Origin of the sequence: Porphyrobacter sp. HT-58-2, assembly GCF_002952215.1 — a bacterium.
In the GTDB taxonomy this organism is placed as follows: domain Bacteria; phylum Pseudomonadota; class Alphaproteobacteria; order Sphingomonadales; family Sphingomonadaceae; genus Erythrobacter.
In genome coordinates, this window is record NZ_CP022600.1 from 1797827 (window position 1) to 1853832 (window position 56006).

Genomic DNA, 56006 nt, shown 5'->3' on the forward strand with positions numbered 1-56006 from the left:
GCGCCTGTCGCGCGGGATGAGCTACAAGAACGCCATGGCCGGTCTGCCGATGGGCGGCGGCAAGGCGGTGATCCTCGCCGATGAACAGCGCACGAAAACGCCTGAACTGCTGGCCGCTTTTGGCGATGCTGTCGAAGGGCTGGGTGGGCGATACGTCACGGCTGAGGATGTTGGCATCACCGAGGCTGACATGGTCGCGGTGTCCCAGCGCACGGCCCATGTGTCCGGCCTGCCGGTCGCGGGCGAGGGCAGCGCGGGCGGCGACCCCGGGCCGTTCACCGCTTACGGTATCTACCTCGGCATCAAGGCTGCCGTCCGTCACAAACTGGGCAAGGACAATCTTCAGGGAGTCCATGTCGCCGTACAGGGTACCGGCTCCGTCGGCGGCGGTGTTGCCCGGCTGCTGGCGAAGGACGGTGCCAGACTGACGCTGGCCGACATCAATGACAGCCGTGCCGCTGCGCTGGCCGATGCGCTTGGCGGAAAAGCCGTCGCCTCCGATGCGATCATGACGACGGCCTGCGACGTGTTCAGCCCCAATGCGCTGGGCGCTATTCTTGATGATGCGGGTATCGCCGGGCTCGACTGCGCGATTGTGGCGGGCGGGGCGAACAACCAGCTCGCCCGTCCCGAACATGGCGTGACGCTTGCGGCGCGCGGCATTCTCTATGCGCCGGATTATGTCATCAACGCCGGCGGGATCATCTCGGTTGCGACCGAATATCTCGCTCGCCGCGCCGGACGCAGTGGGGACATTGCCGAGGTTGACGCCCTGATTGCGCAAATCCCCGGACGGCTCGAGACGATCTGGCAGGAAAGCGAATCGAGTGGCATTTCCGCAGACGTCGTGGCTGACCGGATGGCGCAGAAGCTGATCGGTCGCGGCTGATCGTGTGCGGGTAAAGGCGGACTGTGCGGCGGGAACTATTCCGCCAAGCCGCCATTTGCTCTCTTGTCGGGATCGGGTGTAAGGCTACAAGCCCGGCTGACCGCGAAACATCATGCACATCTACGCCAACCCCGCCCGTTTTCTCCAGCTTGCCAAGTGGCTCATGCCGCTCCTGTTCTGGAGCGGGCTGGTGCTTTCGCTTGGCGCGGTTGCCTGGGGCCTGCTTATGGTTCCGCCAGACCGGCTGATGGGCGAAACGGTGCGCATCCTGTTCATCCACGTGCCGGCCGCATGGCTTGGCATGGGGGGCTGGGCGGGGATCGCGATTTCCAGCGCCATGCTGCTGATCTGGAAGCACCCGCTGGCCGCCCTTTCGGCCCGTGCGATTGCGGTGCCGGGCATGGTGTTCTGCGCGATCTGTCTTGCCACTGGCTCGATCTGGGGCCGCCCGACCTGGGGCACTTGGTGGGAGTGGGACGGGCGGCTGACGAGCATGTTGGTACTGCTGTTCCTCTATGCGGGTTACATTGCCCTCACTGAGGCAACGGAGAAGGAAGGCGGTTCGGGAAAGATCGCGGCGATTTTCGGCCTCGTCGGCGCAGTCAATGTGCCGATCATCAACCGTTCGGTCGTGTGGTGGAATTCGCTCCATCAGCCGCCCAGCATCACCATGGGCAAGAGCGCGATAGATGCCGCCTACCTGTGGCCGCTGCTGGTGGCGGTGATCGGCTTCTCGCTGCTGTTCGGCGGGATCGTGCTGATGCGGATGCGCGCGCTGATCGCCGAAGCGCAGGTCGAGGCGCGGCTGCGGCGGCAGGCGCTCGACGATGACGCGCCGCGTGCGGCGGCCTCCGTTCCGGTGATGGAGCAGGCCTGATGCGCGAGGAATTGAACCAGTGGGATTTCGTGATCCTCGCCTACGGGGTGGGGGTCGTGGCGCTCGTGGTGCTGGCCGTGTGGGCTTGGCGCGCGATGGCGCGGGCCGAGGCGCGCCGTGACGCGACCCGGCGGCGCTGAGAAGGAAAACGCATGAAGGCCAAGCATCAACGTCTCGTCCTCGTCGTCATCGCCTTTGCGGCGTTGATTGCAGCAGGGCTGATCTTCGTTTGGGCGTCTCGCAATCAGTTGAGCTATTTCTATTACCCCGAAGAAATGGTTTCAAAGCCGCCTGAGGCCGGGCGGGCTGTACGGCTTGGTGGCATGGTTCAAGAGGGGTCGATTAAGACCGAGCCTGACGGCGTGACTGTTACTTTTGTGGTCACCGGAAAAACTGCGGACACTGTAACAGTGCGTTACCGTGGTATTTTGCCCGATCTGTTCGTCGAGAATTCAGGGGTCATTGCCGAGGGCAGCCTTGATGAAAACGGCGTGTTCGTCGCCACCAACCTGCTCGCCAAGCATGACGAGAATTACGTGCCCAAGGAGCTTGAAGGCATGGGCACGCAGCAGGCAGCCAAAATCGCCGAAGAAACCACGGTCGGGCTGAACTAGGATCGTAACGGGGTGAGGGCCAGACAATGATTGCCGAAATCGGATTGGCCGCCCTGTGGCTCGCCGCCGCGCTGGCGGTGTTGCAGATGGTCTCGGGCGGTTTTGCCCTGCGCTCCGCCGATGGCGCGCCCAATCCGCTCGCGATCTATGCCCGCCCCGCCGCGGTGGTGCAGGCGGTGCTGGCAGTGCTGGCCTTCCTGATGCTGCTGTGGGCTTTCGCGATCACCGATCTTTCGATCAAGCTGGTCGCCACCAATTCGCACTCGATGAAGCCACTGATCTACAAGCTCACCGGCACCTGGGGCAACCACGAGGGCTCGATGCTGCTGTGGGTCGGTGTGCTGGCGGCCTCGGGCGGCTTGCTCGCCGGGTTCGAAAAGCGCCTGCCGGAACGCACCATGGGCGCGACACTGGCGGTGCAGGGCTTTGTCGCGCTGGGGTTCTATGCCTTCCTGCTGCTGTCCTCCAACCCGTTCGAGCGGTTGCCGGTGCCGGCAGCGGAGGGAACAGGCCTCAATCCGCTGTTGCAGGACATCGGCCTCGCGATCCATCCGCCCACCCTTTACGCCGGCTATGTCGGGCTTTCCGTGGCCTTCAGCCTTGCAATGGGCGCGCTGCTGACGCGTGAGGTCAATCCGGCCTTTGCCCGCGTCATGCGCCCATGGGTGCTGGGCGCGTGGGTGCTGCTGACCTTTGGCATCACGGCGGGTTCCTATTGGGCCTATTACGAGCTTGGCTGGGGCGGCTGGTGGTTCTGGGACCCGGTCGAGAACGCATCGCTGATGCCATGGCTCGCCGCGACTGCGCTGATGCATTCGGTCAGCGTGCTGGCGGCGCGCGATGCGCTGCGCACCTGGACTATCATGCTCGGCGTGCTGGCGTTCTCGATGTCGATGCTTGGCACATTCCTTGTCCGCTCGGGCGTACTGACAAGCGTCCACGCCTTTGCGGTCGATCCTGAGCGCGGGGCCTTCATTCTTGGCTTGCTGGGCCTCTACATCGGGGGCGCCTTCGCGATCTTCGCTCTGCGCGCGGGCGCTGTCGCCGAAGGCAAGCGGTTTTCCGCCACCAGCCGCGAAGGCGCGCTGGTGTTCAACAACGTCATGCTATCGGCGATCCTTGCCATTGTGCTGCTTGGCACGCTTTACCCGCTGCTGACCGAGGCCTTCGACGTACGCGTCAGCGTCGGCCCGCCCTATTTCAACCCGGCATCGGCGATCTTTGCGGTGCCGATGTTTCTCGTGATGGCGGTCGGCCCGCTGCTGCGCTGGAAGGATGACAAGCCCGCGCGGCTCCAGTTTGAACTCGCGCTGATCGCCGCGCTGCTGATCGGCAGCATCGCGCTGGTGAGCTTTTTCGGCCAGTTTGCCTTACTGCCGCTGCTTGGGTTGGGCCTGGCGGCGGCCTTGGGCGTTGCCGCTTTCCTGCCTCTGCGCGGTCGCAACATCCGGCGCGTGCCGGTGGCGACATGGGGCATGGTCTTGGCCCATTTCGGTGTCGCGGTTTCGCTGTTCGGCATGGCCTGCGAAAGTGCCTTCACCCAGGAACGCCTTGCCGCGGTCGCGCCCGGCGGCACCGAACAGGTGGGTGATTTCGCAGTGACGCTGGAAAGCGTGACTCCGGTGGCCGGCCCCAACTGGACCGCGATCGAGGCCCGGCTTGCTGTCAGCGAGAATGGCGGCGCTCCGGTAATCCTCACCCCGCAGGCACGCAATTTCTGGTCGCCGCCACAGTCCACCAGCGAAAGCGCGCTGCTGACCCGCTGGGACGGTCAGCTTTATGCTGTGCTCGGCCAGCAGGCTGAAGATGGGCGCTGGCAGATCCGGGTGTGGTGGAAACCGTTTGTGACCTTCATCTGGTACGGCGGACTGTTGATCGCCCTTGGCGGCATTCTGTCGATTGCGGGCCGTGTGCGGGTTGATGTGAGGCGCCGTCACGCCGCCGCCAAGGGGGCTGAGCGCCGCGCCGATCTTGAGGCGCTGGGCGCTGGCCCGGTTCCGGCCGCGGCGGAGTAGGTCTGCCATGTCGAACCGTTTGTTTCTGTGGGTGCCGCTCGCCCTGTTCGCCTTTTTCGCTGGGCTGGCAGGCTATATGCTGACGCAGGAGAAGGATCAGTTCGTCGAAAGCGCGATGATCGGGCAGAGCTTGCCGGACTTTGCGCTCGATCCGGCATTCGGCGGACTGCCGGGGGCTTCGAAGGCGGATTTTATCGGTGACAAGCCCCGCCTGCTCAACATCTGGGCAAGCTGGTGCCTGCCTTGCATTGCTGAGGCTCCGCAGCTCGAGACGCTGAAGGAACAGGGCGTCGAGATCATCGGTATCGCCATTCGTGACCGCCCGGCTGATGTCGCGCGCTTTCTGGAACGCCATGGCAATCCTTACACCCGCATCGGTTCTGACCGCATTTCCGAGGTGCAGCTTGCAATCGGCTCGTCGGGTGTGCCGGAGACCTTCGTGATCGATGCCAATGGCGTGATCCGCTATCAGCATATCGGCGATATCCGCGAAGCTGATGTGGCAAAGCTGATCGCCGAACTGGAGAAGGCGCAATGATCCGGGCTGCTCTTGCTGCGCTGCTGGCTCTGCTTGCGCTGCCCGCGCTGGCGCAGGACACCATGCCGCCTGCGCCCTATGCCTATAATCAGCTCTCCGATCCGAAGCTGGAGGCCGAGGCGACGGCGCTGATGCACACCCTGCGCTGTCTCAAGTGCCAGTCGCAGTCGATTGCCGACAGCGACGCGCCGATGGCTGGCGACATGCGCCATCAGGTGCGCAGCCGCATTCTCGCTGGCGAAAGCCCGGAGCAGATTCGTGCCTGGTTGATCGCACGGTATGGCGATTACGTGAGCTACAATCCCACCGTCAGCTCAACCACATGGCCGCTGTTCGCTGTGCCTTTGCTGGTAATCCTGCTCGTGGCGGGCGTGCTGCTGCGGCGGCTGGGCAAACGTCGCGATGACGCGGGGGATGTGGCATGATCGAAGGCTGGATGGCGGTTTCGGCGCTCGCGCTGACGGCATTTGCCTTTGCGGTGCTGGCGCTGAAGCTCCCGCGCGAAGGGTTGACGATGTTCGGCGCGGCGCTTGTTTTCGGTCTTGCAGGCTATGCCTGGCAGGGCTCTCCCGCGCAGCCTTCCGCGCCGCGCCCCCCGGTCGCTGCTGCCGGTGAGCAAGGCGAGGCAATGGTTGAAGGCCGCGCTGCCTTGTTCGAGCGCACCACGCCGCCCGCCGATTATCTTGTGACCTCCGATGCCTTCGCCCGGCGCGGCCAGTTCGCCGACGCGGCGGCGCTGTTGCAGAAAGGGCTGAGAGACAATCCGCGCGACCTGGAAGGCTGGCTTGCGCTGGGGATGGCGCTGGTGGGCCATGCCGATGGTTTTGTCACGCCTGCCGCAGTGCAGGCCTTTGGCCGCGCCAAGGCAATTGATCCATCCCATCCCGGGGCGGAATACTTCCTCGGCTTTGCCTATCTGCAAAGCGGCGAGGTTGTCGCGGCGCGCAATGTCTGGGCAGGGTTGGTCGAAAACTCCCCGCCCGATGCGCCATGGCGCGAGGGGCTGGCAGCCGAAGTTGCCAGGCTTGACGACATGATTGCGCGCGCGCCGATGTTGCAGGGCCGGTAACTGCGAAGCGCCGCTGTCACAGCGATGTTGCAGGTGCGAAAGCAGAGTGCTAGGCGCGCCGCCTTGCGGTTCTGAGTCGTTCAGGCCGGCATGGGCAGTACCGGGGGGATACGGGAAATCCGATTGACATGAGCACGTCAGCTTCCTCCTCCGCATTGCCCGCCGCTGGCGCTGAAACCGCCGGGCACAGCCACGGCCACGGCGCCTCGACCCTGACGCTCGCAGTCGGCGCGGTTGGCGTTGTGTTTGGCGACATCGGCACCAGCCCGCTCTACGCCTTCCGCGAAACCTTTGCCTCGCACCACGGTGCGCCGGGCATCTCCCCTGACGCCGCGCATATCCACGGGGTGCTGAGCCTCGTGTTCTGGTCGATGATGATGGTGGTGACAGTCAAATACGTCCTCACCATCACCCGCGCCGACAACAAGGGCGAGGGCGGGAGCCTCGCGCTGCTGGCGCTGATCCGCCGCGCCTCCGACAGCGCCGGGTGGACCGCCCCGCTGGTGCTGCTGGGCGTGTTCGCCACCGCGCTGTTCTATGGCGACAGCATGATCACTCCGGCGATCTCGGTGCTCTCCGCCACCGAGGGCCTGCAATATATCGTCCCCGGTTTCGAGCCGTGGATCGTCCCCACCGCCATCGCCATTCTGGTCTGCCTGTTCGCGCTGCAATCGCGCGGGACCGAGAAGGTGGGCAAGCTGTTCGGGCCGATCATGCTGACCTATTTCGGCATGCTGGCGACGCTAGGCGTCATGCACCTCAGCGCCAATCCCTCGATCATCCTCGAGACGATCAACCCGGCAAACGCGCTCAATTTCTTCATCACTGACGGATTCGTGGCCTTCATCGCGCTGGGCAGCGTGGTGCTGGCCGTGACCGGGGCCGAGGCGCTCTATGCCGACATGGGGCATTTCGGGAGGAAGCCGATCGGGATTTCGTGGCTGACCTTTGTCTTCCCGGCGCTGATGCTCAATTACATGGGGCAGGGCGCGCTGGTTCTGTCGCAGACCTCGCCTGAGGCGGCTGCGGCGCTGATCAAGGATCCCTTCTTCCTGATGATCCCCGATATCGTGCGGGTGCCGGTGATCATCCTGGCGCTGCTCGCCACGATCATCGCCAGCCAGGCGGTGATCTCGGGCGCGTTCAGCCTGACCCAGCAAGCGATCCAGCTGGGCTTCATCCCGCGCATGGAGATCCATCACACCAGCGCGACCGCCGCAGGGCAGATCTATATTCCGGCGATCAACTGGGGCCTGATGGTGATGGTGATCCTGCTGGTGCTGTTCTTCCAGTCGTCCAGCAATCTTGCCGCCGCCTACGGGATCGCGGTGACGGGCGCGATGTTCATCGACACCCTGCTGCTTGCCGCGGTGTTGACGGCGCTGTGGCGCTGGCCGCTGTGGAAGGCGCTGCCGCTGGTGGCGGTGTTCCTGATCGTCGATGTCGCCTATTTCGGCGCGAACCTCATCAAGGTGCCGCAGGGCGGGTGGGTGCCGCTGGCCATCGGCTTCGTCATCTTCACCCTGCTCACCACCTGGGCGCGCGGGCGCAAGCTGATGCGCGAACGCATGAGCGAGAGTGCGCTACCGCTCGAAATCTTCGCCAAGTCGGCCAAGAATTCCGCGCTGCGCGTTCCCGGCACGGCGATCTTCATGGCATCGAGCACCGCCGGGGTGCCGAGCGCACTGTTGCACAATATCAAGCACAACAAGGTGCTGCACGAACGCGTTGTGATCCTCACCATCGCGATTGCCGATGTACCCTATGTGGATCCCGATACACGCTGCGAGATGACCGATCTGGGTGACGGCTTCTACCGCGCGGTGCTGCATTACGGCTTCATGGAAGAAACCGACGTGCCGCTGGGGCTCAAGAAGATGGAGCGCTGCGGCGGCACCTTCGACATGATGCACACCAGCTTCTTCCTCTCGCGCCAGACCCTGCTGCCGTCCGAGAAACCGGCGATGCCGCTGTGGCGCGAGAAGATCTTCGCCTGGCTCCTGCGCAATTCGGCAAGCGCGATGGACTTCTTCAAGCTGCCCACCAACCGCGTGGTGGAGCTGGGCAGCCAGGTGGAGATTTGATCGTCCGGCAATCCGCTTGACAAACTTGACACCCTGTCAAGTTTGGCGATGGCAATATTATACCTATAATTCAATCACCTGCCCGCCATATGTCGGGAGGTTGACATTGGGGGCGGGGTGGCATTTCCCCGCACAGACCGGACAATCGGAAAGAGCTGAAGCCATTCTGACGGAGCGGCGGAGAGTAGGAAAGCGGCGCTCCGGCCTTGCCCATATCAGGCGGTCGGCGGCTCGTCCTTGAGCGGCTCGTCGCGCTCCTCGAAGCTGAGGCCGTGCTTCAGCAGCATCGGAATCTGGCTGAAGGTGAACAGGAAGGTCAGCGGCAGGAACACCCAGATCTTGGCCCACAGCCAGCTTTCGAACGAAAGCTGCGCGCGCAGGACTTCGTTGAGCGCAGCCAGCATGAGGAAGAACACCCCCCAGTTGCGCGAAAGCTTGCGCCAGCCCAGATCCGAAAGCCCCTCGAAAGCCGCTTCAAGCAGGATCTTGAGCAGGGCCTTGCCCGCAAAGAACCCGCCCAGCAACACCACGCCGAATCCGGCATAGATGATCGTGGGCTTCAGCTGCACGAAGGTCGGATCACCGAAGAAAATCGTGAGCCCCCCGAAACCCACGATCAGCGCGGTCGAAAACCACAGCATCGGGGAGACCTTGCCCAGCAGCCATTTGGACGCCAGCAGCGCAATCACCGCCGCGACCATGAAGGCGCCGGTCCCATAAATGATCGCAATCAGTTCTGCCCCCGGACTGGTCTCCTCAGGCGACATCCAGCGATAGACGGCCAGAAACACCAGCAGCGGGCCGTAATCGACCGCGACGTTGAGCCAGCTGGAAGCGGCTTTCTTGCCCTCGGTCTCGCTCATCATGCCACCCCGGCAATCACGCGGGCGACCAGATCGGGGTCGAACGGGCGCAGGTCTTCCATCTTCTCGCCAACGCCGATGGCGTGGATGGGGAGGCCATATTGCTCCGCCGCTGCCACCAGCACCCCGCCGCGCGCCGTGCCGTCCAGCTTGGTCATGATCAGGCCGGTGACGCCCGCGACTTCCTTGAACACGTCGATCTGCGACAGCGCGTTCTGGCCGTTGGTGGCATCGAGCACCAGCACCACGTCATGCGGGGCTTCGGGATTGATGCGGCCGAGGACGCGGCGGATCTTCGCCAGTTCCTCCATCAGCTCTTTCTTGTTCTGCAAGCGGCCTGCGGTGTCGACGATCAGCGCGTCGATCCCGGTGTCGGTGGCCTGCTTCACGGCATCGAACACGATTGCCGCCGGATCGCCGCCTTCCGGCCCGCGCACGATATCGACCCCGATGCGGCCCGCCCACGTCGCCAGCTGGCCGATGGCCGCGGCGCGGAAGGTGTCGCCCGCCGCCAGCAGCACGCCGTAATCATCCTCCTGAAACAGGTGGGCGAGCTTGGCGATGGTGGTGGTCTTGCCTGAGCCGTTGACGCCGATCACCAGGATCACCTGCGGTCGCGGGAAGGCCGTGATTTCAAGCGGCTTGGCGACCGGGCGCAGGATCGCGGCGATCTCTTCCGCGACTGCTTCCTTCAACTCGCGGGTGGTGATCTCCAGCCCGAAGCGCTTCTCGGCCAGGCGTGCGCGGATGCGGGCAGCGGCCGACGGCCCGAGATCGGAGAGGATCAGCGCATCTTCGACCTCGTCGAGCGTCGCATCGTCAAGTTTTGCCGTCCCGCCGCCGCTTCCGGGCAGGTTGGCGGCGAGCCGTTCCGAGGTCTTGGCGAACCCGCCGAACAGGCGCTGGGTCCAGCTGGTTTCACTCATGCGAGCAGGCCCTCCCTGACCGCGCTTGGGGTCACATCGACAATAGTGCCGGGGGCGATGCCGTGGGGCAGCGCAACCGGCGCGTAATTCGGCGCATAGCCGGTGCCGCCGCGTTCGGCGAGGACAGGCAGCGTTTCGCCCACAAGCCCGGCGAGCCAGACTGCGCGCCGCTGCGCTGCGCGAGCGCGCAGGCTCGCAGCGCGGGCCTTTACCACGTCTCGGGAAAGCTGCGGCATCCGCGCTGCCGGGGTGCCGGGGCGGGGCGAGAAGGGGAAGATGTGGGCGTGGACGATGTCGAGTTCGTCAATAATGGAAAGGTTGGCCTGATGGTGCGCCTCATCCTCAGTGGGGAAGCCGGCGATGAGGTCAGCGCCCACGGCGATGTCGGGGCGCAGCGCCTTCAATCGCGCCACCAGTTCCACCGCATCGGCGTGGCTGTGCCGCCGCTTCATGCGCTTGAGGATCAGGTCGGCCCCATGCTGGAGCGAGAGGTGGAGATGCGGCATCACCCGCGCTTCGTTCGCCAGTAGGTCGAACAGCAGCGGATCGATCTCGATCCCGTCGACCGAGGACAGGCGCAGGCGCGGCAGGTCGGGGCAGGCCGCGAGGATCGCCTCGACCAGCGCGCCGAGCCGCGGAGCGCCGGGCAAGTCATGGCCCCAGCTGGTCAGATCGACACCGGTCAGCACGACTTCCCTTGCGCCTTCGGCACAGTGCGCTTCGATGTCGCGCAGCACCTCTGCCACCGTCAGCGAACGGCTTGCGCCCCGGCCTTGCGGGATGACGCAGAAGGTGCAGGTATGATCGCAGCCGTTCTGAACGGCGACGAAAGCGCGGGTGCGCGTCGGGGCCAGCGGCGGGGCGTCGCCGGGAACATTCCACGCCCGCGGATCGAGTTTGGCCGCGTTGGCGATAAGCCCGTCAACTTCCGACATCGCGCCGATTTCCGCGCGGTCGATCTCGGCCGCGCAGCCGGTCACCACGAGGCGTGCGGTGGGGTGATCGCGGCGCGCGCGGCGGATCGCCTGCCGCGTCTGGCGGAGCGCCTCGGCGGTCACCGCACAGGAATTGACCACCACAAGATCGCTCTCGCCAGCCAGCATGGCGCGCATCCGCTCGCTTTCGGCGATATTCATGCGGCAGCCGAGGCTGATGATCTGCGGGGCGTTCAAGAATAGTCGTCCCAGTCGAAAGTGCCGCGGAAGCTTTCGGCGGCAGGCCCGCTCATCAGGATCGAGCCGCCCGGTTCCCAGGCGATCACCAGATCGCCGCCCGGCAAAGTGACCCGCACCGGGCTCTGGACAAGACCGCGCCGGATCGCCGCGACCGCCGTGGCGCAGGCGCCGGTGCCGCAGGCCTGCGTCAGACCAGCGCCCCGTTCCCACACCCGCAGCTTGAGATGATCCGGTCCGGCAAGATGCGCGACGTTGACGTTGATGCGTTCGGGAAAGATCGGATCGTGTTCGATCACCGGCCCCAGTTCTTCAAGCGGCACTGCCTCGGCATCTGCAACGAAGAAGATCACGTGCGGATTGCCGACATTGATTGCCATCGGGCCTTCCAATGTCTCCCACCCGACCGGCATGGTTGCGGTGTCCATCGGATAGGCCAGCGGGATCGCGTCCCAATCAAACCGCGGCGCGCCCATGTCGACCCGCGCTCCGCCATCCTCGGGTTCAAGGGCAATCGGCCCGCCGCTGGTGGCGATGGTGACAGGCTGGCCGTGGAGCAGGGCAACCGCGCGGCTGGCATTGCCGCAGGCCTCGACCTCGCCGCCATCGCTGTTGAAGATCCGCATGCGGAACGCTTGGACTTCATCCCGCTCAAGCACGATGACCTGATCGCAGCCAATGCCGGTCCGCCGGTCTGCAATGGCGCGGGCCACCGCCGGCGTCATGGGCGGCAGCGGCGTCTTGCGCCCGTCGATCACGACAAAGTCATTGCCGAGCCCGTGCATCTTGATGAAGGCGATTGTCTGGGTCACTGCCCGCGCATCTATGCACGCAAGCGCCCTGCGTCCAGTCCTGCGCGGCGAGGAGGGGGCGCGTCAGGAGCGCGCGATGCGCTGCCGCGGTTCGGAGTCTTCGTTCTCGCTGACCGGCATGGGCCTTTTGTGGTTGGCGCCCACTGTCAGTTTGCCGGCCTTCTTCAGCCGCGCGCGCACGGCTTCGCCATCTTCGGGCTGGCCATAGAAATAGCCCTGCGCCTTCAGACGGCCCATGGACTTGAGCGCGTTGAGAATCGCCTCGTCCTCCACACCTTCTGCGGTCAGCGGCAAGTCGAGGCCGCGGCCGAGCGAAATGATCGCCTCGACAATCCGTGAACGCTTGCCCGGTTCGCGCAGTTCGCTCACGAAGCTGCGATCGATCTTGATCCGGTCAAACGGCAGGTTGCGCAGTTGCTCGAAGCTTGAATAGCCGGTTCCGAAATCATCGAGGCTGATCTGCACCCCCTGATTGCGCAGGGACATGATCATCGAACGCACAAGCCCGATATTCTCGTGGAGGCAGCTTTCGGTGATCTCGATTTCAAGCCGTTGGGGCGGAAAGCCGGCCGTGACGAGCTTCTTGAGCAGGCGCTGGGCAAACCACGGATCGCGCAGCTGCACCGGCGAGATGTTGATCGACAGGGTCAGGCTGTCATCCCATTCGCGCGCGTCGGCAAAAGCCTGTTCCATCAGGCGTTCTGATAGCTCGTTGATGAGGCCGATTTCCTCGGCAATCGGCACGAAGATGTCCGGGCTGATGATGCCCATCTGCGGCGAACGCCAGCGGGCCAGCATCTCGAACCCGACCAGTTCGCCGCTCTCAAGGTCGACTTGCTGCTCGTAAAATGGCACGAATTCGCCGCGCGCCAGACCCCGCCGGATGCCGGTTTCGATCTGGTTGCGAAACCGCAGTTCGCTTTCCATGCTCGGCTCGAACCAGAAATAGCGGTTCCGGCCCTGCTTCTTGGCCTGATAAAGCGCCATGTCGGCGCGGTGCATCAGCGTGCTTGCATCGACCACGACACCGATCGTCCCGTCGGTGTCATGATCGGACGCAAGGCCGATAGAGGTGGTCATCTCGACCGTCACCTCAGGTAGCCGGAAGGGCTGGGCAATGCTCTCGAACAGGCGGATCACCAGATCATCGACACGGTCATTCTGGCCTGCCGGATAGGCCATGACGAAGGCGAATTCGTCGCCGCCGAGGCGAGCCAGCCGGGCCTCCCGCGGAAGCAGCTTGCGGACCCTTTCGCACAGCATCACAAGCACGGCATCGCCGGTTGAATGTCCATGCATATCATTGATCTGCTTGAAGTTATCAAGGTCGATCATGCAATAGGCGATCGCGTCGCCGCGGATTGCGGCGCGCTTTCGCAGGTCTTCGGTGGCGTCCATCATGCTGCGCCGGTTGAGGCAACCGGTCAGCGGATCGGTGGCAGCCAGCAATTGCGCGCGGGCTTCGGCATGCCGCCGCTCGGCGATCTCGCGGGTAAGCTCCCGGTAGCGCCGCCAGCCGAAGATGATCAGCGCAACGTTGAGCAGCAGGGCATTGACAAGGATCACATCAGGTCGCCGGCTGCCGTCGCCCATCAGCAACGCATCGAGCGCCTGCGGCAGGACCGATCCTCCCGTGCCGACCATCAGGATGATCGCCGCAACAGCGATACCCAGCGCGATCACATCGCGTTCGGCGGCCTCCAGAGGATTGTCTGGCTCGTTGTCTGTCAAAACTCTTGCCCTGCCAACATGGTAGCGGCGATCAGGCTGGCCCGATCCCGTCTCCTTGAGCGGTTCATCTCATACTCGCTTAAATATCAGGTTAATTAGGCGCTTGCCCGCGGGGGCTTGGCGAAATCGGGACGGGCGGGCTATCGGGGCGCTCGCAATCACAGGGAGCACACCGGGCTATGGCCTACTGGCTGATGAAATCGGAACCGTTCAAGTACAGCTGGGATGATCTGGTCGCCGAGGGCGAGGGTACCTGGGACGGGGTGCGCAATTACCTTGCGCGCAACAACCTCAAGGCGATGGAGGTGGGGGACGAGGCGTTCTTCTACCACTCGCGCGAAGGACTTGAGATTGTCGGTATCTGTACCGTCAGCGTGGCGGGGATCGGCGATCCTACCGACGACACCGGCAAGTGGGCGGCCGTGAAGGTCAAGCCCAAGGAAAAGTTCGCAAACCCCGTCACCCTCGCCGCGATCAAGGCCGAGCCGCGCCTTGCCGAGATGCAGCTTATTCGCCTGTCCCGCCTGTCGGTCTGCGCCGTCACGCCGGAGGAATGGGCGGTGGTCTGCACAATGGCCAGGGGATAGCCGCTGTTTCACGTGAAACCGCCGTTCTGGCGGGGGTCTGGAGGGGGTCTGGATAGGGTCTGACGGGGGTCTAGGCCTGACCTGACCCGGCCCAACGGCGCGCTGGCGGCCTGCAAGCGCGGCCTGCCATCACAGCCCCGCAGCCAACCTCATGCCCCGGCCTTTGCCCGCAATCCGCTGATGGTCGCGCCGCTTGCCGCGATGCGTTCCAGATCGGTCAGGACGTGGATCAGACGGATGCCGCCGCGCCCCTTGGCCTCCTCCAACGCGGCCTCGAATTCGCCGGTGGTCTCAACCCGCGCACTCCACGCACCATAGGCCGCGCCCAATGCGGCGAAATCGGGATTGGCGAGCGCCGTCGCCGAGACGCGGCCTGGATATTCGCGCTCCTGATGCATCCGGATCGTGCCGTAGCTGCCGTTATCGACCACCACCACAATCAAGGACGCCCCGGATTGCGCGGCGGTCGCCAGTTCCTGCCCGTTCATCAGGAAGTCCCCGTCGCCCGCCACGGCCACCACCGTCCGCTCCGGGAAACGCAGGGCGGCGGCGACGGCGGCGGGGACGCCATAACCCATGGCCCCGCAGGTCGGGGCGAGCTGGCCGGGATAGGCCTCGTAGCGCCAGTAGCGGTGCCACCACCCGGCAAAGTTGCCCGCCCCGTTGCAGATGATCGTATCGGCAGGGAGCATCGCGCGCATCGCGGTAACGCAAGCGGCCAGATCCATCGCGGCGTCGGACGGCTGGGCGGTTGACCACGCCAGCCACTCGGCATGGGCCTCGGCCCCGGCATCGAAGGGGATGATCGCCTCATCTTCCCACAAGGCGGCGCATTCGGCGAATTCGTCGACGGCGCAAGCCAGCGCCAGATCGGTGCGATAGACCCGGCCCAGTTCTTCCGGGTCGGGGTGGATGTGGACGAGCGTCTGGCCGGGGTGTTCGAGGGTGGGGACGGTGTAGCCATCGGTGGTCGCCTCTCCCAGCCGCGCGCCGACCGCGATGACGAGATCGGCCTGCCGCACCCGCTCCACCAGCTTGGGGTTGGGGCCATAGCCGAGGTTCCCGGCATAGACGGGCGAAGTCGGCGCAATCGCGTCCTGACGGCGGAATGCGGTTGCCACCGGGAGCCCGATTCTTTCGGCGAATTGCTGAAAATAACTCCGCGCCTTGGCGTTCCAGCCCGCGCCGCCGATGATCGCGATGGGACTTGCTGCATCGGCGATCAGATCGAACAGCGCGGCCATCGCATCCGGGCAGACAGCCTGTGCGGGGCGCAGGGCGGCGGGGCGGGGGATGATGCTGTCCGGCACCTGTTCGACCAGCATGTCTTCAGGAAGGGCAAGCACTACCGGGCCGGGCCGCCCGCTGATGGCGACCTGATGGGCGCGGGACACATATTCGGGAATGCGGCGAGGATCATCGATCCGCGCCGCCCATTTGCAGATGGGGCCGAAGAAGGCCGCGAAATCGACCTCCTGAAACCCCTCGCGGCCCTGCGCCGTGCGGGCGACATCGCCGACGAACAGGATCATCGGCTGGCTGTCCTGATGCGCCACATGGACGCCGATCGAGGCATTGGTCCCGCCCGGCCCGCGCGTGACGAAAGCGATGCCGGGCCGCCCGGAGCCGCCCGCCACCTTCATCGCGCCATCGGCGCAGGCCATGAAGGCCGCTCCGCCTTCCTGCCGGCATGTGACGACATCGATCTCAGGAACATCGGGCAGGGCATCCAGCACGGCGAGAAAACTTTCCCCCGGCACGGTAAAAATCCGGTCTGCGCCTTCCGCTGCGAGACAATCGACCAGCAAGGCAGCCGCGCTCCGGGTGCCGGGTGTGCGGGTGGAATCAGACATTTGCGCGCATTCTCCCCTCGTCCTGTCCCGAGCCTCTACTACCCGCTGTCAGAGCGTGCAAATTCAGCCTGTCCCACGCTGCGACAGCCCCGCCGCACACCGTTTGCAATAGTTAAGAAAGTCTTAAAACTGACCTCTCTGCACAGGGAGAGTCGAACAATGCGCCGCAGCCTGGTTCTCACCGAAGAGAGCGCCCGCCACTGGTTCCGGGCGAGCCTGCCGCCGCACGTCAAGCGCGATCTGATCCCGATTCCGGCAGAAAGCCTGTGGCGGCTGACGATGGAGGATGTGCGCGGCGTTGCCAGCACCTATGTCGCAGCGACGCTCGCGATCTTCGCCTTCATCATCTAGCGCAGGTCTTCCGGCCCGCGCAGCGCCTCAAGCGCATGGAGCTTGCGCGCGAGTTGCGCGGAAAACAGGCACAGCACCAGGCTCAGCAGCAATTGTTCCTGCAAGGGGATCCCGAAAAAGCCGAGCGCGCCAGCCAGCCCGGCGCCGACCACCATGAACACCGACGAGATGAAGTTGTTGGCCGCGACCGAGCGTGAGGCTTCGGACTTGTCCACTCGTGTCGTCAGGAAGGCATAGAGCGGCACCACGAACATCCCCCCTGCTATCGCGATCAGCAGCAGGTTGGCAGTCAGCGCCAGCGCCAGCGGCTGGACGAGGAATTCGCCGACGGTAAACAGCCCGCCATTGGCAGGGGCCAGATCCCAGATCCGGCACAGCCCGTAAAAGGCGACCAGCAGCACCCCCAGCACCAGCACCGAAGGCGCGGAATAGCGCGCCGAAATATCGCCTTTCAGCAGCGCATTGATCGAGACCGATCCAATCGCGATCCCGGCCGAGAACGCCACCAGCAGCACTGCGGCCACTTGCTTGTCGGCGAGCAGCACATTCTTGGCGAGCGGGATGAACTGCACTGAAAGGATCGCCGCAATCGCCCAGAAATAGCTGATGGCGAGCACCGAATAGCGCAGCTCGAGGTTGCCCATCGAGAATTTGATCAGGTCTTTCGAGGCGCGGATCGGGTTCCAGTCGACCGCGGTTTCCTCGGTCTGGGCAGGCGCGGGCGGCACGAAGCGGCAGGTGGCATAGCCCACCAGCGCGATACCGATGACCGCAAATATGCTCCACATGATCGGCATGGCACCACCCAGCATCATGCCGACAAGGATCGCGACATAGGTGCCGGCCTCCACCAGCCCGGTGCCTGCCAGCACTTCGTCCTTGTGCAGGTGCTGGGGCAGGATCGCGTATTTGATCGGCCCGAAGAAGGTCGAATGCACGCCCATCGCGAAGAGGGCGGCAAACATCAGCGGCAGGGCAAGGCCTTCGATCGAGATGCCGCGTGCCGCCAGCAGCAGGCCGGTTGCGCCGACCGACATGATGATGATCTCGGCAAACTTGATCCAGCGGATGATCTTGGTCTTGTCGCGCATGTCGGCGAGCTGTCCGGCGGTGGCGGAAAACAGCACGAAGGGCAGCACGAACAGCGCGGTCGCCAGTCCGCTGATCAGCGTCTCCATCTCCTCGGAGTTGTAGACCTGATAGACCACGAACAGCACCATCGCGTTCTTGTAGAGATTGTCGTTGAGCGCGTTCAGGAGCTGGGTCAGGAACAGCGGCAGGAACCGGCGCTGGCGCATCAGGTTGGTCGATGTGGTCATGCGGTGGTGGTGCTGGCGCTTCCCTGTTGGTCTGCCGGGACATAGCGCCGCGGTGCGGTTTCACAAGTGCGCCTGCGCGCGTGCCTGCCTTGTGGGGGATGGCAGGCCGGGGGGTTTTGCGACGCTCCGCTCCGCGCTAAGGCGGGTTCTGCCATGTCGAGCCTGCCCAATATCCTGACCGCCTCGCGCATTTTCGCGGTGCCGCTGCTGGCGTTCTTCTTGTGGTGGCCGGACTGGCGGCTGGGGTACCTGATCGGCTTCGTGCTCTATTGCATCATCGCCATCACCGATTTCTTCGACGGCTATCTCGCCCGCGCGCAAGGAACGGTGTCGAAGCTGGGCATCTTCCTCGATCCGATCGCCGACAAGATCATGGTGGCAGCGGTGATTCTGGTGCTGACCGCGCAAGGATATCTGCGCGGGCCTTATGCGGGCGATGTCCACGTGATCGCGGGGCTGGTCATTCTGGTGCGCGAGATTGCGGTTTCGGGCCTGCGCGAATTTCTCGGCGGGATTCAGGTGTCAGTGCCGGTATCCCGGCTCGCCAAGTGGAAGACCACCTTTCAGCTGGTGGCGCTGGGCGCGCTGATCCTTGGCGGGGCGGTGCATGGCAAGCCGTGCCAGTCGGTGCTTGAGGCCTGCGGGACGCTGGCGGATAGCTGGGTGCATCTGGTCGGGCTTGTGAGCCTGTGGACCGCCGCAGTGCTGACTTGCGTGACCGGCTGGGATTACCTGCGGGTCGGCCTCAAGCATATGGATTGATGTGCAGGATTGGCACTGGAACTGCACCGCCGGTTCGGTTTACACTGCGCAACATGGGATCGAATGCATCGGATGAACCGGGCGCCTTTGTCGGGCGGCTGGCGGATCAGGCACGAAGGCTCCAGCGCGAGGCGCGCAATGCCATCGCGCAGGGCGACTATAGCCGCGCGTCAGCACTGATCGACGATGCCGAACTGCTCGCCGATGATGTGCATGGGCTGGTCGATGATATCGAACACCGCGAGACCGATCGCCTGATGGAGCTGGCTGCGGCTGCTACCACCACCGAACCTCCGGCAGACGATCGCCTGCGCCCCCCGCGCCGCCGCCTGCGCGTCGCCATCGGCGCGAGCCTGGCGATGAGCCTTGCGCTGACGGAGTGCTGAGATGTGATGGCCGGGTGTGATCCTGCCGGCCGCCCACACCGGGGTGTGATGTGAGCCGCGAGGCTGCGCTGGCAGTGATGGCTCTGATGGTGGCCATCATAGTTGCAGTCGGATGGTTGCTTCACCGCAAGGGCGACAAGGCAGGCACTTTTCTGTTTCTTTACATGCTGTTCGTGCTGATCGTCGCCATCCTTATCACGCTGCTTTACGCGCTGGCGATGTTCATCCGGATGTTGTCCTAACCCGCCCGCAGTTCCTCGGCCAGCAGCAGGAAATCCGGCTCGCGCGGGGAATTCTTGCGCCAGGCCAGCACAATCTCGCGCTTGGCGGTGGGGCTGTCGACGGGACGCGCGACCACCTGCGTTCCGGCAAGGATGCCCGCCTCCAGCGCCATTTCGGGCAGCATGGTCAGGCCAAGGTCATTATCGACCAGCTGCACCAGCGTGTGCAGGCTGGTGCCGATCATCGCTGCACTGGCGCGCAATTCCGAGCGGCTGCACGCTGCCAGCGCGTGATCGCGCAGGCAATGCCCGTCCTCCAGCAGCAGCAGCCGGCCCTGATCGATCATGTCGGGCTTCACAGTGGCAGGCGGATCGCGCGGGTCATCCTTGGGGAAGGCGATGAACAGGCGATCATCGGCAATGTGGGCAATCGCCGCGTCACCCGTTTCGAAGGGCAGGGCCAGCAGCACGCAATCGACCCGGCCGTGATTGAGCGATTCGAGCGCGTCCTGGCTGGTCTCCTCGCGCAGCATCAGCTTCAGTTCGGGGCGTTCACGCTTGAGCCGGGGCAGGATACGCGGCAGCAGGAAGGGGGCGATGGTGGGGATGACGCTCATGCGCAGCTCGCCCACCAGCGGCTTGCCCGCTGCCTGCACCAGATCGGCCAGTTCCTCGGCTTCGCGAAGCAGCCGGTTGGCCTTGGCCACGACCTGTTCGCCCAACGCGGTAAAGCGCACCACCCGGCGGCTCCGTTCGACCAGCGTCACGCCGAGCAGCGATTCCAGCTCGCGGATCCCCGCTGATAGTGTCGATTGCGACACGAAGCTGGCGTCGGCGGCCTTGCCGAAATGCCCGTGCTCGTGAAGCGCCACAAGATATTGCAGCTGCTTGATGGTGGGGAGGTAAGTTGACATGGCCCAGTGCTATTCCGCTGCCAGCGCGCCCGCTTCGGGTGCCTGTGGCATCACCACATCATCGATATGGGTCATCTTGAGCCGCCCCTTCTCGACCGCGAAGGCGAGCTTGCCCTCGACCAGATCGAGAGCGTCCTTGCCGAACACTTCGTAACGCCAGCCCTGCAAAACCGGCAGGTTGCGCACTCCTGCCGCGAGCGATTCCATCTCCTCGGCACGGGTCAGCAGGCGCGGGGCCACATCGATCTCGCGGGCGCGGATCTTCAGCAGCAGCTTGAGCAGGTCAGCGACCAGCGCGCCCTCCTTGCCCAGCGGCGCGCCATGCTTGATCTTTTCGGGCATTTCATCCTTGGGCAGCGGCTCGGCCTCGGCCAGCACCTTCATCAGGCGCTTGCCGATGTCATTGTCCTTCCACGCCGGGGAAAGCCCGCGCACCTTGGCCAGATCGGCCTGTGCCTTGGGCGGGTGGCTGGCAATGTCGGCCAGCGTCTCGTCTCGCATGATGCGCCCGCGCGGGATATTCTTGTGCTGCGCCTCGCTTTCGCGCCACGCGGCGAGCGCCTTCATCCGGCCCAGCACCTGCGGGTTGCGCCCCGGCTGGCGGATGCGCTTCCATGCAAGGCCCGGATCGGTGAGGTAGTTTGACGGATCGGCAAGCTTTTCCATCTCGGCATCCAGCCACCCGCCCCGGCCGGTCTTGATCAGCTTCTTGAGGATCTTGGGGAAGATGGCCGAAAGATGCGTCACATCGCCAATGGCATATTCGATCTGCCGGTCGGTCAGTGGACGACGGCTCCAATCGGTGAAGCGTGCGCCCTTGTCGATGGTGAGGCCGACCCATGTCTCGACCAGATTGGCATAGCCGATCTGTTCCGACTGGCTGATCGCCATCATCGCGATCTGGGTGTCGAAGATGGGGTGGGGGGTCTTGCCCGTCAGATTGACGATGATCTCGACATCCTGCCCGCCTGCATGAAAGACCTTGAGCACGTCTTCATTGTTGCACATCAGATCGAGCAGCGGCGCAAGGTCGATCCCCGGCGCCATGGGATCAATCGCGGCGGCTTCTTCGGTATTGGCGATCTGCACCAGGCACAGTTCCGGCCAATAGGTGTTCTCGCGCATGAATTCGGTGTCGACCGCGACGAAATCGGATTTGGCGAGGCGGCCGCAGAGGTCGGAGAGGGCCTCGGTCGTGGTAATCAGCGGGTGGATTTTCATGGTCACTTTTCACGTTTTGCAGGCGGAGTGCCGCCCTCGGGTTCGAACCCAGTTTGCCCCACACCGCTTGACAAAGTGCAAGGCTTGCCCTGTTAGCGCGCCGACGTTGGAACAAGAGTTTCCGGTAACGCGCCCGCGCGCCCTAGCGTCATAGCCGCGAACAGGACAAGAGTTTAGATGCACCCCTACCGCACGCATACTTGCGCACAGCTTTCTTCCGCCAATGTGGGCGAAACCGTCCGCCTGTCGGGCTGGATCCACAGGAAGCGCGACCACGGGGGCGTGCTGTTCGTCGACCTGCGCGACCATTACGGCATCACTCAGATCGTCGCCGACAGCGACAGCCCGGCGCTGCCCGTGCTGGAATCCTTGCGCGTCGAGAGCGTCGTCACCATCGAAGGTGAGGTCAAGGCCCGCGCCGAGGGCACGATCAATGCCAACCTTGCCACCGGCCAAATCGAAGTCTTCGCGCGCGGGGTGACGGTGCAGAGCGCGGCCGAAGAGCTGCCGATGCCGGTCGCCGACGAACAGCCTTACCCCGAGGATATTCGCCTCAAGTACCGCTTCCTCGATCTGCGGCGCGAGACGCTGCACCGGAACATCATGACCCGCGTGGCGGTGATCGCCGACATGCGCGCACGGATGAATGCGGCCGGTTTCAACGAGTTCTCGACGCCTATTCTGACGGCTTCAAGCCCCGAAGGCGCGCGCGACTTCCTCGTACCGAGCCGCATCCATGCGGGCAAGTTCTACGCGCTCCCCCAGGCGCCGCAGCAGTACAAGCAGCTGCTGATGGTGGCGGGCTTCGACCGCTATTTCCAGATCGCCCCCTGCTTCCGCGACGAAGACCCGCGCGCCGACCGCCTGCCGGGCGAGTTCTACCAGCTCGATCTCGAAATGAGCTTCGTGACGCAGGAAGAAGTGTGGGAAACGATGGAGCCCGTCATTCAGGGCACCTTCGCGGCCTTTGCGGGCGACAAGCACGTTACCCCCGCGGGTGGATTCCCGCGCATCCCTTACGATGAGGCGATGCTCAAGTATGGCTCCGACAAGCCCGATCTCCGCAACCCGTTGATCATCTCGGATGTGTCCTCGCACTTCACGCAGTCGGGCTTCGGCCTGTTCGAGAAGATCGTCGGTGGCGGCGGCGTGGTCCGCGTCATCCCGGCGCCTGCAACCCACGAGAAGAGCCGCAAGTTCTTCGACGACATGAACGACTGGGCGCGCAAGGAAGGCTACGCGGGCCTTGGCTATGTCACCCGCAAGGGCGGCGAATTCGGCGGGCCGATTGCCAAGAACCACGGCCCCGAGCGGATGGCCGAACTCTATGCCGAGCTTGGGCTGGGCGAGAATGACGGGTTGTTCTTCGCCGCGGGCAAGGAAGCCGATGCGGCCAAGCTCGCCGGTGCTGCGCGCATTCGCGTGGGCGAGGAATTGGGCCTCGTCGACGAGAGCCGGTTCGAACTGTGCTGGATCGTCGATTTCCCGTTCTACGAATGGGACGATGACGCGAAAAAGGTCGATTTTTCCCACAACCCCTTCTCGATGCCGCAGGGCGGGATCGACGCGCTGCAGGGGCAGGACCCGCTCAACATCAAGGCGTTCCAGTATGATCTGGTCTGCAACGGCTATGAAATCGCCTCCGGCTCGATCCGCAATCACAAGCCGGAAACCATGGTCAAGGCGTTCGAGATCGTCGGCCTTTCCAAGGCGGATGTCGAGGAACGCTTTGGCGGGATGTACCGCGCCTTTCAATACGGCGCGCCGCCGCACGGGGGCATGGCCGCAGGTGTCGACCGCATCGTGATGCTGCTGTGCGGGGCGAAGAACCTGCGTGAAATCTCGCTGTTCCCGATGAACCAGCGCGCGGAAGACCTGCTGATGGGCGCGCCGAGCCCGGCCGAACCGCGCTCCTTGCGTGAATTGCACCTGCGCGTGGTCGAACCGCCGAAGAACACCGGCGGCGCGGCCTGACCTAATCTCGTCGGGCGTGCGGGGCGCTTTGCCGCTGTGGGCAGCGCTCCTCATGCCCACTTGCGCTTGTCCGCGCCCTTCATTAGGGCGGGGACGAGATTTACTAACCCCAGTTCAAGAGGGAATATCATGAGCGATACTGCCGATCGGGTGGCCAAGATTGTCGTCGAACATCTGGGTGTGGAAGCCGACAAGGTGACCCAGGATGCCAGCTTCATTGACGATCTGGGCGCTGACAGCCTTGACATCGTCGAGCTGGTGATGGCTTTCGAAGAGGAATTCGGCGTCGAAATCCCCGACGATGCGGCCGAGAAGATCACCACCGTTGGTGACGCGACCAAGTACATCGAAGAACACAAGGGCTGATCAAGGCCTAAACTCCCGTTCGCCCTGAGCTTGTCTAAGGGCCGTCCTTGCTTCCTTGGCATGGTGACGGAAGAAAAACGGGGCTTCGACAGGCTCAGCCCGATCGGGTTCGAGCCTGTCTTGCGTTTTGGAGAACATTATGCGCCGTGTGGTTGTTACCGGGCTTGGTCTTGTCACCCCGCTGGGCGGCGATGTGGAGACCTCGTGGGCAAACCTCATCGCCGGGGAAAGCGGAGCGGGGCAGATTACCCGTTTCGACGCCTCGAACCAGAAATGCACCATCGCCTGCGAAGTGAAGGGCAAGGATCATCCCTGGGGCTTTGATCCTGACAAGCGTGTGGATCACAAGGTGCAGCGCCAGGTCGATCCCTTCATCGTCTATGGCATTGATGCCGCCGGACAGGCGCTGGAAGATGCCGGCCTCACCGACATGACCGATGCCGAGAAGGAGCGCACCGGCTGTTCCATCGGCTCCGGCATCGGCGGGCTGCCGGGGATCGAGATCGAGAGCGTCAACCTCCATGAACGCGGCCCTGGCCGGGTCTCTCCCCACTTCGTTCACGGGCGCCTGATCAACCTCATCACCGGGCAGGTGCAGATCAAATACGGCTTCATGGGGCCGAACCATGCGGTGGTCACCGCGTGCTCCACCGGCGCGCACTCGATTGGCGATGCCGCGAGGATGATCATGATGGACGATGCCGACATCATGCTGGCGGGCGGGGCGGAAAGCACCATCAACCCGCTCGGCATTGCCGGCTTTGCGCAGGCGCGCGCGCTCAACATGAGCATGAATGACCGCCCGACCGAGGCGAGCCGTCCCTATGATCGCAACCGCGATGGCTTCGTCATGGGCGAGGGCGCGGGCGTGGTCGTGCTTGAGGAATATGAACGCGCCAAGGCGCGCGGCGCGAAAATCTACGCCGAAGTCACCGGCTACGGGTTGTCGGGCGATGCCTATCACGTCACCGCCCCGCACCCCGAAGGTCGCGGCGCGGAACTGGCGATGCGCATGGCCTTGAGGAAGGCCGGTCTCGGGCCGGGCGATATCGACTACATCAACGCCCACGGCACCTCGACCATGGCCGACACCATCGAACTCGCCGCGATCAAGCGGGTGCTGGGCGATGATCTGGGCGGCGCGTCGATGTCGTCCACCAAGTCCGCCATCGGCCACCTTCTCGGCGGCGCGGGCGCGGTTGAGGCGATCTTCTGCATTCTCGCGATGCGCGACCAGATCGTGCCGCCGACGCTGAACCTGCAGGATCCCGATGACGGTACCGAAGGTATCGACCTGGTGCCGCTCAAGGCGCGCAAGCGCGAAGTGCGTGCGGTACTGAACAACTCCTTCGGCTTTGGCGGCACCAACGCCTCGCTGATCATGCAGAAGGTCGACTGATACCGTGAACCGCGCGCGGCTCGCCGTGCTGGGTCTTGTCGCGCTGGCGCTGGCCGGACTGGTCTTCGTGTGGAGCCTGCTCGGTTCGGCCACGATTGCCAAGGACACCAGCTTCACGATTCCCGCCGGGGCTTCGGTCAGCGCGGTCGCGGACAAGCTTGAGGCCGAGGGGCTGATTTCCTCGGCTTCCGGCTTCGTTTTGCAGGCGCGCATCTTCGGCTCGGACGCGCCGATTCAGGCGGGCGAGTTCCTGCTCACCCCCGACATGAGCCAGGGCGACATCCTTGCCGCCTTCCAATCGGGCGACGTCATCCGGCGGTTCGTGACCATCCCCGAAGGCATGCCCTCGATCCTGGTGTGGGAACGCCTGATGGCCGAGGACCTGCTGACCGGCGAGGTCGATGTGCCGCCTGAAGGTTCGATTCTGCCGGACACCTATGATTTCGAACGCGGACAGAGCCGCAAGGCGCTGGTCGAGCGGATGCAAGCGGCAATGGACAAGGCGCTGGCCGAGGAATGGGCCAACCGTAGCCCCCGTATCGCTGTCGATACCATGCGCGATGCGCTCATCCTCGCCTCGATCGTCGAGAAGGAGACCGGCAAGCCTGAAGAACGCCGGATGGTGGCCGGGCTCTATTCCAACCGCGTGCGCACGGGGATGATGTTGCAGGCTGATCCTACCATCATCTACCCGATCACCAAGGGTAAACCGCTGGGACGCCGGATCCGCCAGTCGGAGATCGCGGCGGTCAACGGCTACAATACCTATACCCGCGTTGGCCTGCCCGAAGGCCCGATCACCAATCCGGGCCGCGCGAGCATTGCTGCGGTGATGAACCCTGAAACCACCAATGCGCTGTTCATGGTAGCCGATGGCACCGGAGGCCACTGGTTCGCCGACACCCTTGCCGAACATAACGCCAATGTTGCCAAGTGGTATGCGATCCGCCGTGAACGGGGGGAAATGTAGGGGCGCGTGCCGCAGCCCTTCATCCTCACCGCTTTCCTGCCATCCGACGTGCAGGGATGGGCTGAAGGCCTTCGCCGTGCGCATTATCCGCCCGAGAAGAACCACCTCCATGCCCACGTCACGCTGTTCCATTCCTTTGCACCGTCGTTGCTGGAAGAGCTGCGCGATTTTCTGCCGAGGGTCGTGGCCGAATTTGCCGCGCCGCAAGGCGTGGTGAAGGGCGTTATGGATCTGGGGAAGGGGACGGCCATTGCCTTGGACGCCCCGCAGCTTCTCGTGCTGCGCGCGATCATCGCCGAGCATTTTCACGGCAGTCTCACCGCGCAGGATCTCCACGAGCCGCGCCCGCACATCACCATCCAGAACAAGGTTACCAAGGAGGAGGCGCGGGCGCTTCAGGCGCGTCTCGGTCCGGCGCTTGCGCCGTGGATCGCCAAGGGGCCTTTCGCCTTTCCGGCGCTGGAGCTGTGGCAGTATCGCGGCGGGCCTTGGGAGCAGGTCAAGACCTGCGCCTTCAGAGGCCGCGAGCGGCTCTGATCCGGTCGGAGCAAAGGGCTTGACCGGGCGGCTGACGCGCCCTAAGTGCGCGCCTCGCCCGGGCCGACACCCGGAGCCGAATCCGGCCGAGACAGACCGCCGGATGCCCCTTGGGGCGGAGTAGCTCAGCCGGTTAGAGCAGCGGAATCATAATCCGCGTGTCGGGGGTTCGAGTCCCTCCTCCGCTACCAATGGCACTTCCGAAAGCTTCCGAATGCTTTCGCATTTTTCCAAAAAAATCTCAATAAAGCAGAGGTTTGCGGGCGATTTTCGTCCGCATGCGTCCATGGCCTTCCATATGTAGCCAGATTTGGCGTGGGGGTATTTTGGGGGTATTTTGCGGATTATTGGAAAGGAGCGATACCCCCATGCCTCTCACAGAGAACCAAGCGAAGAACGCCAAGCCGCTTGAGCGCGCTTACAAGCTAGCCGACAGCGAAGGCCTGTTTTTGCTCGTTCAGCCGAACGGCACGAAACTTTGGCGGATGAAATACCGCTTTGCAGGCAAGGAGAAGCTAATGTCGTTCGGAGCCTACCCGGCACTGGGTATCGCAGCTGCCAGGGAAAAGCGCCGGGCGGCCAAAGCCGTCCTTGCGGAAGGAAGGGACCCGATGCTGGCCAAGGGGCAGGTCATGTCGGAGGGCGGGGACACCTTCTTCGCCGTCGCGACCCGTTGGCATGAGAACCGAAAGTCTTCACTGGATCCGGCGCATGCCGATCGTGTCTGGTCGCGGATGGAGCGTGATGTGTTCCCCCACATTGGTCAACGACCGATCCATCAGATCACCGCACCAGAGGTTCTCGAGATGATCCGCCGGATAGAGGCTCGCGGCGCGCTCGATATCAGTCGACGCGCTAAGCAGGGCGTGGGTCAGGTCTTTCAGTTTGCCATCGCTTGCGGGTTGGCCTCCAGCGATCCGACAGCCAATCTTCGCGGTGCCCTGAAGCCACGGCCAAGGGTGAAGCACATGAACCGCTTGCCACTGGTTGAGTTGCCAGCGTTTATCGAGAAAGTGCGAGGCTATCAGGAGGAAGGTGACCGGCGCTCGGCAATCACCAGGGATGCGGTTCTGTTCGCCTTGCTGACCTGGGTCCGGACCAAGGAGCTTCGCCTCGCTGTCAAATCCGAGTTCGAGGATCTCCGGGGCAAGAACCCGCTCTGGCGCATCCCGGCCGAGCGGATGAAGATGGGGCGCGAGCACCTTGTCCCTCTTTCCGCTCAGGCAGCGCAGATTGCCAGCACGATGATATCGCGCGCCACGGGGCAATATCTATTTCCTGGCGTCAACGCAGACAAGCCGCTGTCCGAAAACACCATGATCTACGCGCTGTACCGGCTTGGCTATCATAGCCGCCAAACGATCCATGGTTTCCGGGGGCTCGCCAGCACGTGGGCTAACGAGCAACTGGTTGAGTTTGGGAAGCCTGCTATCTGGATCCGGAAGTACCATGAGGATTGGGTCGAGATGCAACTTGCCCATTCCGAAAAGAACGACGTCCGGGGTGCTTACAACGCTGCCGAGTATCTCGTCCCCCGACGACGCATGATGCAGGACTGGGCGGACTTCCTTGATGAGAGCAAGCTGGTCCAGCCCAAAGGAAGAGGGAAGCGTTCCACCTAATCTGCTGTCATCAGCCTTGTTTTACGGGGTTCTGAGGGTGATCGTGTCCCACGGCGTGGTGTAGCTTATCTGGGCTACCGCCGATTTCGGCATCGGTTTGAGCCGGTCATGCGCCAGGCACAGCTGACAGCATGACGATGGGATTGTCGCTGACTGGCGCCATGGTTTCAAGTGTCATGTAGCGTGCCCGCTGGACAGCCCATTCGTCGGATTGTTCCATGAGGATCGCGCCGATCAGGCGGTTGATCGCGCCCTCGTTGGGGAAGATCCCGACGACTTCGGTGCGGCGTTTGATTTCGCCGTTTAAACGTTCGATGGGATTCGTGCTGTGTAACTTGGCCCGATGCTCCTTTGGGAACGTCATGTAGGCCAGCACGTCAGGCTCGGCATCGTCCATCAAAGCGGCGAGCTTTGGCAGTTTTGGGCGCATCTGGTCGGCAACGGAGCGCCATTGCTGACTGGCCGCCTCGGGCGTTTCCTGTGCGAAGGCGGTGCCGATGAACGCGGACACGACGCGCCGACCGCTCTTTCCGGCATGGGCCAGCGCATTGCGCATGAAGTGGACACGGCAGCGTTGCCATGTAGCACACAGCAGCTTGGAGACAGCCGCCTTGATGCCTTCGTGCGCATCGGAGATTACCAGCTTCACCCCGCGCAGCCCTCGGCGCGTCAGTTTGCGCAGGAACGCAGTCCAGAAGGGTTCGGCCTCCGACGGCCCGATATCCATGCCCAGCACCTCGCGGCGTCCATCGCTGTTGACGCCGACCGCGATGATAACCGCAACCGATACGATCCGGCCATTCTGACGGACTTTGACATAGGTGGCGTCGATCCAAAGGTAGGGCCAGTCGCCCTCGATCGGGCGATCAAGGAAGGCGTTCACCTTCTCGTCGAGCTCTTCGCACAGGCGGCTGACCTGGCTCTTCGAAATGCCATCCATGCCCAGCGCCTTGACCAGATCATCGACCGAGCGGGTCGAGATACCGTGCACATAGGCTTCCTGGATCACCGCCGTCAGCGCCCGTTCGGCCATCCGGCGTGGCTCGAGGAAGCCGGGGAAGTAACTGCCTTTGCGAAGCTTGGGGATGCGCAGCTCTACCGTGCCAGCGCGCGTCTGCCAGTCGCGTTCGCGATAGCCGTTGCGCTGGACAAGCCGATCAGCGGACTTCTCACCGTGGCCAGCGCCTGTCAGCCCGCCAACCTCCATCTCCATCAACCGCCCGGCGGCAAACGAGATCATGTCGCGCAAAATATCCGCGTCGGGGGCCTTCTCGACCAGCGCGCGCAAGTGCATCAAGGAATCGGTCATCGTGGTTCTCCAGGTTCGAGCTTCGCAACCCAAACCTATCCGAAAACTGCGGTGACCACCCGCGCTGCTGGCTGGCTGCTACAGCGCTATATCGAAAGCGCGCAGCCAGCCAGCAGCGCTAACCCTCAGAACCTACACCACGGCCGGGGACACGACCCTGAGGGTTTGTGCCCTGGACCGGGCGATCAAAGATTGATCGATTTCGCGGTGGCTAGATGTGGCCAATCCAATCTGCCTGAATCCGGTCTTTTGCCGTTGGTACGCCATCTACGATGACGTTTTTGCCGACGAGCGACTGGTCAAAATCCAGAGTATCAACGATCCAGATATGCTCACCGGCTGTCGTGAGAAGGAAGCTTCGAGCCCCCCTCGTCAATCGACCTAATAAGCGTTTCCGCCGGCTGCTCAAACCAAATCATCCCCTGTCATAGCTTCCACCGGCGAAGCACATTGCGCACATAGGCCGGCGTTTCGCCGTTGCGCGGAATTCCGCCAGCTTTCGTAACGGCTCCGGGACCGGCATTGTAGGCGGCCAGAGCGAGATGCACCACGCCGAAGCGATCCAGCATCTGGCGAAGATAGCGTGCGGCCCCATCGATGTTCGATACCGGGTCAAAGCGATTTGTCACGCCCAGTTCTCTGGCCGTTGCAGGCATCAGTTGGCCGAGGCCCGCCGCTCCGGTATGGCTGACGGCCAACGGATTATATCTCGATTCCGTCCACACAAGCGCATCGAGCAGTCCCGTAGGCAGAGCGTACCTCACCTCAGCCGCATAGACGTGGGGCAGATAGCTCGCTCTTCTAAAGCTGGAAGTGCCCGTTGCGGCTTGGAGGTGCCAAGGGGAATAGCTTGAGGGCGCTTCATCGGCTTGGGTCGCTAATGCCCCCAAGCTTTTGGGTGAAGCCCAAAGCCCATGCTCGACAAGCTGGAACCCATTTGAAGACTCGACGATGCGGAAGCCGCTCTTGGTGCTGTCATGCTCGGACCCTGTCGCTTTTGGGCGGTCCTGCGCGCGTGTTGGAACTTCGGGCACGGCAAGGACGGCGATGCCAGCGAGCAAAAAGAATTTCAGGTTCATTACATGATCTCTGTTGGCCGAATCGAATGAGAACATATATAGAACAAAGATAAAGGGCAATCATCAGGCGCCGGGACAGAGTGAAGGCTGCACCGGGAGGGGCATGCAATGGAGTAACTCGATGCCTTACCTACCGAATGCACAAGGGCTTGAACGGGAAGCCCGTGCCATCGTCGAAAGTCTCCAGGGAACTTGGCGGCAGGACAAGGGCATGTGCTGCTGCCCCGCGCACGATGATCGTACCCCCTCGCTAAGCGTCACACTGGGGCGCAAAGCGATCCTGTTCCACTGCTTTGCGGGATGCTCGAATGGTGACGTCATGGCGGCCTTGCAACGCCGCGGTGTTCGCAGCCGGAACCTGTTTGATGGCTCTGGCTCGGTGGAGTTTCAGCCCAAGAAAATTTTGCCCTTCAGCCCCAATGCGCGGCGCTTGTGGCAGTCGGCGACGGCAATTACTGGCAGCCCTGCCGAACGATACCTCACAGAGCGCGGGGTTATGTCGGCATCAAATCAGCTGCGTTACCTGGATCGGACACCGCTTGGACCGCGCAGCGCGGTGCAGTTTCTTCCCGCGATGCTGGCGGCGGTCACAACCGACAGCGGCATAATTGCGATACACAGGACCTTTCTCGAGAGCGTCCCGGCGCGGTTGGCGCGCTTTGATCGGCCCAAGCGAGCGCTGGGCAGCCTCGGCTGTGGTGCCGTCAGACTTGCGCCGCCAGTGCAAGGGTGCCTCGGGCTTGCGGAAGGAATCGAGAGCGCTCTCTCAGCCACGCAGCTGTTCGGTATCCCGTGCTGGGCAACGCTCGGTAACGAGCGGTTCGGTCTGGTGGCGATCCCGGAGAGCGTGCGAGAGCTATACCTCTTCATCGACAATGACGCCGGGGGCACTCTCGCCGAGGAGCGCGCACGGAAGGCTCACGCTGCGCCTGATCGTGTCATTCACTCGCGTGCGCCAGCCTCGCTTGGCTTGGACTGGAACGACGAGTTGACGTCGCAGCTTTCCCGAAAACCTGATCCATTGTGCAGAGGGGAGGGGGCCTTCGGCTGATTGAGGCCTGCCCGGCGCAGGACCTCGTCAGGAGGTTCCCATGTCCAATTCTTCGCTCGCCTTTGCATTCGATGACCCATCGCCGCCCGTTGTTTTGATGGCGGCACAGACCATGGCTTCGGAGCTGGCGGCAGGCTGCGTGCTCACACGCAGCGACGTCACGCGCATCATGACGGATCACTTCGGGGGTAGCGATGCGTGCGGGCGTTGGTCCGTTCGTGACGCGCACGCAGCTCTTGAGCTGGCACAGGTTCAGTACCTGAAAGCCTCAGATCAAATCCGGCTATCGACTTCGGCCGACGAGGCGGACCAGTTCTTCTGCTCTCTCGACGCGCGACTTCCGACCCAGACCAACCGCAGCGATGAGCAGATGGAATGGCAGCAGTTCGCGACGCCGCCGCGACTTGCCTGGCTCGCTGCCCGCGCCTGCGCGCCGGTCGCTGGCGAGCTTGTGCTCGAACCCTCGGCCGGAACGGGGATGCTGGCAGTCTGGGCCGCCAAGGCTGGCTCGCGCCTTGCCCTCAACGAGATTTCGCCGCTCCGCCGCGACTGCCTGAATGCGGTGTTCCCGACCGCGCGCGTGACCGGCCATGACGCTGAGCTGATTGACGAACTGCTCGATCCCGCCATCACCCCAACCGTCGTGTTGATGAACCCGCCCTATTCTCACGGCATCGAGCGAGGGCACGATAGTCGCACCGGCTCGCGCCACCTGCGGTCGGCTTGGAAGCGTCTGGCATCGGGCGGTCGACTAGTCGCGATCATGCCCGAATGGTTCGACTGCGCGAATTTCCTGGCGGGGCTGAAGGGACCGATCTCGCTGCGGCTCAATGCCGCCGTCGAACGCGCGTTCGTCAGGCAGGGCACCGGCATCACCACGCGGCTGCTGGTCCTTGATAAGGTTGGCGGATCTCACGAGCCTGTCATTATCCGCACAAGCAACTTTCGTCAGCTGGTCGATCTTGTCGATGCCCTGCCGGATCGCACCAGCTTGGAGGCTGTTACCGAGCAATTGAGCCTTCCGGCTCGTACGCCATTTCGCCTGGTCGCCGCGCTGCGCAGGCCGCTGCCGACACCAGCTAGGATCACGCCTTCGGCCTCCGCCATCGTGTCGCTCACCTACCTGTCGCTCGAAGCCCCAGCGCCGCTTGCCCCTCAGGTTGGCCACTATCTGCCCTATCGCCCGAGCAGGATCGTGATCGATGGCGCGGCCGAGCATCCAACGCCGCTCGTCGAGTCCGTCGCTATGGGGTCGATCGTCGCACCGATGCCCGAAGCTGTGCCGCAGCTGCCCGACGGGTTGGTTGCCAAGGGGCTGCTTTCTGCCGCCCAGGCAGAGACTCTGATTTACGCGGCAAGCGCCCATGCGCGCGATCTTCCCGGTAGGTTTGAGCCCGAGGGCAGGGGCTGTTTGCTCAAGGCATCTGCGGAAGGCCAAATGTACCGCCAGGGCTATTTCCTCGGGGACGGGACAGGTGCCGGGAAGGGTCGACAGGTTGCGAGCGTCATCCTCGATCGCTGGGTGCGCGGAGAACGGCGCCATATCTGGATCTCGAAGAATGAGGCGCTGCTGGAAGATGCCCGGCGCGACTGGGCAGCGCTTGGGGGCCTGCCGATCGACATCCAGCCTCTGGCTTCCTGGAAGCTCGGCACCCCCATCGCCATGCACGAGGGCATCCTCTTCGTGACCTACCCGACCCTGCGCTCGGGCCGAAATGATGCGACCCGCCTCGACCAGATCCTGGCCTGGGCGGGCGACGACTTCGAGGGTGTCATCGTGTTCGACGAGGCACACGCCATGGCCAATGCCGCGGGCGGCGAAGGATCGCGCGGCAAGGTCAAGGGGTCGGAGCAGGGCATCGCGGGCGTGCGCCTGCAGAACCTTCTGCCGCGGGCACGGGTGCTCTATGCCTCGGCAACCGGGGCGTCCGACGTCAACAACCTGGCCTATGCGACGCGTCTTGGCCTATGGGGGCCGGAAACCGCCTTCGCCAATCGTGAGGCCTTCGTCGCCGACATTCGTGACGGCGGGATCGCAGCGATGGAGCTGGTCGCCCGGGATCTAAAGTCGCTGGGTCTCTACACCGCGCGCGCATTGTCCTTCGCCGGCGTCGAATACGACATCCTCGAGCATTGCCTGAGCGAGGACCAGATTGCGGTTTATGATGCCTATGCCGAGGCTTGGGCAATCATCCACGCCAACCTGCGCGACGCGCTGGAGGCCACACGGATCGTCGATAGCGAAACCGGTGGGACGCTCAACTCAGGTGCCAAGTCTGCAGCGCTGTCGATCTTCGAGGGAACCAAGCAGCGTTTCTTCGCGCAGCTGCTTTTGTCGATGAAGCTGCCCAGCCTGTTGCCAGCCATCGACGTCGCGATTGCCGAAGGCAATGCCGTTGTCGTCCAGCTCGTCTCCACCGCAGAAGCCATGCTCGACCGGCGGCTTGCCGACCTGTCCGACGAGGAACGGGAAGCGCTGGAAATCGACCTGTCGCCGCGGGAATATGTGATCGACTACCTCGCCAAGAGCTTTCCCGTTCGCCTGATGGCCGTCTTCACCGATGAAAACGGCAATCCTCGCTCCGAGCCGATGATCGACGAACGCGGCGTGCCGGTGCTCTGCCGATCGGCGCTGGCCGCACGCGACCGGATGATCGAGCAGCTCTGCGCCTTGCCGCCGATCACGACCGCGCTCGATGCCATCATCGAACGCTTCGGCGTTGACCAGGTGGCGGAAGTCACCGGCCGGACACGTCGGCTCATCATCGGCCATGACGGTCGTCAGAAGCTTCAGTCCCGGTCACCGCGCGCCAATGTCGCTGAGACCCAGGCATTCATGGACGGCTCCAAGCGTATCCTCGTGTTCTCGGATGCCGGAGGAACCGGACGCAGCTACCATGCCGATCTGGCCGCGAAGAACCAAGCCCGCCGCGTCCACTTCCTGCTTGAGCCGGGCTGGCGGGCGGACGCTGCAATCCAAGGGCTCGGGCGGACCAATCGCACCAACCAGGCGTCGGCGCCACTGTTCAGGCCGGTGACGACCGATGTACGCGGCGAGCGCCGGTTCATCTCGACGATTGCGCGGCGCCTCGACAGCCTCGGTGCCTTGACGCGCGGGCAGCGCCAGACCGGCGGTCAGAACCTCTTCGACCCGGCCGACAATCTCGAAAGCAACTACGCCAAGGATGCGCTCCATCGCTGGTTCGGGCTTTTGTTCACCGGCAAGCTCGAAGCGGTCAGCTTGGGCTGCTTCCAGGAGCTGACAGGTCTCAGGATCGAAGCCCCTGACGGCTCCATGGTCGATGACCTGCCGTCGATCCAGCGGTGGCTCAATCGGATACTTGCGCTGCCGATTGCCCTGCAGAACGCGATCTTCGACGAGTTCATGGGGCTGGTTGAAGCGCGCATCGATGCCGCCCGTCAGGCCGGGACACTCGATCTTGGCCTCGAGACCATCGCGGTCGAGGACTTTACGGTCCTGTCGGACACGCTGCTGCGCACGGATCCCGCGTCGGGTGCCACAACCCATCTGCTGGAACTGGAAATTGCCCGGGCCCTGAAGCCGCTGACGCTGAAGCGGCTCGAAGAGCTTCACGGCCTCGCTTGGCAGCGGCAACGGCCTGTTCGGAACGCCCGTTCAGGCCGGGTTGCCCTGCTCGTGCCTGCCCGCAGCATTCTTGCTGATGACGGCACCCGCGTTTCCCGCTTCGAGCTGCTGCGCCCGCTGAAGCGCAGCCACATCACCGAGGATCAGCTGGCTGAAAGCAGTTGGGAGGCAATCTCCGTCGATGCATTCCGTGGGGCGTGGACCGCCGAGGTCCATGAAGCGCGGTCGAGCCACAAGCGCGAGCGCCTCTATCTTGCGACCGGCCTCCTGCTGCCAGTCTGGGACAAGCTACCGTCGGATTACGTGAGGGTCAGCCGCATCTCGGCGGCGGATGGCCGGTCGCTCCTTGGCCGGGAGGTTCCTGTCCATTGTGTTCCTGAGCTGTGCCGGGCGCTGGGTTTGGAACGCGAGCAAACGCTCTCCGCCGATGACATCGTCCAGACCGTCCTGGCAACGGGGCGAGCCACGGAATTCGCAGGCCGCGAGCAGATCATGGTCAAGCGCAGCCTGGTCAATGGCTCGCAGCGGATTGAATTGACCGGATGGAGCGCGACTCGTCTTGACTGGTACAAGGCGCAAGGCTGCTTCACGGAGATCATTCGCTACCAGACGCGTCTGTTTGTGCCGATCGAGGGCGCAGCGAGCGTGATTGCCAGGTTGGCGCCATCCGCATGAAATATTGCCAAATGGCATTAAAGTTTTTATATGATGCCATTTGGAGAAATGCCATGCTGGCTCTGCAACCCGTTGATACTGCCGTTGCCGCATTCCGTCCCGACCCGATTACACAGGACGAGGCAGCTGCCATGTTCCGGGCAGTACTCAAACTGTTTGGCAAATGGGAGCTGACCGACGAGCAGGCTGCAACGCTGCTCGACATGCCGGTGCGCTCCTATCGCCGATGGAAGGCAGAAGGCCCCGGGCGCATCTCGCGCGATGGGCGTGCGCGTCTGTCCAACCTCATGGGCATCCACAAGGCGCTTCGGATCATCTTCTCGGAAGGCTCGCGCGGTTATGCCTGGATCAGGTCGGCCAATGAAGCGTTTGGTGGAGCCAGTGCGCTCGACGTGATGCTAGAGGGCGAACTCACCGACATCATGCGGGTGCGTCGCTACCTCGACGCAGAGCGCGGTGGCTGGTGAACGAAACGGCGGATATCCCGGTTTCCCGAGTTGAGTGGGACGGCGCTGTCAGGATTATCCGCAGTGCCTTTCCGCCGATCGACCTGTTCGAGGACATCGCTGATCCAGCCGACTGGCCGCTGCTGATCTCGGCGGAGCAGAAGACCAATCCCCGCATCATGGCGACGATTGGCAATCTGGATCTGGTCCCTGTCGATCGCCGCGTCGGCGGCAGCGGCGCCACCTTCCTCATGGCGCCATTCACTCACGTCAGCACCGACAGGCCGAGCCGCTTCACCGATGGCAGTTATGGCGTGCTCTATGTCGGCGACCGTTTCGAGACTGCACTGTTCGAGACGATCCATCATCATGCCCGCTTCATGGCGCGAACCAGGGAAGCACCTGGCTGGAGCTCGCAGTTCCGCGAGATCGTCATGTCGGTCGAAGCTGACCTCCACGAGTTGCGATCCGCCGTGGGAGAACCGGTTGCGGCGCTCGATCCCGATAGCTACGCCGCATCCCAGGCGCTGGCACGCGCCTTGAGGGGCGCAGGATCGGACGGCATAGCCTTCCCAAGCGTCCGTCATCCCGATGGTGAATGCGTCGGGCTCTTCTACCCGGACTGCGCATCGAACCCCACTCAGGGACGGCACCTCGATTATCACTGGGATGGCGAGCGCGTTGATTTAGTCCGGGATGCAGGATCTGGAGCTGTTTTCCGCATCATCGAAGTGCCTCGAAATCATTGACTGGGTTGCTTTCCCTATGAGCAGCACTCCTTTCAGCATGTCGATCTGATCCAGAGCGGGCCAACATTCAGATTCCTGTCACGGCATCGACGCTCTGCTTTCGCATGACGTGGAATTCCGCAAAGTTATGGCCGCGCAACCTCCCTTCTTGGTTTAACAGGACTTATGCCGGTACGCCGCAGGTTTACGCTTTCGTCTCGAAGGCCTTGCGAGGGTGCAGGAATTCTCCAGATTAGCCTTGGCATGCGACCATATCAGGCTGCCGTCGGAGGCTCTTGTCGTGACAAGCAATCCATGTCTTGCGCTAGCCCATCAATCGTGTTGCGAAGACCGGGCCACAGGTGTCTCGTCACCGATCGCCTTCAACCGCTCCAAGGCTGAACACAGATCGATCCCGACCGTGGCAAGGCCTGAGGTATCTGCCAGTGCGAGAGCCTCTTCAATCAGCGCAATCAGATATGAAATCGTCCCGTCATCATGATGATTTGAGCGGGCTGCTGCAGAAGCATCTATTTCAAGTTGATAGCCTATTTCCATGGAGTTCAGATCGTCAAGAATTCGCGAGCCCATCGTAGATCTCCTTCGGGAAGCAAGGATCAGGCAACTTATCAATTTTAGTCTGGTTTTTCGTCCGGCCGGCCATTTGACATCGCTCTCGTATGCTCGCCCTATCCGTGCAGTGGTCACACTGAACCGACGCTGAGCCTCGATCGTCATGGACGCCCCGGCAAGTCAGGGAGGAAGCATGTTCAGAAGCGCGCCATCAAACGCATCGAGCGCGGGGTAATGATTTTCCTGATGAGAGGTGACCCTCCCGTTGCGGCCAATATCGCCATCTTGGACTGCCCACGCGGACAAGTCCTGAAGAACCAAAGCGCCATAGGCTGGCGGGGCGTCTTTCAGGGCTGCAGTCATCCGCCCCCTCCTTCTTGGATTTCGCCTATTCCCAAACCAACACCGATTTTCCGCAAAGCCTGCATGATAAAGGCTTCACGCGCACCAGGAGCCAGATCCAGGGTCCCCATGGCATCAGATCGAAGCAGGCTTACCATTCCATGCAGGCTCGACCATGCAAATAGCGCCTCATTGTCGATTGCCTCACGCTCGGGCGTGACCCCTCGTGCCGTGGCTAGGCGTATCAAAGCCGCGCGCAGCACTTCGAAGGCCTCTCGCGCACCGTGCATCATGTCCGGATGGGCCTCGGGCTCGGGAAGGCTGCCACCGAACATCAAGCGATATTTGAGCGGCTCTCTTAGGGCGAACCCAATGTAGGCAAAGCCCATCGCGAGGGTATCTGCCGCCGGATCATGCGAGCAAGGTACCGCGCGCAGGGCATCGGCGAAATCAGCAAAGGCCTGTCGCACGATTTCGGCCAGCAAGTGATCGCGGCTCGGGAAGTGTCGATAGGGCGCCTGATGGGAGACTCCGAGACGGCGAGCTACGTCGCGAAGGCTGAGTTTTTCGACGCCCTCGGAATTGATAATCGCCAATGCTTCCGCAAGGCAGGCTTCGCGCAGAGCGATACCATCATGCATCCTGGCCCGACCCATCATCGGCCAAGCACCAGGCAAAAGTGGGTGGTGGCGGCAATGTTCAAGGCGAAGAGAGCCTGCTTACAGGATGGCGCACCCAAAGCGTGGTAGACTTTGTTGGGCAGGCTCCAAGACTGGGATGAATGTCCTGGCAAGTCGCAAGCCTCATGGAGCGCCCTGATCGCTGGTAGTGCGCCAACCGGCGCACGGGCACATGGTAAATCGGCTTTTGAAACACGGTCACTGCCGCCACGGGGGGGCTTCGTCCTGACCTCCCCTGCCATGGCTGTGCCAAAGGGCAATGCCGCAAGCTCGAGGTGGCGACGATTAACCATCTCGCCGGTTGCCTCGCATAGAGCCGGCGACGGTAGAGCCAATTCCCTTTGCGCAGGCATCCGAGGCGCTGATCACGCCTGTTGGCAAAGCGCCACCTGCTCCAAAAGGCTTCGTCGACATTTCGATGACACCCTCATGACGTTGACGGTGTCAACCAATGAGCCACTCAGTTTACGGTGTCAACGTGGGACATCCCTTACATCATCACTGGTTTAGCGGTTGATGCAGGCCATGCAGCGCGGGTTTGACTGACATCATCATCCCGTTGCCACTTGGCGTTCTGCGAAGATGCGGGCCTTGGAAAGGCCTGCGTCTTGCTTCAATGTTGAACCGACACTTCAGCATTGTGCAGGGGCGACGTCATGATCGACCGCAGGACATTGCTCGCTCTCATGGCGGCGAACACCGCAACGATTTGCGCGCCTCTGCTCTCCATCTCGAACACTGAACGAAAACTTGCGGGATATCTGCGCTCCAATTGGAGCAAGGATCCATATGCGTTTGGATCATATTCCTATCCCGCCAGGACAGCCAGGCCGCAGGATCGGATGGCATTGGCTGAGCCAATTGCCGGCGTGGTGTTCTTTGCAGGTGAAGCCTGTCACCCCGTCTACAATAGCACTGTCCATGCCGCCTATGAATCAGGACTGCGTGCTGCAGATGCTTTGACCCCTTCCTCCCGGAAGAGCATCGTGGTGATCGGAGCAGGCATAAGCGGCCTAGCCGCAGCATCGCTTCTGGCCAGAGCCGGCCATCAAGTGACTGTGCTGGAAGCGCGTAACCGGATCGGCGGTAGAGTGTGGACCTCACAGCAAATGGGGCTCCCGCTCGATCTCGGTGCCAGCTGGATTCACGGAACCGAGGGCAATCCATTGACGGCGCTAGCAGACAGCTTGGATCTTGTCCGCTTCAAGATGTCCGACAGGCATATTGTCCGCGATGGGCAAGGAAGGAAGTTGCGCCCGCAGGATCAGCCAGATTGGCTTTTTGATTGCATTGAAGCCCAGACTGCGTTCGGGGCGGACTTGAACCTGCTGCGGCCGGAAGCTGTTGACGATAATGACGGCTATGGCGGCGATGACGAGGCCTTTAGCGGCGGCTACGCCGCTATTCTTGATGCTCTCAAGGGGGAGTATGAAATTGCCCTTGAGAGCTGTGTGCGGCAGGTCAAGATCACCGACAATGGAGTTGTCCTCGAAGTTGATGACAAGGCATCGGTACACGCCGATGCGATAATCGTGACGGTTCCCCTCGGAGTGCTCAAGGCCGGGGCGATCTCTTTCGATCCGCCTTTGCCCGCTGCCAAGACAGACGCAATCATGCGCTCGGGAATGGGGGTGCTCGACAAGCTTTTTCTGCGGTTCGACGATGTCTTCTGGGACAATGCTACGTGGATCTATACGCCTGACACGGGGCTGCCGCGCGGCCAGTTCAATCTTTGGCTCAATCTCCACCCCTATCTGGATCTGCCTGTTCTGGCGGCTTTCAACGGAGGCTCCGCCGCCTTGGCTTTATCCCATATCAACGACGATCAGATGATCGGAAAGGCATTGCAAGTGTTGGGTCGCGCTTATCGTGCCTGATCAGCCCCATTGCAGGCTTTGGATCGCCGCGAAGCCACCGCCTCATTCTGACGGCCGTTGCAGCCTACCCGATGCAATCCCGTCGGCTTGAGCGGCAATGCGGGCACCTTCCGCTCAAGGCCGCAGGCTCGGGTCGGTCACTCGCGATCATGTCGTTGCCGGGTTTCCAGTTCATCATGGGACAAGGGGGAAATCCCCTAATCGACTGACTTGCTCTTGGACACCGACGTGTCATAACTTTGTCCAAGGGCAAACCGCTATCGAGGGCAAAGTGCCGGCATCTTCATCAGCATTGGTCTTGCCCGCCCTGGCTCTCGTTTTCGTGGCGATTTTTGGCGGGCTGTGGCGCGCTGATCCGAGACGGAGGCACCTGCTGGGATTTGCTTTCGGCTTTCTGGCGCTAGCCGTAGCAATGTCGTTTCATATCGCATTTGCAGCATGGAATACTGCAGCGGCAGTTGCAGTGGCGCATGGCATATCCAGCTTGAGCGTTATCGCCATCACATGGGGCGCTTGTAGCCGCCTTTCCCAAAGAGTCCCGATCGCAGCGATGCTGCTGGTATGCCTTGTCTCTGCAGCGCTTCTTTTCCTCGCCTTGGACAGCGGAAAACAGAGTGTTGCGCTTTCGGTTCAAAATGCCTCGGTAGGCATGCTGTTCGGCATGGGGGCCATCGCATTATGGATGGCGCGACCTCCGAGCGGGCTGGACAAGGTGTTGCTCTGGACAATGGGCACTATCGCCACTGTCTCGCTAACCAGGCCAGCCATCCTCATTTTGCTGGACGTCGATGTCAACAAGGTCGTCGGACGCCAATCAGATTTCAGCGCTGCCGGGTTGATCATGATGACGGTCCTCATGGTCGTGCTGGGTCTCACCTTGGTCGGTTTGGCACTGCGAGAGGCGATGGAAATGCGTTTGGGAGCAAGAGGCATTGATGCTGTTTCGGGCTTTCTTGATCAGCGCGCTTTCGAGCAATCCTGCGAAACATCGCTGGCGACAGCACGTAATCTGCAAATTCCTGCCTGTCTCGCCATGGTGCAACTCGACTGGCACGACTCCGTCAAGGCGAAATGGGGTGTGGAAAGCAGCAATGCCTTGATGCGCCAGGTGGCCGATGTCGTACGTGAATGGCAGCGCGAAGGCGACGTTCTTGGCAGGATTGCAGATGATCGTTTGGGGGTCATGCTTGCAGGGTCCGGCTCACAATCAGGTCTGAAGGCAATACAGAAGCTGCGAGATGCTGTGGATCGCAGCTGCAATGAGGACCTTGGCTGGCAAATGAGATTCACGCTGAGTATCTCGATTGCGGAAATCCGACCAAATATGAGCTTCACGCAACTTTTTGTCCAAGTCGCTCAACCACTCGGGAAAGCGCGTGCCCGCGGTGGAAGCATAACGGTCGTGGATGGGTATGAAGTGCCCAATTCCGACGTTGCGCCACCCGAGCACGGGCAGATCGTCCCTTATGCCTGATCAGTGCGAACGGTCCACTCATCTTGACCGGTGAATCGGGCTGAATGTGATCGCGAGCCTCATAGCCTGTGGCCTATGGACAAGCCATAGGCGACGGGCTATATCGCGGCATGGCCTAGACGGTTCTCTATCACGATGCGTTCCTTCCCGAACTGGAGGCGCTATAGGAAGCCGTGCAGGATGAACTGTTGGCGCTGGTCGAACTGCTCACGGCAAGCGGCCCGACGCTGGGGCGGCCACACGTCGATACGTTGGCCGGATCGATGCACGCCAACATGAAGGAGCTTCGGTTCACGGCGGATGACGGAGTGTCGCGGGCAGCGTTCGCGTTCGATCCAGAGCGCAAGGCCATCCTGCTGGTTGCTGGCGACAAAGCCGGGGTGGCGCAGAAACGGTTTTACAAGGCGCTGATCGCCAAGGCGGACAAGCGCTTTGCCGATCACCTCAAAGAGTTGAAAGGAAAGTAGCATGGGACGCACGCTTGACGAAGTGATGGCTGGCCTTCCCAAGGAGCGTCAGGCACGCATCAAGGCCCGCGCCGCCGAGCTCCACCGCGAGGTTGAAGGCCTCAAGGCGCTGCGCAAACTCGCCCAGCGCAGCCAGGAGCAGATCGCCCAGAGTCTGGGGGTCAAGCAGCCCTCGGTGCTCAAGATCGAACGCCAGACCGACCTCTACCTCTCCACCCTGCGCCGGTTCGTGGAGGCTGCTGGCGGTACGTTGGAACTGCGGGTCGAACTGCCCGGCACCGGCGCGTTCACGCTGACCGGCGTGGGCGAGATCGACGCCGCCAAGCACGCCGCCTGACACCGCTTCTCTCTCAGCTGCTTGCAGCGCCGCGCCCGCGCGCGTAGGTATCTGAAAACGCTCTTTGACAGCCGTCTTCATCGGCACTGAAAACCGCCTCAAGGGCAATCCGGCCCGGAGCTGGTCCCCGCCTCCCGCGTGTGCGCGTAACCCGCTGCACCGCCTTTAGAAATTAGCCGTCCTATGGCGACCCCGCATCAAGCGGATCAGTTGTGGTTATTGAACCGGCTGTACTCTGCGAGCGCGTTGCTGCTCATTGCCAGCATCCTTGAGAAGGCTCTTGAGCTTAGCCAGACTCTCAGGCCTTCCGAACAAGAAGCCTTGCATTTCCTGACACCCCAAATCGCGCAGTACGCTTGCCTGCGCTTCGTGCTCCACCCCTTCTGCGATTACGCTCATTTCGAGCGCAGTCGCAAGAGTGATTGCCCCGGCGACCAGCATTGCTGCCTTACTGCCCGGCTCCAAACCCTGCAAAAGCGACTTGTCGAGCTTGATGTGGGTAAAGCCATAGGATTTCAGGTAGTGAATGCTGGTGAAACCCGTCCCAAAATCGTCAAGTGCAAGCGCAATGCCAGCTGCCTTCAATGTCCCGATGGCCTTGATCGCAAGCCCGGGATTGGCCAGCAGGTAGCTTTCGGTCATTTCCAACTGCAAGCGCTCGGGCGGAAATCCGGTTCGCTCCAGTATCGAGAGAACCTGTCGCTCAAAACCGGGATGCCGGAATTGGGCTGGCGACACATTGACACTAACACACAAGTCGCCAAGTGGCCGAAGTTCGCGACATGCGCGCTCAAGCACATAGAGGCCAAGGGGGTGAATCTGACCCGTTGCCTCCGCCACTTCAATAAATTCGTCCGGCGAAAGAGGCCCTTGCGTCCGGCGCGGCCAGCGCAGAAGCGCCTCAGCCGACACGATCGTGCCGCTGGCGGCATCAATGATGGGTTGGTAAACCACGTCAAATTCGCCGCTTGTCAGCCCTGCGCCAATCTGGCCTTCGATCTCGATCCGCCGCAGACGCCCCTCGTCAAGCTCATCGCTGTAAATCGCAACCTGTCCCTTGCCCTCGGTTTTGGCATGATACATCGCCAGATCGGCGCGGCGGAGCAATTCGCGGGGGCGAACCTTGGCGTCGGTGTTGGTGGCGATACCGATGGATCCACTGATCTGCAGCACATGTCGATCCACCAGCACAGGCAGCGCCATCTGCTCCAGTAGGCGAAACGCCAGAGTGAGTGCTGCTGCCTGAGCATTTTGCGTCTGTTCGTCGGTTTCGAGCAGCACCGTAAACTCGTCCCCTCCGACCCGGGCCAGAATGGCGTTGTCCGGGCATTGTTGACGCAGCCGTTCGCAGACAATGCGGATCAACTCGTCACCCGCTTGATGGCCATGCTCATCATTGACCTGCTTGAAGCCGTCCAAATCGATGAACACGATCGCCAAAGTCTTTGGCAGCAAACCCTCATCCTGCTCGAGACGGTCAAGTCGGGCAAGCAATTCGCGCCGATTGGGCAGGCCAGAAAGAGGATCGATAAAGGCAATTCGGCGGTTTTCCTCGCTCAGTTTTTCGGTTTCCAGCTGCCGGATGTGGAGCGTACGGCGTGACTGTACGACCTCGGAAAAAGACCGATTGAAGCTGTGGGTGACAACCGCCATGCCGATGCAGACGCAGCAAAGTACGAGCGATTGCGGCAGCAACTGGCCACCCTCAATCCACGAAAAATACAGGGCAAAGGCGATGGTGCTGACCACTGACACCATCATCGCCGCGGCCCGCAGGGTCATCAGGCAAAAGACCGTGCTCACCTGGCTCAACGCCAGAAAGAATGTCAGGTTGCTGCGGGCATAGGCACCTGCATCCTGGTAAACCCAGATTACCCAGGCGTTGAATGTCAGGGTCATGATCACGGCAAGCTGGCAGGTGCGCTTGAGATGCCTCGAAATCTCCAAATCGCTCAGGTTCTGCGCATCACCCTGCCGGAGCCACCAGATCGCTCTGACGATCGCAATGGTAGAAATAACAATTGGAGCAACAAGCGTTTCGATGAGCAGTGCAGCGTTGAAAGACGTAACGGTGATCGCCACCGTGTTGCACACGAGGATCCCATAGAGCAGGGGAATATGCCCCTGAAACGAGCGGAATTGCGCCCGCATCAACTCGGGGTCGCTGGTATCCAAATCAAAGAGTTGGAAAAATGCCCGCATTGGCTGCTCAAGAACCCGACATGTGAAAGTACGAAGGACGAGGCCATAACAGCCGGACTTAAAAGAAATCCTTATCGAGCCATGGCTCGAAACACCCTGAATGTGAGGCTTGCTCGTTAATCATCGGTGCAATTTCGCTGGCTTCGATTGCCGCTGGCTGAGCGGTGCAGACCCGGGCAATCCATCCGACGGTCCTGTTCAATCCGCCCGCGGCGGCCTGTTCGGCCCTCATCAGTTCAATCTTTCCGCTGTTGGCGGCCACGGTGACGCGGTCGGCCGGTAGAGCCCCATAGGGTCAAAAACCTCATTCCGAACGGGAAGCGATGGGATGGTCAAGCCTCAGGCTGGCCAATGCTGCGAGGGCCAGAGAGGATGTGAGGGCTTTGGATTGATGGGGCCAGCCGTGCGTCGAAGGTCGATGCATGCGGCTCGCGCTCATTGGGATATGCCAGTCACGATGCCCTTTAAGGGCTGGTTCGGCTTGGCGCCGAACCGGCGCCGCTCGGCGAAGCGAAACTGGCGTGGGGTCGACGAACTGGATGCTTCCCATGACGAGAATGCGGCGATCGTCGAGGACGAGGGCAGCGCCGAGGGAGCCGCTGCTGCGGCAGAAGCCGCGATCAAAGCGATCGAACGAGCTCGTGAGAACAGTCTGACATGCGTCTCGGCAAGAGGGTGATCGCCCGCCATGGTTAATGTCATCCCTCTCCACATTCCCGTAGGCTCGCCGATTCCCCCTGCAACAAACCGTTAGTTAACCTTTTCAACCTATCACTGACGACAAGAAGTCGCCTCAGCCAGTTCACGCTCTTGGCAATGTCCAATGAAAAGAGCCTGTTCTTGGCGCGATCTCGATGCCGTTACAGGGGTGGAAAAGATGAACTTGATCCATTTGACGTTCATTGCAGGCGTACTGTCGACCTCAAGTGCCGCTATGGCCCAGTCTACCGCCTATGCCCTCGACGCCCAGGTCGGGCAGATATGTGGTGCATACAATGCTGAAGGCGAGACGGTCGCGATCGACTTCGGTGCGCTGGCGGACACGCCGCCCGATGAGTTCGTTCGCCGCGCAGCCGGCGATATTACCTATCGGTGCAACGTTCTGGCCGGTTTTACCCGCACCATTGCTTCTCAGAACGGGGGCTACCTGACGCTTGGTGGCCAACCCACCACCGAGGAAGCACGCCGGATCCTGTTCACCATGCAGCATTGGGGCGCGGACGGTTTCAACTATTCGCAACTTACCGCTCCGCGTCTCAGCACCCACCGAGATGGAGCAGGCAATCCGCGCTATCTTAACGGCGAAAACGCTCGAGTATGGTTCCGTGCCTATGGCGTGCAGGGCCCCGCTGTCGGGGGCTCGGCGACTGGAACACGGGTGTTCGCGGGTGACTACCGCGACACCGTGACGCTCACCATCACCGCCAACTGACGTGTCAGAGCAGGAGCAGATGATGAGACAATTCGTTATCCTTGCAGCCTCAACCGCCGCAATCGCCGCCGCACCGCTTGCTGCTCAGACCCTGAGCTACGATATGAGCGCTCAGGTCGCACCAACGTGCGGGGTGTACAATTCGACTGGCACGGTCATCGACGTTGACTTCGGCGCGCTGGCCGATGTCAACAGCGATGCGACAGTCGATCAGGCGGTCGGCAGCGCCACTTATCGCTGCAATTCGCGCGCTGGCTTTACCCGCACCATCGCCTCGCAGAATAACGGTTGGCTGACGCTGGACGGCAACCCTACCACAGACAACGCCCGCCGGATCCGCTTCACCATGAGGCATGGTGGCGGTAGCGGTCTTGGCTTTTCTTCACGGCAACTGACCGCGCCGCTGAGCCGCAGCTTTGCCGGCGCCACAGCCTTTCTCAATGGGCAAACCGGCGGTGTGTCCTTCCAGGCTTTCGGGGTGCGCGGTGCCCCAGCGGCGAACGGCGTGCCCGGCACGACCGTGATGTCCGGCAACTACCGCGACACGGTGACGATCACTGTCACCGCCAACTGACAACCACCTTATCGACCAACCAACCTGTTCAAGACTGTAACAAGGGACCAGACCGATGAAAAAGATTGCACTTCTCGCTGCCAGCATTGCCGCCTTTGCCGCTGTCCCGGCCTCTGCGCAGAGCCTTACCTACAATCTTAATGCGCAGGTCGCCCCGTCCTGTGGCGTTTACAATTCGAGCGGCTCGACCATCCCCGTCGAATTCGGCGAGCTCGCCACTGTCCCGGCCAGCAGCACCGTCGATGTGGCCGCTGGCGAGGCGACCTATCGCTGCAACAGCGTGAACGGCTTCACCCGCACGATCACCTCGCAGAACAACGGCTATCTAACCCTCGATGGCAATGCCACCAACGACAACGCGCGCCGCATCCGCTTCAACATGGCGCATACCGGCAACTCAGGCTTGGCGTTCTCGGCGCAGCAATTGACTGCACCCGTGGCGGCCAGCTTCGGCGGCAGCACCGCGTTTCTTGCAGGTGAAACCGGCAATGTCAGCTTTCAGGCCTTCGGTGTGCAGGGCGACGTGGGCGGCAATGGCTCGCCGGGCACCACGGTCTATGCAGGCAACTACCGTGACACCGTGACCATCACTGTGACCGCGCTCTGATCTAGCGGGGGGAATAACCCCGCAACTGTGCAAGAGTGGTGGAGCCGAACGGTTCCACCACTTTTTTTGTGCGCGGATTGTTTAGTGCAAGTTAGTTGGCAATAAGCCCCAAGTTAGTCGCTGATCAGCGTGGGAGCCGGACCAATTTGCTGCACATGGATTTCGCAATGGACGGGGCCATAAAAAGGCCTCGCATAGTCAATCATTCGATTGGATGGGCGCGATGGGTTTCGATCGTGCTGGCTATCGTAACCGCATCCGCGCTGACCTTCGCAGCGCGCGCCTATGAGGTTACACCGATGCGGGTGTTTCTGCAGCCTGATCGGGGTCAGAACAGCGCTACGATAACCATCAGTAACATCCGCGAGGAATCGCTTCCGGTCGAAATCCAGGTGTTTCGGCGGGTGGTCGCCGCTGATGGCGAGCAGATATTCGAGCCAGCCGAGGAAGAGTTCATCACCTTCCCGCCGCAGGTACAGATTGCCGCAGGCCAGTCTCAGGCGATCCGCATCCAGTATGTCGGCACCCTGGGTGAGATGGCCGAAGCGTTCGTTGTTCAGGTTACCGAAGTTCCGGTAAACAGGCTCGAAGGCACCGGCATTCAGTTCACCTATAACTTTGGCGTCGCGGTCTATGTCCAACCACCGCGTGCACGGGCGCGCCTGGCGGTCAGCGAGGCGACGACGGCTGACGGCACGTTGCGTTTCAAGGTTGCCAACAGCGGCAATGACTACGGGTTTCTGACCGGTCAGGCGCTTCAATACACGGTTGGTACCGCGCGCGTCACGCTGACCCCGGACGATTTGGCAAGCCTGGTGAGCAATCCGATCGTCCCGCCCGGAGCCACCCGCGAATTCGCCTTTCCGCTGGCCTCAGCACCTGAAGCCGGGCCGGCAGCAACCGGCGAGCCGGTCGAAGTCCGGCTGCTGCGCGGTGAAAGCTGAGGGCAGCCTGCCTGCTGCCGCGGCGAGAACCCAGCGATGTCGGATGATGGCTTGAGCAGTGCAGCGCAGGGGCCGAAAACAGGGCGGAGCGCCGCGGGGAAAGCTGCTACTGGTCCCGCTGCTCACTGCCACCAGCGGAACGGCATGGGCCGCGTCCGATAGCCTTTCGGCGCTCGCAAGTATACCACTCACCTGTCGCCTCCCGATCTCCCAGGGCACCGTGCATGCCGTTGCGACCACGCTCGGCGTTGCTACCCCAAGCCCACAGCTTGGCAGCTTGTTCATTATGCGTCCGATGTTCGAGGGCAAGCAGCTGGCGCCGGTCACCACCCAATTCAACATCATCGAGCTGCGCGCGATCGAAGCGGAATCGCTCGAACTTGCCCTCGGCAGCAAAATGGGCGCAGCCGAGCGCGCCCTGCTGAAACGCGAGGCTGGCAATTTCCTGACCATGGCGCGCCTGCAGGAATTGGGCATTATCGCCACCTATGATCCGGCGAGGCTCACACTCAACCTCGCGCTGGCGCCCGAAAAGCTTGTGGCTGACATCGTACAATCTGTGGACGATCGCAGGGACGCCAGCGCTGTGCGCGGCCTTGGTGATGATCCTAGGCTTACGCGTGACCTTCTAGGCTCCGTGCGTATCGAGCGAGGCAGCGGTGAGGGCAGTTTACCGTTCGGCCATCTCGCCGATTTCGCCGGGCGGTTGCAGCCGATCTTTGCACTTCGCCGCCAAATAGAGTCCAGGGACCGCACGGACACTTCGCAAGTCGAGACCGATGCCAGCACGGCCTCCACCACGCAAGCGAAGGCCGAGCCGAAGGTTCCGGAAGTCCCCGAGGTTACCGCGCCGGTCCCTGCTGTCCCACCTGCTCCTGCAGTTCCTGCAGCTGCGGCCACCTCTTCGTCATCCGGCATGGCGGGCGAGGCTGCACCTGTCGTCGCGACCCCCGACCAGCAAACTCCGCAGGCCAGTCGGATTACCATCTATCCCCTGCTCGAGGGCAACCGCCTTGGACTGGTTACGGCAGAACTTACCATTACCGAGCTGCGCGCAATAGAGGCCGGTTCGCTCGAACGTGCGCTCGGCGACCGGCTCGCCGCTGCGCCGCGTACAGCGCTGAAGCGCGAGACGGGCAGTTTTCTTCCCGTGGCACGGCTCAAGGAGCTAGGCATCAGCGCAACCTATGATCCGGCCAACCTCACGATCACGCTGGCGCTGGCACCAGAGGCGGTGGGACCGCAGACCTTCACCTTCACCGGCAATGTCGATCTCGGTGCTGCCGAGCGTGTACTTCCCGCAGACCTGGCCTTCGGCGTCACTGGCAATCTCATCGGTTCGCACGATTTCAGCGATCCGCAGAGCGACACCCGGCTGCTCTACAACTTCGCCGGCTTCCTCAATATCGGCGGACGCGAGCGCGGAGGCTATCTGCTGTTTGGCGGGCTCGTCGACTTTGCCGAGCGGGCCCCGCGCCGGTTCGTGCGCGACAGGCTGGTCGCTTTCAAAGACTTCGAAGGTCCCACGGTGCGCGTGGCTGCGGGCGACCTCGTCGCGGGTCTGCCGCTGATTGCAGGCGAGGCCGATGTAGCGGGGATTTCGATCGAACGACGCTATGATGCCTTGCAGCCGCTGCGCAACATCCGACCCACCGGTCGTCGCCAGTTCGTCCTCGAGCGCCCCGCGCGGATCGAGATCTACGCCAATGGCGCGCTGGTGCAGGCGCTCGAGGTCAATGCCGGACCGGTCGATCTGAACCGTATCCCGGCCCTTTCGCTGTCGACCAACATCGCCATCATCGTCGAGGATGCAACCGGGCGTCGCGAGATTGACAGCTTCACCCTTGCCAACGACATCGAATTGCTGGCCGCAGGGCTCAGCGAATTCAACGTTACTGCAGGGGTGATGCGCAAACCTTCAGCGAACGGTTTTGCATACTCCGCCACGCCATTGCTGACAGGGCAGTTTGCCCGAGGTTTCAGCGATGTCGTGACCGCAGGCGGGCATTTCGCGTTGATGGACCATTACCAGAATTTCGGGCTGACGTTTGCCAGCCTGGCTCCCGGTGGTGCGCTGTTTCTAGGGGGCAGCGCGAGCCATGACAGGACGACCAGCGATCTTGGCTATGCAGTCAGTCTTGCCTATCGCGGCGACCCCTTGCGCCTGTCCGATCTGGACAGCCAACTCAACTTTCGGCTTGATTGGCGCTCGGCCAGTTACCGGCGGCTCTCGCAGACTATCCTGCGCGATCCAGTCAAACTCGACATCGCGCTTGATTACCGGCTCAATCTGACAGAGCGGGTGGCGGTCTCGCTGGGCGGCAATTACCTTGAGAACCATACACAAGGCCCCGCCACCCGCGCAGTGTTCGGAGGGGTGCAGGTTGCCATGGGTCGTCTGCTGGCCTCGGCCACGGCCCGTTATGCCGATATCGGGGGACGCACCGACAAAGGCCTTCTGGCAACATTGACGATCCCGTTAGGACGCAATCATTTTTCGACCGCCAGCTATGACAGTGTAACCCGTCAGGCCCGGTTCGAGGCACGCCGCTTGCGAGATATCACCGTCCCCGAATTCGATTACGGTATAGTCGCTGAACATTCTCCGCTGTTCGATCGCCTGACCGGACAGGCGCGCTTTGCCAATTCGCGCTTCAATCTCGATGTCGAAATGGTCGGAACCCGCGGCGCTGCAGACGGCGGGACGCGCGATCAGAACGCAGTCAATTTCCGCCTCCAATCCGGTTTCGCCTTCGCTGACGGCCAGCTCGGGATCGGCCGCAACCCGGGCCGGGGCTTTGTCATGATCGATCGTCACGCCTCGCTTAAGGACGCCCGGGTCGAAGTCGAGACCAGCGGCGTCGGGCGGCGCGCGGGGCAGAGCAACGGACTTGGCCCGGCGGTGATCAGCCAGCTTTCCGGCTACCGGCCTGACAATATACGGGTCAGCGTTCTCGGCGCGCCGCCCGGCTATGATATCGGTCCAGGTGAGTACCTCAGCGATCCCGGGGCGCTGAGCGGAGTGAAGGTGACCGTTGGAAGCGATGCCTATCGCTCCGCCCTGGTTACCTTCGTGATGCCGGACGGCTCACCGGTGAAGCTGACAGACGGGTTGGTTCGCAACCTGGCGACCGGAGAGACGAGCGGAGTCTTCACAAATGCGTCAGGGCGTGCGGTACTCTCGAAGCTGGTCGAAGGGCAGTATCGGGTTGAACTGCGGGGCGGCGATCTGCTGTTCGAACTCACGGTTGACAAGTCCGCCCCAGCAATAATCCGGCTGGGCACACAGACGATGGAGGTGGCGCCATGAACAATGGTTGGATCGGTCAGCGCGTGCGGGTGACGGCTATGGCGCTGCTTGCCTGGGCAGGAGTGTTCGCTGAGACCGCCATTTTGGCACAGGGGCAGGGCGGTGGAGCCTCCTGCAACGGGGGCTACCGGGTCACAGGGCGTCAGGCCAGCGGACAGAGTTATGATCCCAATCAAGCAAATCGCACGGTTATCCAGATCACCTTGCAAGCAGAGGGCAACAACATTCGTCCCGGTTGTACCGGCGTGCCCGTCACCATAACGCCGCAATCAGGTGCCGCTTTCAGCTTTGCCAATGGCGGCGATCAGCTTGGCTTTGTGCAAATCAACTCGAACCTCGTCTCGGAAGCTAATGTCACGCGCTTCGCATTGAATGGCAATTCACGCCGCAGGCTCGTGCGCGGCGAGGCCGTTACGATTGATCTGTTCGAATTGAACGCCGGGCAGTTTCCTGCCGCAGGCGAGTATCGCGGCACGGTGCTGGTTCAGGTCGGCAACGCGTTGCCGCAGGCAGTGCTGCTTGCGATCACGGTCCGCCCGGCGATCAGGTTTCTCGCCGAGCATGGCGCGATGACGCGAGATCTCAGCTTTGGCGAGGTGAGCGCTGGTTCGGTGATCCGGACCGCTGTCTTTTATCAGACCAATGCCGCGGCCAATATCACCATCGTGTCGCAAAATCGTGGCCGCCTCGTACACACTGTGCAGGGTCCGGGCAGTGCCATTGCATACTCCCTCACATATGACGGGGTGGCGGTAAACCTTGCAAGCGGCGCGCAGATTAACCGTCCATTTCGCGGGCTTCTGGCGCGGCGCGAGGAAATGGTGCTGGAGGTTGCCCCCGGTACCAACCGTTTCGCAGGCGATTACCGCGATGTGCTCACGCTGCTCTATACCGCATATTAGATCGGTTGAAGCATGACTGACAGCGCCTCGCTGCCGGTTGGCGCTGTTAACTCGACGGTGGTGACGGCTTCGCCCGGCCTCTTGCTTGTGATCGTGACCGCGCCCGGGCTGACTTGCACTGGTCCTGCCGAACTTTGCGCTGCACGCAATCCGGCCGGCCGCGAGCCATCCCGAAGCAAAAGCTGGAAGCGCTCGGCGTTGCAGATTGTGGTGATGGCGAAGCCACCGGGCTGCCGGATCAGAGGTTCCACCGCAATGATCGTGCACATTACCGGAACGTTCGCTTCCAAGCGCCACTGCAACCCGTTCGCAGCGAGTCCAGCTGAAGCCAGCCCGCCCGCCAGCAGGAATAACTGCGCACCCAGGAAACGGTTTGGCACGAAATAAATCGGTCGCGGCACTCGAGGTCTCCTGACCAAACGCCATGGCCTTTCATTCGCGAAGGTCTTCAGGCTGCAGCCTATGCCCTGACCAGGACGGTGCTGAGTTGCCAAACTTAAGTCCATGCAAGGAATCGCCGCCAGACGTTTGTTCTGCGCTGTGCCGCCGGGAAACAATCGGCCAGCAGAACCTTCACAGGTCGAAACGTCGATGCCGTCAGGCCTACCCATGCTCAGGTGTCGGCCGATTAGCCGGGCGCGCAACCGCGCGCTCGACCAGTAACGCATCACCACCTCCCCGCCCGTGTGCAATCGGGACCAACAAATCATCATCGGCGTTGCGGGGCCTCCGGTCGGTCAGGCTGCAGGGGCAACCCACTACCGCTCAGAGTCGATAGCCTTGGCACACAGTCTGGACATAGGCCCTGTGCGATGCCGGCTTCATCGCCGAACAGATCTCGAATAGTCGCCATCTACGCACCAGACAGGGGCGTGAACGCGAGCTGTTGCATCAGCCGGGCAACAGGCTGTTTTGGGGAGCTCGGCAATTCCCAGAAATCGTCTGCGTTAATGCCGACCGGGCTGTGAAACTCGCAGCAATCGGCCAAGAGGGAAGGGGGCTTTGCCCTGATTGAGCCATTTGGGCGTCGATAGTCGGCGTGCCGGGCTCTCAGTCAGGAGTGTGTCCCATGATCAAGTCGATCCCGCTCAACAAGCTTGCTTGCTCACCCCGCAATGTCCGCCGTCACAGCGATCCGGCAGCGGATGCTGAGCTCAAGGCCAGCATCGCAGCCCGCGGCCTGTTGCAGAACCTCATCGTCCGACCTGCCACGAAGGGCAAGTTCGAGGTCGAGGCCGGCGAGCGCCGCCGCCGCGCGATGCTCGCGCTCGCCGACGAAAAGTTGCTTGCCCGCGACCATGAGGTCACGTGCCTCGTTCTCGAGGACAGCGTGGAAGCCGCGGTCGAGACCAGCCTCGCGGAGAACTTCCATCGCCTCGCCATGAACCCTGCCGACGAAGCCCAGGCCTTTGCCGCGCTCGTGACGGGTGGTGCGACGGTCGAAGATGTTGCGCGCCGCTTCGGTATGACTGTCCGCTTCGTCGAAGGCCGCCTGCGTCTCGCGACGCTCGCGCCGGTTGTGTTCGAGGCGCTTGCCTCCGGCCAGATCACGCTCGACATCGCCAAGGCCTTCGGTGCGACCTCGGACCGCGAGATCCAGACCCGCGTCTTCGAGCAGGTGTCCTCCGGCTACTATGCGCCCAATCCCGACAGCGTCCGGCGCATGGTTCTCTCCGGAACAGTCCGGGGCAGTGATCCGCGCGCACGGCTCGTTGGCCGCGACGCTTACATTGCCGCTGGCGGCCGGATCGAACGTGAATTGTTCGATGACAACGACAGCGAGTCCTGGGTCGATGTCGCGCTGCTCGAAAGCTTGGCTGCCGCGACAATGGAAGAGCAGGCGAAGGCGCTCGCTGCCGAACAGGGTCTCGCATGGGTCAAGCCCACGCTCGATCCCTTTGCCAGCCACGATCTGGTCGAAGGGCTGGTCCGGCTTCCCGCCGAACCGGCGCCGCTCACCGAAGCGGAACTGGCAAGGCTTGATGCGCTCGATGCGTCCTATGACGAGCATGCGGCGATCCTCGAAGACGAAGACAGCGCCGAGGACGCCGTGGCAGCGGCAGAAGCTGCGATCGAGGCGATCGAACGCGAATGTCAGGACATTCGTGCGCGCCCACCCGTTATCGCGCCGGAATTGAAGGCCGAGGCAGGCATGATCCTGGTTCTCTCCCGCGATGGCACGCCGGTTCTCCAGCCTGTCTTCTATGGCGAGCGGCAGATGGAAGCCGTCGACACCGACGGCGGCATCGAAGTCATTCCGGGCGAGGAAGGTTCGGACAAGCGCCGGGCGACGTTGTCGCGGCGGCTTGTCGACGAACTCGCCATGCAGCGCCGCGATGTCCTTGCCTTGCATGTCGCATCCGACCCGGGGGTGGCGCTTGATATCATGGTCTTCACGCTCGCCGATGCCGAGACCCACGACTGGCGGTCGCGGGCAGCGACCACGCTCCGCGCGCCTGTCCCGGCAGGCCCGATCGCGGGCTTCGAAGCCAAGGATGCACCAGCGAGCAGCGCGCTCGCCGAGCTTCGGTCTGGTCTTGACGAAAGCTGGCGTGGCGGTGCCGATGCGACCTCCCGCTTCGACCTGTACCGTGCACTGCCGGATGATGCCCGCGCCGCATGGCTCGGCTATGTCGTGGCCCGGTCGCTCGAGGCGAGCCTCAATATGGCGGGCGAGCGTCAGCTGCCCTTCCAGGATCACCTTGGCAGCCTGATCGGCATCGACATGGCACAGTGGTGGCGTCCGACGGCGGCCAATTACTTCGACCGGGTGCAAAAGCAGGTGATCCTCGACGCCCTGACCGACGTCGGCGGCCTCGAGCTCTCCTCGCGCTTTATCTCGGTCAAGAAGGGCGACCTCGCGATGAGTGCCGAGCGCATCTTTGCCGGCACCTACATTACCGAAGTCGAGGTCCGCGAGAAGGCGCTGGCCTGGGTGCCCGAGGTCATGCGCTTCGCTGCCGCTGCGCCGGATGCTGACGAACCCGGGATCGACGCCACTGCAACTGACCCCGCTGTCGATACCAACGATCCGTCCCCCCGCGAGCTGGCCGCCTGACCTCCTCCTGACAGGCACAGCCACTCGCAACTTGTGAAGCGGTCCTTCGGCTTACGCCGGAGGGCCGCTTCCCTTTTGCAAAGGAGAGCAGAGGGGGCGCGGGATCTTGCGGCACTGACCGGCGAACCCGTCGCCGACTGTCCGGATGCTGCAATCAGGAGAACCATCATGGCCTATCGCAAGGGGCAAAGCGGCAGCGTGTCGCCCGCTGCCCGCATCACCCAGGAAATCATCACCCGTCTGGAAGCCGGCACCAAGCC

The 56006-nt window shown here is 62.6% G+C and carries 55 protein-coding genes and 1 tRNA gene (2 of these 56 running past the window's edge); 38 read left to right on the plus strand and 18 right to left on the minus strand.

Annotation, left to right across the window (positions count from 1 at the left end):
* The 9 genes from CHX26_RS08550 to CHX26_RS08585 form a co-directional block, all read left to right on the plus strand.
* Window positions 1-889, plus strand: partial view of a Glu/Leu/Phe/Val family dehydrogenase gene (locus CHX26_RS08550; RefSeq protein WP_104942000.1) — the 3' portion only. It extends 179 nt beyond the left edge of the window; only the last 889 of its 1068 coding nucleotides appear in the window; its start codon lies beyond the left edge, outside the window; its stop codon occupies window positions 887-889.
* 112 nt (window positions 890-1001) lie between these two features.
* Window positions 1002-1766: a heme ABC transporter permease CcmC gene (gene ccmC, locus CHX26_RS08555; RefSeq protein ID WP_104942001.1), complete on the plus strand. Its 765-nt coding sequence runs from the start codon at window positions 1002-1004 to the stop codon at window positions 1764-1766.
* Window positions 1766-1906, plus strand: a complete 141-nt coding sequence (locus tag CHX26_RS15880) for a hypothetical protein (protein ID WP_172449749.1) — start codon at window positions 1766-1768, stop codon at window positions 1904-1906. The genes ccmC and CHX26_RS15880 overlap by 1 nt, the downstream gene beginning before the upstream one ends.
* Before the next feature lie 12 nt (window positions 1907-1918).
* A complete protein-coding gene (gene ccmE, locus CHX26_RS08560; RefSeq protein WP_104942002.1) occupies window positions 1919-2380 on the plus strand; it encodes a cytochrome c maturation protein CcmE in 462 nt (153 codons plus the stop codon).
* A 26-nt stretch (window positions 2381-2406) separates the two neighbouring features.
* Window positions 2407-4395 carry a heme lyase CcmF/NrfE family subunit gene (locus CHX26_RS08565; protein ID WP_104942003.1) on the plus strand — a complete coding sequence of 663 codons (1989 nt, stop codon included), beginning with the start codon at window positions 2407-2409 and terminating at the stop codon, window positions 4393-4395.
* A gap of 7 nt (window positions 4396-4402) precedes the next feature.
* Window positions 4403-4933 (plus strand): DsbE family thiol:disulfide interchange protein, encoded by a 531-nt coding sequence (locus tag CHX26_RS08570; protein WP_104942004.1) that lies wholly within the window; start codon window positions 4403-4405, stop codon window positions 4931-4933.
* Complete coding sequence (locus CHX26_RS08575; RefSeq protein ID WP_104942005.1) at window positions 4930-5358, plus strand: cytochrome c-type biogenesis protein; 429 nt, start codon at window positions 4930-4932, stop codon at window positions 5356-5358. The genes CHX26_RS08570 and CHX26_RS08575 overlap by 4 nt, the downstream gene beginning before the upstream one ends.
* Window positions 5355-6002, plus strand: a complete 648-nt coding sequence (locus CHX26_RS08580; protein ID WP_104942006.1) for a tetratricopeptide repeat protein — start codon at window positions 5355-5357, stop codon at window positions 6000-6002. Before CHX26_RS08575 ends, CHX26_RS08580 begins: the two co-directional genes overlap by 4 nt.
* A gap of 128 nt (window positions 6003-6130) precedes the next feature.
* Window positions 6131-8086, plus strand: a complete 1956-nt coding sequence (locus CHX26_RS08585; RefSeq protein WP_104942007.1) for a potassium transporter Kup — start codon at window positions 6131-6133, stop codon at window positions 8084-8086.
* A gap of 215 nt (window positions 8087-8301) precedes the next feature.
* Here CHX26_RS08585 and CHX26_RS08590 read toward each other — a convergent pair whose 3' ends face one another.
* The 5 genes from CHX26_RS08590 to CHX26_RS08610 form a co-directional block, all read right to left on the minus strand.
* On the minus strand, window positions 8302-8949 hold the full coding sequence (locus CHX26_RS08590) for an inner membrane-spanning protein YciB (protein ID WP_104942008.1): 648 nt from the start codon (window positions 8947-8949) through the stop codon (window positions 8302-8304).
* Window positions 8949-9875, minus strand: coding sequence for a signal recognition particle-docking protein FtsY (ftsY, locus tag CHX26_RS08595; protein ID WP_104942009.1), 927 nt, complete (start codon window positions 9873-9875; stop codon window positions 8949-8951). Before ftsY ends, CHX26_RS08590 begins: the two co-directional genes overlap by 1 nt.
* Window positions 9872-11047, minus strand: coding sequence for a MiaB/RimO family radical SAM methylthiotransferase (locus CHX26_RS08600; protein ID WP_104942010.1), 1176 nt, complete (start codon window positions 11045-11047; stop codon window positions 9872-9874). The genes ftsY and CHX26_RS08600 overlap by 4 nt, the downstream gene beginning before the upstream one ends.
* Complete coding sequence (gene dapF, locus CHX26_RS08605; protein WP_233997343.1) at window positions 11044-11832, minus strand: diaminopimelate epimerase; 789 nt, start codon at window positions 11830-11832, stop codon at window positions 11044-11046. Before dapF ends, CHX26_RS08600 begins: the two co-directional genes overlap by 4 nt.
* A gap of 90 nt (window positions 11833-11922) precedes the next feature.
* The gene (locus tag CHX26_RS08610) at window positions 11923-13590 is read right to left on the minus strand and encodes a putative bifunctional diguanylate cyclase/phosphodiesterase (RefSeq protein WP_104942012.1); all 1668 of its coding nucleotides are present in this window, start codon (window positions 13588-13590) and stop codon (window positions 11923-11925) included.
* A gap of 179 nt (window positions 13591-13769) precedes the next feature.
* Between CHX26_RS08610 and CHX26_RS08615 the strand changes: the two genes are divergently transcribed.
* Window positions 13770-14177: an EVE domain-containing protein gene (locus CHX26_RS08615; RefSeq protein ID WP_104942013.1), complete on the plus strand. Its 408-nt coding sequence runs from the start codon at window positions 13770-13772 to the stop codon at window positions 14175-14177.
* 149 nt (window positions 14178-14326) lie between these two features.
* Here CHX26_RS08615 and CHX26_RS08620 read toward each other — a convergent pair whose 3' ends face one another.
* Window positions 14327-16030 (minus strand): thiamine pyrophosphate-binding protein, encoded by a 1704-nt coding sequence (locus tag CHX26_RS08620; protein ID WP_104942014.1) that lies wholly within the window; start codon window positions 16028-16030, stop codon window positions 14327-14329.
* Window positions 16031-16189: 159 nt separating this feature from the next.
* Between CHX26_RS08620 and CHX26_RS08625 the strand changes: the two genes are divergently transcribed.
* A complete protein-coding gene (locus tag CHX26_RS08625) occupies window positions 16190-16381 on the plus strand; it encodes a hypothetical protein (protein WP_104942015.1) in 192 nt (63 codons plus the stop codon).
* Here the strand turns inward: CHX26_RS08625 and CHX26_RS08630 are convergent.
* Window positions 16378-17700 carry an MFS transporter gene (locus tag CHX26_RS08630; protein WP_104942016.1) on the minus strand — a complete coding sequence of 441 codons (1323 nt, stop codon included), beginning with the start codon at window positions 17698-17700 and terminating at the stop codon, window positions 16378-16380. The genes CHX26_RS08625 and CHX26_RS08630 overlap by 4 nt on opposite strands.
* 153 nt (window positions 17701-17853) lie before the next feature.
* On the opposite strand from CHX26_RS08630, the gene pgsA reads away from it, so the two are divergent.
* The 3 genes from pgsA to CHX26_RS08645 are packed head-to-tail and all read left to right on the plus strand — an operon-like array spanning window position 17854 to window position 19090.
* Complete coding sequence (pgsA, locus tag CHX26_RS08635) at window positions 17854-18462, plus strand: CDP-diacylglycerol--glycerol-3-phosphate 3-phosphatidyltransferase (protein WP_104942017.1); 609 nt, start codon at window positions 17854-17856, stop codon at window positions 18460-18462.
* A gap of 53 nt (window positions 18463-18515) precedes the next feature.
* Window positions 18516-18848 carry a hypothetical protein gene (locus CHX26_RS08640; RefSeq protein WP_104942018.1) on the plus strand — a complete coding sequence of 111 codons (333 nt, stop codon included), beginning with the start codon at window positions 18516-18518 and terminating at the stop codon, window positions 18846-18848.
* Between the two features lie 50 nt (window positions 18849-18898).
* Window positions 18899-19090: a hypothetical protein gene (locus CHX26_RS08645; RefSeq protein WP_104942019.1), complete on the plus strand. Its 192-nt coding sequence runs from the start codon at window positions 18899-18901 to the stop codon at window positions 19088-19090.
* Here the strand turns inward: CHX26_RS08645 and CHX26_RS08650 are convergent.
* The gene (locus tag CHX26_RS08650; protein WP_104942020.1) at window positions 19087-19983 is read right to left on the minus strand and encodes a hydrogen peroxide-inducible genes activator; all 897 of its coding nucleotides are present in this window, start codon (window positions 19981-19983) and stop codon (window positions 19087-19089) included. The two genes, CHX26_RS08645 and CHX26_RS08650, sit on opposite strands and share 4 nt — an antisense overlap.
* 9 nt (window positions 19984-19992) lie before the next feature.
* Entirely contained in the window at window positions 19993-21204 is a 1212-nt protein-coding gene (gene rnd, locus CHX26_RS08655; protein ID WP_104942021.1) for a ribonuclease D, read from the minus strand.
* A gap of 177 nt (window positions 21205-21381) precedes the next feature.
* Between rnd and aspS the strand changes: the two genes are divergently transcribed.
* The 7 genes from aspS (at window position 21382) to CHX26_RS08690 (ending at window position 28072) form a co-directional block, all read left to right on the plus strand.
* Window positions 21382-23178 (plus strand): aspartate--tRNA ligase, encoded by a 1797-nt coding sequence (gene aspS / locus CHX26_RS08660; protein ID WP_104942022.1) that lies wholly within the window; start codon window positions 21382-21384, stop codon window positions 23176-23178.
* A 129-nt stretch (window positions 23179-23307) separates the two neighbouring features.
* Window positions 23308-23544, plus strand: coding sequence for an acyl carrier protein (locus tag CHX26_RS08665; RefSeq protein WP_017666217.1), 237 nt, complete (start codon window positions 23308-23310; stop codon window positions 23542-23544).
* Window positions 23545-23683: 139 nt separating this feature from the next.
* Entirely contained in the window at window positions 23684-24943 is a 1260-nt protein-coding gene (gene fabF / locus CHX26_RS08670) for a beta-ketoacyl-ACP synthase II (protein ID WP_104942023.1), read from the plus strand.
* Window positions 24944-24947: 4 nt separating this feature from the next.
* The gene (mltG, locus tag CHX26_RS08675; protein ID WP_104942024.1) at window positions 24948-25913 is read left to right on the plus strand and encodes an endolytic transglycosylase MltG; all 966 of its coding nucleotides are present in this window, start codon (window positions 24948-24950) and stop codon (window positions 25911-25913) included.
* Window positions 25914-25919: 6 nt separating this feature from the next.
* Entirely contained in the window at window positions 25920-26450 is a 531-nt protein-coding gene (locus CHX26_RS08680; RefSeq protein WP_104942025.1) for a 2'-5' RNA ligase family protein, read from the plus strand.
* 114 nt (window positions 26451-26564) lie between these two features.
* Window positions 26565-26641: transfer RNA gene (locus CHX26_RS08685), tRNA-Met, on the plus strand.
* A gap of 177 nt (window positions 26642-26818) precedes the next feature.
* Window positions 26819-28072 carry a tyrosine-type recombinase/integrase gene (locus tag CHX26_RS08690; RefSeq protein ID WP_104942026.1) on the plus strand — a complete coding sequence of 418 codons (1254 nt, stop codon included), beginning with the start codon at window positions 26819-26821 and terminating at the stop codon, window positions 28070-28072.
* Between the two features lie 106 nt (window positions 28073-28178).
* Here the strand turns inward: CHX26_RS08690 and CHX26_RS08695 are convergent, their stop codons facing one another.
* The 3 genes from CHX26_RS08695 to CHX26_RS08700 form a co-directional block, all read right to left on the minus strand.
* On the minus strand, window positions 28179-29381 hold the full coding sequence (locus CHX26_RS08695; protein ID WP_104941947.1) for an IS256 family transposase: 1203 nt from the start codon (window positions 29379-29381) through the stop codon (window positions 28179-28181).
* Window positions 29382-29592: 211 nt separating this feature from the next.
* On the minus strand, window positions 29593-29790 hold the full coding sequence (locus tag CHX26_RS16280) for a DUF5818 domain-containing protein (protein ID WP_442956908.1): 198 nt from the start codon (window positions 29788-29790) through the stop codon (window positions 29593-29595).
* A gap of 16 nt (window positions 29791-29806) precedes the next feature.
* A complete protein-coding gene (locus CHX26_RS08700) occupies window positions 29807-30460 on the minus strand; it encodes a lytic transglycosylase domain-containing protein (protein ID WP_104943349.1) in 654 nt (217 codons plus the stop codon).
* 103 nt (window positions 30461-30563) lie between these two features.
* Between CHX26_RS08700 and CHX26_RS08705 the strand changes: the two genes are divergently transcribed.
* From CHX26_RS08705 to CHX26_RS08720, 4 genes are read left to right on the plus strand one after another with little or no spacing between them, the layout of a single operon-like run.
* Window positions 30564-31511 carry a DUF7146 domain-containing protein gene (locus CHX26_RS08705; protein WP_233997081.1) on the plus strand — a complete coding sequence of 316 codons (948 nt, stop codon included), beginning with the start codon at window positions 30564-30566 and terminating at the stop codon, window positions 31509-31511.
* Between the two features lie 40 nt (window positions 31512-31551).
* Complete coding sequence (locus tag CHX26_RS08710) at window positions 31552-35793, plus strand: bifunctional class I SAM-dependent methyltransferase/DEAD/DEAH box helicase (protein ID WP_104942028.1); 4242 nt, start codon at window positions 31552-31554, stop codon at window positions 35791-35793.
* A 53-nt stretch (window positions 35794-35846) separates the two neighbouring features.
* The gene (locus CHX26_RS08715) at window positions 35847-36260 is read left to right on the plus strand and encodes an MbcA/ParS/Xre antitoxin family protein (RefSeq protein WP_104942029.1); all 414 of its coding nucleotides are present in this window, start codon (window positions 35847-35849) and stop codon (window positions 36258-36260) included.
* On the plus strand, window positions 36257-36988 hold the full coding sequence (locus tag CHX26_RS08720; protein ID WP_104942030.1) for an RES family NAD+ phosphorylase: 732 nt from the start codon (window positions 36257-36259) through the stop codon (window positions 36986-36988). Before CHX26_RS08715 ends, CHX26_RS08720 begins: the two co-directional genes overlap by 4 nt.
* 312 nt (window positions 36989-37300) lie before the next feature.
* Here the strand turns inward: CHX26_RS08720 and CHX26_RS08725 are convergent, their stop codons facing one another.
* The 3 genes from CHX26_RS08725 to CHX26_RS08730 all read right to left on the minus strand — a co-directional run bounded on the left by CHX26_RS08725 (window position 37301) and on the right by CHX26_RS08730 (window position 38523).
* Window positions 37301-37558, minus strand: a complete 258-nt coding sequence (locus tag CHX26_RS08725; protein ID WP_104942031.1) for a hypothetical protein — start codon at window positions 37556-37558, stop codon at window positions 37301-37303.
* Window positions 37559-37720: 162 nt separating this feature from the next.
* Window positions 37721-37903 (minus strand): hypothetical protein, encoded by a 183-nt coding sequence (locus CHX26_RS15645; protein ID WP_146107686.1) that lies wholly within the window; start codon window positions 37901-37903, stop codon window positions 37721-37723.
* Window positions 37900-38523 carry a TetR/AcrR family transcriptional regulator gene (locus CHX26_RS08730; protein ID WP_104943350.1) on the minus strand — a complete coding sequence of 208 codons (624 nt, stop codon included), beginning with the start codon at window positions 38521-38523 and terminating at the stop codon, window positions 37900-37902. Before CHX26_RS08730 ends, CHX26_RS15645 begins: the two co-directional genes overlap by 4 nt.
* A 695-nt stretch (window positions 38524-39218) precedes the next feature.
* On the opposite strand from CHX26_RS08730, the gene CHX26_RS08735 reads away from it, so the two are divergent.
* The 4 genes from CHX26_RS08735 to CHX26_RS08750 all read left to right on the plus strand — a co-directional run bounded on the left by CHX26_RS08735 (window position 39219) and on the right by CHX26_RS08750 (window position 42717).
* Complete coding sequence (locus tag CHX26_RS08735) at window positions 39219-40439, plus strand: flavin monoamine oxidase family protein (protein WP_104942032.1); 1221 nt, start codon at window positions 39219-39221, stop codon at window positions 40437-40439.
* A 322-nt stretch (window positions 40440-40761) separates the two neighbouring features.
* Window positions 40762-41913 (plus strand): GGDEF domain-containing protein, encoded by a 1152-nt coding sequence (locus tag CHX26_RS08740; protein ID WP_172449751.1) that lies wholly within the window; start codon window positions 40762-40764, stop codon window positions 41911-41913.
* A gap of 173 nt (window positions 41914-42086) precedes the next feature.
* Window positions 42087-42380: a type II toxin-antitoxin system RelE/ParE family toxin gene (locus CHX26_RS08745; protein WP_172449753.1), complete on the plus strand. Its 294-nt coding sequence runs from the start codon at window positions 42087-42089 to the stop codon at window positions 42378-42380.
* A gap of 1 nt (window position 42381) precedes the next feature.
* Window positions 42382-42717 (plus strand): XRE family transcriptional regulator, encoded by a 336-nt coding sequence (locus CHX26_RS08750; RefSeq protein WP_104942034.1) that lies wholly within the window; start codon window positions 42382-42384, stop codon window positions 42715-42717.
* Window positions 42718-42933: 216 nt separating this feature from the next.
* Here CHX26_RS08750 and CHX26_RS08755 read toward each other — a convergent pair whose 3' ends face one another.
* Window positions 42934-44919: a putative bifunctional diguanylate cyclase/phosphodiesterase gene (locus CHX26_RS08755; protein ID WP_104942035.1), complete on the minus strand. Its 1986-nt coding sequence runs from the start codon at window positions 44917-44919 to the stop codon at window positions 42934-42936.
* A gap of 58 nt (window positions 44920-44977) precedes the next feature.
* Window positions 44978-45181 carry a hypothetical protein gene (locus CHX26_RS08760; protein WP_104942036.1) on the minus strand — a complete coding sequence of 68 codons (204 nt, stop codon included), beginning with the start codon at window positions 45179-45181 and terminating at the stop codon, window positions 44978-44980.
* Window positions 45182-45376: 195 nt separating this feature from the next.
* Here CHX26_RS08760 and CHX26_RS08765 point away from each other — a divergent pair, with 195 nt between their 5' ends.
* From CHX26_RS08765 to CHX26_RS08795, 7 genes are all read left to right on the plus strand, one after another.
* On the plus strand, window positions 45377-45598 hold the full coding sequence (locus CHX26_RS08765; protein WP_104942037.1) for a hypothetical protein: 222 nt from the start codon (window positions 45377-45379) through the stop codon (window positions 45596-45598).
* A gap of 144 nt (window positions 45599-45742) precedes the next feature.
* Window positions 45743-46351 (plus strand): hypothetical protein, encoded by a 609-nt coding sequence (locus tag CHX26_RS08770; protein WP_146107687.1) that lies wholly within the window; start codon window positions 45743-45745, stop codon window positions 46349-46351.
* A gap of 22 nt (window positions 46352-46373) precedes the next feature.
* Entirely contained in the window at window positions 46374-46925 is a 552-nt protein-coding gene (locus tag CHX26_RS08775) for a hypothetical protein (protein ID WP_146107688.1), read from the plus strand.
* 55 nt (window positions 46926-46980) lie between these two features.
* Entirely contained in the window at window positions 46981-47532 is a 552-nt protein-coding gene (locus CHX26_RS08780) for a spore coat protein U domain-containing protein (protein ID WP_104942040.1), read from the plus strand.
* 155 nt (window positions 47533-47687) lie between these two features.
* Window positions 47688-48476 (plus strand): fimbrial biogenesis chaperone, encoded by a 789-nt coding sequence (locus CHX26_RS08785; RefSeq protein ID WP_104942041.1) that lies wholly within the window; start codon window positions 47688-47690, stop codon window positions 48474-48476.
* 295 nt (window positions 48477-48771) lie between these two features.
* A complete protein-coding gene (locus tag CHX26_RS08790; protein ID WP_172449755.1) occupies window positions 48772-51786 on the plus strand; it encodes a fimbria/pilus outer membrane usher protein in 3015 nt (1004 codons plus the stop codon).
* Entirely contained in the window at window positions 51783-52688 is a 906-nt protein-coding gene (locus tag CHX26_RS08795; protein WP_146107689.1) for a hypothetical protein, read from the plus strand. Before CHX26_RS08790 ends, CHX26_RS08795 begins: the two co-directional genes overlap by 4 nt.
* Here the strand turns inward: CHX26_RS08795 and CHX26_RS15650 are convergent.
* Complete coding sequence (locus tag CHX26_RS15650) at window positions 52685-53356, minus strand: hypothetical protein (RefSeq protein ID WP_146107690.1); 672 nt, start codon at window positions 53354-53356, stop codon at window positions 52685-52687. The genes CHX26_RS08795 and CHX26_RS15650 overlap by 4 nt on opposite strands.
* A gap of 401 nt (window positions 53357-53757) precedes the next feature.
* Here CHX26_RS15650 and CHX26_RS08805 point away from each other — a divergent pair, with 401 nt between their 5' ends.
* On the plus strand, window positions 53758-55746 hold the full coding sequence (locus tag CHX26_RS08805; protein ID WP_104942045.1) for a ParB/RepB/Spo0J family partition protein: 1989 nt from the start codon (window positions 53758-53760) through the stop codon (window positions 55744-55746).
* Between the two features lie 168 nt (window positions 55747-55914).
* Window positions 55915-56006, plus strand: partial view of an ArdC family protein gene (locus CHX26_RS08810; RefSeq protein WP_104942046.1) — the 5' portion only. Its footprint extends 850 nt past the window's final position; only the first 92 of its 942 coding nucleotides appear in the window; the start codon lies at window positions 55915-55917; the stop codon falls past the right edge of the window.

What these genes read in the sequence shown, in the direction of transcription:
- ccmC (WP_104942001.1), top strand. Translation starts at nt 1,002, where the DNA reads ATGCACATCTACGCCAACCCCGCCCGTTTTCTCCAGCTTGCCAAGTGG.
- CHX26_RS15880 (WP_172449749.1), top strand. Translation starts at nt 1,766, where the DNA reads ATGCGCGAGGAATTGAACCAGTGGGATTTCGTGATCCTCGCCTACGGG.
- ccmE (WP_104942002.1), top strand. Translation starts at nt 1,919, where the DNA reads ATGAAGGCCAAGCATCAACGTCTCGTCCTCGTCGTCATCGCCTTTGCG.
- CHX26_RS08565 (WP_104942003.1), top strand. Translation starts at nt 2,407, where the DNA reads ATGATTGCCGAAATCGGATTGGCCGCCCTGTGGCTCGCCGCCGCGCTG.
- CHX26_RS08570 (WP_104942004.1), top strand. Translation starts at nt 4,403, where the DNA reads ATGTCGAACCGTTTGTTTCTGTGGGTGCCGCTCGCCCTGTTCGCCTTT.
- CHX26_RS08575 (WP_104942005.1), top strand. Translation starts at nt 4,930, where the DNA reads ATGATCCGGGCTGCTCTTGCTGCGCTGCTGGCTCTGCTTGCGCTGCCC.
- CHX26_RS08580 (WP_104942006.1), top strand. Translation starts at nt 5,355, where the DNA reads ATGATCGAAGGCTGGATGGCGGTTTCGGCGCTCGCGCTGACGGCATTT.
- CHX26_RS08585 (WP_104942007.1), top strand. Translation starts at nt 6,131, where the DNA reads ATGAGCACGTCAGCTTCCTCCTCCGCATTGCCCGCCGCTGGCGCTGAA.
- CHX26_RS08590 (WP_104942008.1), bottom strand. Translation starts at nt 8,949, where the DNA reads ATGAGCGAGACCGAGGGCAAGAAAGCCGCTTCCAGCTGGCTCAACGTC.
- ftsY (WP_104942009.1), bottom strand. Translation starts at nt 9,875, where the DNA reads ATGAGTGAAACCAGCTGGACCCAGCGCCTGTTCGGCGGGTTCGCCAAG.
- dapF (WP_233997343.1), bottom strand. Translation starts at nt 11,832, where the DNA reads ATGCACGGGCTCGGCAATGACTTTGTCGTGATCGACGGGCGCAAGACG.
- CHX26_RS08615 (WP_104942013.1), top strand. Translation starts at nt 13,770, where the DNA reads ATGGCCTACTGGCTGATGAAATCGGAACCGTTCAAGTACAGCTGGGAT.
- CHX26_RS08620 (WP_104942014.1), bottom strand. Translation starts at nt 16,030, where the DNA reads ATGTCTGATTCCACCCGCACACCCGGCACCCGGAGCGCGGCTGCCTTG.
- CHX26_RS08625 (WP_104942015.1), top strand. Translation starts at nt 16,190, where the DNA reads ATGCGCCGCAGCCTGGTTCTCACCGAAGAGAGCGCCCGCCACTGGTTC.
- CHX26_RS08630 (WP_104942016.1), bottom strand. Translation starts at nt 17,700, where the DNA reads ATGACCACATCGACCAACCTGATGCGCCAGCGCCGGTTCCTGCCGCTG.
- pgsA (WP_104942017.1), top strand. Translation starts at nt 17,854, where the DNA reads ATGTCGAGCCTGCCCAATATCCTGACCGCCTCGCGCATTTTCGCGGTG.
- CHX26_RS08640 (WP_104942018.1), top strand. Translation starts at nt 18,516, where the DNA reads ATGGGATCGAATGCATCGGATGAACCGGGCGCCTTTGTCGGGCGGCTG.
- CHX26_RS08650 (WP_104942020.1), bottom strand. Translation starts at nt 19,983, where the DNA reads ATGTCAACTTACCTCCCCACCATCAAGCAGCTGCAATATCTTGTGGCG.
- rnd (WP_104942021.1), bottom strand. Translation starts at nt 21,204, where the DNA reads ATGAAAATCCACCCGCTGATTACCACGACCGAGGCCCTCTCCGACCTC.
- aspS (WP_104942022.1), top strand. Translation starts at nt 21,382, where the DNA reads ATGCACCCCTACCGCACGCATACTTGCGCACAGCTTTCTTCCGCCAAT.
- CHX26_RS08665 (WP_017666217.1), top strand. Translation starts at nt 23,308, where the DNA reads ATGAGCGATACTGCCGATCGGGTGGCCAAGATTGTCGTCGAACATCTG.
- fabF (WP_104942023.1), top strand. Translation starts at nt 23,684, where the DNA reads ATGCGCCGTGTGGTTGTTACCGGGCTTGGTCTTGTCACCCCGCTGGGC.
- CHX26_RS08690 (WP_104942026.1), top strand. Translation starts at nt 26,819, where the DNA reads ATGCCTCTCACAGAGAACCAAGCGAAGAACGCCAAGCCGCTTGAGCGC.
- CHX26_RS08695 (WP_104941947.1), bottom strand. Translation starts at nt 29,381, where the DNA reads ATGACCGATTCCTTGATGCACTTGCGCGCGCTGGTCGAGAAGGCCCCC.
- CHX26_RS08700 (WP_104943349.1), bottom strand. Translation starts at nt 30,460, where the DNA reads ATGAACCTGAAATTCTTTTTGCTCGCTGGCATCGCCGTCCTTGCCGTG.
- CHX26_RS08705 (WP_233997081.1), top strand. Translation starts at nt 30,564, where the DNA reads ATGCAATGGAGTAACTCGATGCCTTACCTACCGAATGCACAAGGGCTT.
- CHX26_RS08710 (WP_104942028.1), top strand. Translation starts at nt 31,552, where the DNA reads ATGTCCAATTCTTCGCTCGCCTTTGCATTCGATGACCCATCGCCGCCC.
- CHX26_RS08715 (WP_104942029.1), top strand. Translation starts at nt 35,847, where the DNA reads ATGCTGGCTCTGCAACCCGTTGATACTGCCGTTGCCGCATTCCGTCCC.
- CHX26_RS08725 (WP_104942031.1), bottom strand. Translation starts at nt 37,558, where the DNA reads ATGGGCTCGCGAATTCTTGACGATCTGAACTCCATGGAAATAGGCTAT.
- CHX26_RS15645 (WP_146107686.1), bottom strand. Translation starts at nt 37,903, where the DNA reads ATGACTGCAGCCCTGAAAGACGCCCCGCCAGCCTATGGCGCTTTGGTT.
- CHX26_RS08730 (WP_104943350.1), bottom strand. Translation starts at nt 38,523, where the DNA reads ATGCATGATGGTATCGCTCTGCGCGAAGCCTGCCTTGCGGAAGCATTG.
- CHX26_RS08735 (WP_104942032.1), top strand. Translation starts at nt 39,219, where the DNA reads ATGATCGACCGCAGGACATTGCTCGCTCTCATGGCGGCGAACACCGCA.
- CHX26_RS08750 (WP_104942034.1), top strand. Translation starts at nt 42,382, where the DNA reads ATGGGACGCACGCTTGACGAAGTGATGGCTGGCCTTCCCAAGGAGCGT.
- CHX26_RS08755 (WP_104942035.1), bottom strand. Translation starts at nt 44,919, where the DNA reads ATGCGGGCATTTTTCCAACTCTTTGATTTGGATACCAGCGACCCCGAG.
- CHX26_RS08765 (WP_104942037.1), top strand. Translation starts at nt 45,377, where the DNA reads ATGCCCTTTAAGGGCTGGTTCGGCTTGGCGCCGAACCGGCGCCGCTCG.
- CHX26_RS08770 (WP_146107687.1), top strand. Translation starts at nt 45,743, where the DNA reads ATGAAAAGAGCCTGTTCTTGGCGCGATCTCGATGCCGTTACAGGGGTG.
- CHX26_RS08775 (WP_146107688.1), top strand. Translation starts at nt 46,374, where the DNA reads ATGAGACAATTCGTTATCCTTGCAGCCTCAACCGCCGCAATCGCCGCC.
- CHX26_RS08780 (WP_104942040.1), top strand. Translation starts at nt 46,981, where the DNA reads ATGAAAAAGATTGCACTTCTCGCTGCCAGCATTGCCGCCTTTGCCGCT.
- CHX26_RS08785 (WP_104942041.1), top strand. Translation starts at nt 47,688, where the DNA reads ATGGATTTCGCAATGGACGGGGCCATAAAAAGGCCTCGCATAGTCAAT.
- CHX26_RS08790 (WP_172449755.1), top strand. Translation starts at nt 48,772, where the DNA reads ATGTTCGAGGGCAAGCAGCTGGCGCCGGTCACCACCCAATTCAACATC.
- CHX26_RS08795 (WP_146107689.1), top strand. Translation starts at nt 51,783, where the DNA reads ATGAACAATGGTTGGATCGGTCAGCGCGTGCGGGTGACGGCTATGGCG.
- CHX26_RS15650 (WP_146107690.1), bottom strand. Translation starts at nt 53,356, where the DNA reads ATGCGTTACTGGTCGAGCGCGCGGTTGCGCGCCCGGCTAATCGGCCGA.
- CHX26_RS08805 (WP_104942045.1), top strand. Translation starts at nt 53,758, where the DNA reads ATGATCAAGTCGATCCCGCTCAACAAGCTTGCTTGCTCACCCCGCAAT.